General features: G+C 42.5%; 41 protein-coding genes, 4 pseudogenes and 1 riboswitch. Of the genes and pseudogenes, 18 read left to right on the top strand and 27 right to left on the bottom strand.

Translation table 11 applies throughout. From position 1 onward, the window contains the following. Nucleotides 1-153: 153 nt before the first annotated feature. The gene (locus AABK37_RS17920; protein WP_432552901.1) at nt 154-360 is read left to right on the top strand and encodes a hypothetical protein; all 207 of its coding nucleotides are present in this window, start codon (nt 154-156) and stop codon (nt 358-360) included. Nucleotides 361-1,054: 694 nt separating this feature from the next. Here the strand turns inward: AABK37_RS17920 and AABK37_RS17915 are convergent. Continuing rightward, nucleotides 1,055-1,921, bottom strand: a complete 867-nt coding sequence (locus tag AABK37_RS17915) for an oxidoreductase (RefSeq protein ID WP_432552900.1) — start codon at nt 1,919-1,921, stop codon at nt 1,055-1,057. Between the two features lie 118 nt (nt 1,922-2,039). Here AABK37_RS17915 and AABK37_RS17910 point away from each other — a divergent pair, with 118 nt between their 5' ends. The 3 genes from AABK37_RS17910 to AABK37_RS17900 all read left to right on the top strand — a co-directional run bounded on the left by AABK37_RS17910 (nt 2,040) and on the right by AABK37_RS17900 (nt 5,199). Beyond that, on the top strand, nt 2,040-2,945 hold the full coding sequence (locus AABK37_RS17910; protein WP_432552899.1) for a LysR substrate-binding domain-containing protein: 906 nt from the start codon (nt 2,040-2,042) through the stop codon (nt 2,943-2,945). Nucleotides 2,946-3,159: 214 nt separating this feature from the next. Next, complete coding sequence (gene purM, locus AABK37_RS17905; protein WP_432552898.1) at nt 3,160-4,188, top strand: phosphoribosylformylglycinamidine cyclo-ligase; 1,029 nt, start codon at nt 3,160-3,162, stop codon at nt 4,186-4,188. A gap of 324 nt (nt 4,189-4,512) precedes the next feature. After that, nucleotides 4,513-5,199, top strand: a complete 687-nt coding sequence (locus AABK37_RS17900) for a PHP domain-containing protein (RefSeq protein WP_432552897.1) — start codon at nt 4,513-4,515, stop codon at nt 5,197-5,199. A 143-nt stretch (nt 5,200-5,342) separates the two neighbouring features. Here the strand turns inward: AABK37_RS17900 and AABK37_RS17895 are convergent, their stop codons facing one another. The 8 genes from AABK37_RS17895 to AABK37_RS17860 all read right to left on the bottom strand — a co-directional run bounded on the left by AABK37_RS17895 (nt 5,343) and on the right by AABK37_RS17860 (nt 16,327). Beyond that, nucleotides 5,343-5,984, bottom strand: coding sequence for a Uma2 family endonuclease (locus tag AABK37_RS17895; protein ID WP_432552896.1), 642 nt, complete (start codon nt 5,982-5,984; stop codon nt 5,343-5,345). Continuing rightward, nucleotides 5,977-6,519: an NB-ARC domain-containing protein gene (locus AABK37_RS17890; protein ID WP_432552895.1), complete on the bottom strand. Its 543-nt coding sequence runs from the start codon at nt 6,517-6,519 to the stop codon at nt 5,977-5,979. Before AABK37_RS17890 ends, AABK37_RS17895 begins: the two co-directional genes overlap by 8 nt. Nucleotides 6,520-6,579: 60 nt before the next feature. Further along, complete coding sequence (locus AABK37_RS17885) at nt 6,580-7,455, bottom strand: Rpn family recombination-promoting nuclease/putative transposase (protein WP_432552894.1); 876 nt, start codon at nt 7,453-7,455, stop codon at nt 6,580-6,582. Nucleotides 7,456-7,479: 24 nt separating this feature from the next. Then, on the bottom strand, nt 7,480-8,793 hold the full coding sequence (argJ, locus tag AABK37_RS17880; RefSeq protein WP_432552893.1) for a bifunctional ornithine acetyltransferase/N-acetylglutamate synthase: 1,314 nt from the start codon (nt 8,791-8,793) through the stop codon (nt 7,480-7,482). A gap of 991 nt (nt 8,794-9,784) precedes the next feature. Continuing rightward, nucleotides 9,785-11,260: an Asp-tRNA(Asn)/Glu-tRNA(Gln) amidotransferase subunit GatB gene (gene gatB, locus AABK37_RS17875; RefSeq protein ID WP_432552892.1), complete on the bottom strand. Its 1,476-nt coding sequence runs from the start codon at nt 11,258-11,260 to the stop codon at nt 9,785-9,787. 42 nt (nt 11,261-11,302) lie between these two features. Then, nucleotides 11,303-11,983 carry a DNA-3-methyladenine glycosylase family protein gene (locus AABK37_RS17870; RefSeq protein ID WP_432552891.1) on the bottom strand — a complete coding sequence of 227 codons (681 nt, stop codon included), beginning with the start codon at nt 11,981-11,983 and terminating at the stop codon, nt 11,303-11,305. Then, the gene (locus tag AABK37_RS17865; RefSeq protein WP_432552904.1) at nt 11,983-12,420 is read right to left on the bottom strand and encodes a DUF3574 domain-containing protein; all 438 of its coding nucleotides are present in this window, start codon (nt 12,418-12,420) and stop codon (nt 11,983-11,985) included. The genes AABK37_RS17870 and AABK37_RS17865 overlap by 1 nt, the downstream gene beginning before the upstream one ends. Nucleotides 12,421-12,649: 229 nt before the next feature. After that, complete coding sequence (locus AABK37_RS17860; RefSeq protein ID WP_432552890.1) at nt 12,650-16,327, bottom strand: tetratricopeptide repeat protein; 3,678 nt, start codon at nt 16,325-16,327, stop codon at nt 12,650-12,652. A 110-nt stretch (nt 16,328-16,437) separates the two neighbouring features. Between AABK37_RS17860 and AABK37_RS17855 the strand changes: the two genes are divergently transcribed. Then, nucleotides 16,438-16,707: a hypothetical protein gene (locus AABK37_RS17855; RefSeq protein WP_432552889.1), complete on the top strand. Its 270-nt coding sequence runs from the start codon at nt 16,438-16,440 to the stop codon at nt 16,705-16,707. Here AABK37_RS17855 and AABK37_RS17850 read toward each other — a convergent pair. Then, complete coding sequence (locus AABK37_RS17850; RefSeq protein WP_432552888.1) at nt 16,701-17,417, bottom strand: hypothetical protein; 717 nt, start codon at nt 17,415-17,417, stop codon at nt 16,701-16,703. The two genes, AABK37_RS17855 and AABK37_RS17850, sit on opposite strands and share 7 nt — an antisense overlap. A gap of 295 nt (nt 17,418-17,712) precedes the next feature. Here AABK37_RS17850 and dnaX point away from each other — a divergent pair, with 295 nt between their 5' ends. Further along, on the top strand, nt 17,713-20,892 hold the full coding sequence (dnaX, locus tag AABK37_RS17845) for a DNA polymerase III subunit gamma/tau (RefSeq protein ID WP_432552887.1): 3,180 nt from the start codon (nt 17,713-17,715) through the stop codon (nt 20,890-20,892). Here the strand turns inward: dnaX and AABK37_RS17840 are convergent. The 3 genes from AABK37_RS17840 to AABK37_RS17830 are packed head-to-tail and all read right to left on the bottom strand — an operon-like array spanning nt 20,889 to nt 23,426. Next, on the bottom strand, nt 20,889-21,086 hold the full coding sequence (locus tag AABK37_RS17840; RefSeq protein ID WP_432552886.1) for a hypothetical protein: 198 nt from the start codon (nt 21,084-21,086) through the stop codon (nt 20,889-20,891). The two genes, dnaX and AABK37_RS17840, sit on opposite strands and share 4 nt — an antisense overlap. Beyond that, nucleotides 21,050-22,498, bottom strand: coding sequence for a glycosyltransferase (locus AABK37_RS17835; protein WP_432552885.1), 1,449 nt, complete (start codon nt 22,496-22,498; stop codon nt 21,050-21,052). The genes AABK37_RS17840 and AABK37_RS17835 overlap by 37 nt, the downstream gene beginning before the upstream one ends. Then, nucleotides 22,452-23,426 carry a radical SAM protein gene (locus AABK37_RS17830; protein ID WP_432552884.1) on the bottom strand — a complete coding sequence of 325 codons (975 nt, stop codon included), beginning with the start codon at nt 23,424-23,426 and terminating at the stop codon, nt 22,452-22,454. The genes AABK37_RS17835 and AABK37_RS17830 overlap by 47 nt, the downstream gene beginning before the upstream one ends. Before the next feature lie 113 nt (nt 23,427-23,539). Here AABK37_RS17830 and AABK37_RS17825 point away from each other — a divergent pair, with 113 nt between their 5' ends. The 6 genes from AABK37_RS17825 to AABK37_RS17800 all read left to right on the top strand — a co-directional run bounded on the left by AABK37_RS17825 (nt 23,540) and on the right by AABK37_RS17800 (nt 27,492). Continuing rightward, on the top strand, nt 23,540-23,818 hold the full coding sequence (locus AABK37_RS17825; protein ID WP_432552883.1) for a hypothetical protein: 279 nt from the start codon (nt 23,540-23,542) through the stop codon (nt 23,816-23,818). Next, a complete protein-coding gene (gene ebsA, locus AABK37_RS17820; protein ID WP_432552882.1) occupies nt 23,808-24,182 on the top strand; it encodes a type IV pilus biogenesis protein EbsA in 375 nt (124 codons plus the stop codon). Before AABK37_RS17825 ends, ebsA begins: the two co-directional genes overlap by 11 nt. Nucleotides 24,183-24,388: 206 nt before the next feature. Further along, the gene (locus AABK37_RS17815; protein WP_432552881.1) at nt 24,389-25,483 is read left to right on the top strand and encodes a phosphotransacetylase family protein; all 1,095 of its coding nucleotides are present in this window, start codon (nt 24,389-24,391) and stop codon (nt 25,481-25,483) included. A gap of 217 nt (nt 25,484-25,700) precedes the next feature. After that, nucleotides 25,701-26,204 (top strand): DNA recombination-mediator protein A, encoded by a 504-nt coding sequence (locus AABK37_RS17810; protein WP_432552880.1) that lies wholly within the window; start codon nt 25,701-25,703, stop codon nt 26,202-26,204. Between the two features lie 254 nt (nt 26,205-26,458). Continuing rightward, nucleotides 26,459-26,851 carry an MAPEG family protein gene (locus AABK37_RS17805; RefSeq protein ID WP_432552879.1) on the top strand — a complete coding sequence of 131 codons (393 nt, stop codon included), beginning with the start codon at nt 26,459-26,461 and terminating at the stop codon, nt 26,849-26,851. A gap of 149 nt (nt 26,852-27,000) precedes the next feature. Further along, complete coding sequence (locus AABK37_RS17800) at nt 27,001-27,492, top strand: YajQ family cyclic di-GMP-binding protein (protein ID WP_432552878.1); 492 nt, start codon at nt 27,001-27,003, stop codon at nt 27,490-27,492. Nucleotides 27,493-27,587: 95 nt separating this feature from the next. On the opposite strand, the pseudogene AABK37_RS17795 reads toward AABK37_RS17800, so the two are convergent. Both AABK37_RS17795 and AABK37_RS17790 read right to left on the bottom strand, forming a co-directional pair. Then, a pseudogene (locus tag AABK37_RS17795) lies at nt 27,588-28,156 on the bottom strand (glutathione S-transferase family protein). Nucleotides 28,157-28,168: 12 nt separating this feature from the next. After that, a complete protein-coding gene (locus AABK37_RS17790; RefSeq protein WP_432552877.1) occupies nt 28,169-28,633 on the bottom strand; it encodes a hypothetical protein in 465 nt (154 codons plus the stop codon). Between the two features lie 502 nt (nt 28,634-29,135). Between AABK37_RS17790 and AABK37_RS17785 the strand changes: the two genes are divergently transcribed. Further along, nucleotides 29,136-29,846 carry a tetratricopeptide repeat protein gene (locus tag AABK37_RS17785; RefSeq protein WP_432552876.1) on the top strand — a complete coding sequence of 237 codons (711 nt, stop codon included), beginning with the start codon at nt 29,136-29,138 and terminating at the stop codon, nt 29,844-29,846. Between the two features lie 56 nt (nt 29,847-29,902). On the opposite strand, the gene AABK37_RS17780 is transcribed toward AABK37_RS17785, so the two are convergent. After that, nucleotides 29,903-30,145, bottom strand: a complete 243-nt coding sequence (locus AABK37_RS17780; RefSeq protein ID WP_432552875.1) for a metal ABC transporter substrate-binding protein — start codon at nt 30,143-30,145, stop codon at nt 29,903-29,905. Between the two features lie 50 nt (nt 30,146-30,195). Between AABK37_RS17780 and AABK37_RS17775 the strand changes: the two are divergent. Continuing rightward, a pseudogene (locus tag AABK37_RS17775) lies at nt 30,196-30,322 on the top strand (manganese ABC transporter ATP-binding protein); the annotation flags it as partial. A gap of 92 nt (nt 30,323-30,414) precedes the next feature. On the opposite strand, the gene AABK37_RS17770 reads toward AABK37_RS17775, so the two are convergent. From AABK37_RS17770 to AABK37_RS17755, 4 genes are all read right to left on the bottom strand, one after another. Continuing rightward, nucleotides 30,415-31,440, bottom strand: a complete 1,026-nt coding sequence (locus tag AABK37_RS17770) for an iron chelate uptake ABC transporter family permease subunit (protein WP_432552874.1) — start codon at nt 31,438-31,440, stop codon at nt 30,415-30,417. A gap of 151 nt (nt 31,441-31,591) precedes the next feature. Beyond that, a complete protein-coding gene (locus tag AABK37_RS17765) occupies nt 31,592-32,803 on the bottom strand; it encodes an ABC transporter substrate-binding protein (RefSeq protein ID WP_432552873.1) in 1,212 nt (403 codons plus the stop codon). A gap of 79 nt (nt 32,804-32,882) precedes the next feature. Then, entirely contained in the window at nt 32,883-33,755 is an 873-nt protein-coding gene (locus AABK37_RS17760) for a (2Fe-2S) ferredoxin domain-containing protein (RefSeq protein ID WP_432552872.1), read from the bottom strand. A 121-nt stretch (nt 33,756-33,876) separates the two neighbouring features. Next, nucleotides 33,877-35,928 (bottom strand): TonB-dependent receptor plug domain-containing protein, encoded by a 2,052-nt coding sequence (locus AABK37_RS17755; RefSeq protein ID WP_432552871.1) that lies wholly within the window; start codon nt 35,926-35,928, stop codon nt 33,877-33,879. Between the two features lie 260 nt (nt 35,929-36,188). Further along, nucleotides 36,189-36,337: riboswitch (cobalamin riboswitch) on the bottom strand. 295 nt (nt 36,338-36,632) lie between these two features. On the opposite strand from AABK37_RS17755, the gene AABK37_RS17750 reads away from it, so the two are divergent. After that, complete coding sequence (locus AABK37_RS17750; protein WP_432552870.1) at nt 36,633-36,824, top strand: hypothetical protein; 192 nt, start codon at nt 36,633-36,635, stop codon at nt 36,822-36,824. Nucleotides 36,825-37,040: 216 nt separating this feature from the next. Then, nucleotides 37,041-37,574 carry a protein-tyrosine phosphatase family protein gene (locus tag AABK37_RS17745; RefSeq protein ID WP_432552903.1) on the top strand — a complete coding sequence of 178 codons (534 nt, stop codon included), beginning with the start codon at nt 37,041-37,043 and terminating at the stop codon, nt 37,572-37,574. Nucleotides 37,575-37,606: 32 nt separating this feature from the next. On the opposite strand, the pseudogene AABK37_RS17740 reads toward AABK37_RS17745, so the two are convergent. The 6 genes and pseudogenes from AABK37_RS17740 to psaM form a co-directional block, all read right to left on the bottom strand. After that, nucleotides 37,607-38,137 (bottom strand): annotated as a pseudogene (locus AABK37_RS17740) (metallophosphatase); the annotation flags it as partial. Nucleotides 38,138-38,186: 49 nt separating this feature from the next. Then, nucleotides 38,187-38,951: pseudogene (locus tag AABK37_RS17735) on the bottom strand (GTP-binding protein). Between the two features lie 30 nt (nt 38,952-38,981). Then, a complete protein-coding gene (locus AABK37_RS17730) occupies nt 38,982-40,223 on the bottom strand; it encodes an FAD/NAD(P)-binding protein (protein WP_432552869.1) in 1,242 nt (413 codons plus the stop codon). Nucleotides 40,224-40,250: 27 nt separating this feature from the next. Continuing rightward, a complete protein-coding gene (locus tag AABK37_RS17725) occupies nt 40,251-41,279 on the bottom strand; it encodes a CobW family GTP-binding protein (RefSeq protein WP_432552868.1) in 1,029 nt (342 codons plus the stop codon). Nucleotides 41,280-41,705: 426 nt separating this feature from the next. Then, entirely contained in the window at nt 41,706-42,113 is a 408-nt protein-coding gene (locus AABK37_RS17720) for a hypothetical protein (protein WP_432552867.1), read from the bottom strand. A 338-nt stretch (nt 42,114-42,451) separates the two neighbouring features. After that, nucleotides 42,452-42,550, bottom strand: a complete 99-nt coding sequence (gene psaM / locus AABK37_RS17715) for a photosystem I reaction center subunit XII (RefSeq protein ID WP_432552866.1) — start codon at nt 42,548-42,550, stop codon at nt 42,452-42,454. 554 nt (nt 42,551-43,104) lie between these two features. On the opposite strand from psaM, the gene AABK37_RS17710 reads away from it, so the two are divergent. Next, complete coding sequence (locus AABK37_RS17710; RefSeq protein ID WP_432552865.1) at nt 43,105-44,361, top strand: FGGY-family carbohydrate kinase; 1,257 nt, start codon at nt 43,105-43,107, stop codon at nt 44,359-44,361. A gap of 208 nt (nt 44,362-44,569) precedes the next feature. After that, a complete protein-coding gene (locus AABK37_RS17705) occupies nt 44,570-44,995 on the top strand; it encodes a hypothetical protein (RefSeq protein ID WP_432552864.1) in 426 nt (141 codons plus the stop codon). A 186-nt stretch (nt 44,996-45,181) separates the two neighbouring features. Here AABK37_RS17705 and AABK37_RS17700 read toward each other — a convergent pair whose 3' ends face one another. After that, nucleotides 45,182-45,712 (bottom strand): hypothetical protein, encoded by a 531-nt coding sequence (locus AABK37_RS17700; protein ID WP_432552902.1) that lies wholly within the window; start codon nt 45,710-45,712, stop codon nt 45,182-45,184. Nucleotides 45,713-46,406 lie beyond the last annotated feature (694 nt).

Genomic DNA, 46,406 nt, shown 5'->3' with positions numbered 1-46,406 from the left:
CCCATTCAGATGCGGTACAACATTATATCGTCGCGTGTAGGGGCACGGCACTGCCGTGCCCCTACGGGTGTACCTCACGTAACCGAGAATTGCTATAAACGGATTGCTACATAACTTGTATCTTAAAAGGTAGTGCAATAAAAATCAAAATTTATGAATAGCGAAGAATTAGCGCAATACATCGAAGCCACGAATAGCATCACTAAACCTTGGCTGTTGGTGCAACTGCGACTGAAAAAACTCCAAGAACGTCAAGCGACGCTTTCAGAAAATGACTACGCTAGTGAATTAGCAGACATACACGAAGACTTGATGAATTTGGGCGAGTGGTGGCGCGGTATTGAAAATGAGGTATTTTGATTAGTTAGTTGTTTTACACAGTTTGAGGGCTGAAACGCCATCTTCTCTTTACAAAGCCCAAGTGTCAAACAAACGGTCGTTTGATTTACACGTAACGGTTGAACTCACGGACGGGAATAATCTTTGCAACTCAACAGATAACCTACGCTCCGTTCCGGTGCAGTGATTTGTTAGGCTGCGGGTATACTCGACGATGAATGATTCTAGATTGAGCAATTGCTCTCATTCACCGAAGGCGTTGGGGAGAAAAGCGATCGCCCCTTACCCACATCCTTTCAACTACTCTCCCGCCAATAATCTCGATCCGCATTGTGGATCAAGATGTCGAGGCGACCAAACTTCGAGAGCGTAGTTTCCACTCTTTCTTCGGCAGTTATCTCTACTATCAAGGATTACGTTGCTCGGGAACGCAACTCCACCTGCTTCTCGAATCCTGCTTGCAGCATCAACCGCCACGTTCGGATCGAATCCGGTTCCATCTTTGTTAACGCCTGCGTCATGTATAACGACTCGCGTTCCTCTTTCCGCAAGCAGGCGGGCATAGGCTGCCCCCAAACCTCGCCCGCTTTCAGTAGTAATAGCTACTTAATTATTAAGTAAAATTGCTTAATTCTTCCTGACTTAAATTCTGAACTTTAGTGGGCGTATGCACCGTCTCATGACTAGCTCAGAACTTAGCTACCCAACGATTACCTCAGTTGTTACTATCTGTATAATCCGTACTTACAGTAACCTGCTGCCAAGCATCCAAATCCGTTTTGACCCCTGACAGTTTTTCCTGAATCAGGCTCATGGCATCCGTGCCTAACGCCAGTCGCATCGGTGGATGAGGACTTTCCACAGCTTGAATGATGGCTTGCGCCGCTGATCGTGGATTGCCAAGTTGCTTACCATCCATATCTTTGAACCACTGCAATGAGGCACCGCTCACCGGAGCATAGGCATCAATGGATTGTTCGGCTGCTGCCAGAGAGCGTCCGTTGAAGTCTGTGCGAAATGCTCCAGGTTCAATTAAAGTCACTTTAATTCCAAAGGATTCGACTTCTTTAGCCAGGGCTTCAGACGTGCCTTCCAGGGCAAATTTAGTGCCACAGTAGATACTGCTTCCGCCAAACCCCACTAATCCTGCTGTGGATGACATATTCACAATGTGACCGCTGCCTTGCTGACGCATCAAAGGCAAGACAGCTCGCATTAGACGGAGTGCTCCAAAGAAGTTTGTTTCAAACTGTTGGCGAATATCAGTATCACTGACTTCTTCAAGTGTTCCAATCAATCCATAGCCAGCATTGTTGACCAGCACATCAATTCGACCAAATGTGGCGATCGCGGCATCAACGGCTGCTTGTATGTCTTGGGATAGTGTTACATCCAGACGTATAGCCTTTGCGGTCTCTGGATAGTGCTCAATCAAAGCGCGAATTTGCTCTGGTTCGCGAGCAGTAGCCAGCAGGTGGTCGCCCTTCTTCAACACAGCTTCTGCTAGGGCACGTCCGAATCCTGTTGAACATCCTGTAATCAACCAAACTTTAGGAGCGACACGATTTTTGTCTGCGTTCATTTGTTTTCTCCAATACAAAATCCATGAGACGCGCCTCATATTTCTTACGATAGGAGACAGCCATGCAACTGTCCAATATATATTTGACTAAGATTAATAGGTTAGACATATAAGTACGATGGAATTACGGCACCTGCACTACTTCATCGCGGTGGCTGAGGAACTACACTTTAGTCGAGCAGCGGAGCGGTTGCACATTTCCCAACCCCCACTTAGCCAGCAGATTCGCGGTTTGGAAGATGAACTAGGAGTCAAGCTGTTTGAACGAACGAAGCGGCAAGTGCATCTGACTGAAGCAGGCAAAGTGTTTTTAGAGCGCTCCTATGGAGTGTTAGCGCAACTCGAACAGGCAATCGAAGTGACACAACAGATAGGACGGGGTGAGGTTGGAAGGTTGGCGATCGGATTTGTCGGATCTGCAACGTATACCGTACTGCCAGATATTTTAAGTGTCTTTCGAGAACAGTTTCCTGCTGTAGAACTACGATTGCATGAACTGACGACGCAAGAGCAAATTCAAGCCCTGCATCACAAACAGGTTGATGTCGGCATTGTTCGTTCTGCCATCATCGAGCCAGGTTTGAGTGTGAAATGCATTTTGCAAGAATCATTGGTATTGGCGTTGCCACAAACCCATCCGCTCTCTGCCCAGACTAAAGTGTCTCTCTTTGCTTTGGCAGATGAATTATTTATCCTATTTCCTGCCAAAATGGGACCCATCTTTTACGAGCAGATTATTAACATTTGTCAACAAGCTGGATTTCGTCCGAAAGTTGCTCAAGAGGCAGTTCAGATGCAAACAATCATCGGCTTGGTTGCAGCAGGACTGGGCATCGCTTTCGTTCCCGCCTCCTTGCAAAACTTCCACAGAAGGGGAGTCATTTACAGACCCTTACAAGAGGAGACACCTAAGACCGGACTCTATCTTGCTTGGCGGCAGCATGATTCCTCTCCAGTAATAAGAGCATTTCTCAGCTTGGCACGGAAGACGACACAATGGAAGGCAAATCATGATGATACGTGAGCAGTTAGGGATCAATCACCTCACCTGCGGAGCCTCCAAGTACTGTCTCAGCAGTAACCTGAAGCAGCCTAACTATTGAATCATTGGACTTTTTCCATATATTACCTGACGAAGCGTTTATTTATGCCCATCTACTTGGTCAAAAACTTACCGATGATGGACTTTTGACTCTATACTCATCTACTGTGGAAAGAATGACTATTGACTAAGTGTTATGGATTATCGGGATGCAGGAGTTGATGTAGAGGCTGGTCGAGCTTTTGTAGATCAAATTCGCAATTTGGTTCACAGCACCTTTCGACCGGAAGTAATTGGGGGATTGGGTGGCTTTGGTGGCTGCTTTCAACTACCTGGGGGTTTCAAGGAACCAGTTTTGGTTTCCGGGACGGATGGTGTGGGTACGAAGCTGAAAATCGCTTCTGCTGTTAATCGCCATGATACTGTTGGTATTGATTTGGTAGCGATGTGCGTTAATGATGTGCTGACATCTGGCGCCGAACCGCTGTTTTTTTTAGATTATGTCGCTACAGGGAAGTTAGAAAAAGAGCAATTAACTCAGGTGGTTGCAGGTATAGCTTCTGGATGTAAGCTGGCTGGTTGTGCTTTGCTGGGAGGAGAAACCGCAGAAATGCCAGGTTTTTACTCTTTGGGTGAGTATGACTTGGCTGGCTTTTGTGTGGGAATTGTCGAAAAAAGCCAGATGCTAGATGGTTCTCAGGTGCAAATAGGAGATGTAGCGATCGCACTCCCTAGCAGTGGTGTCCACAGCAATGGCTTTAGTTTGGTGAGAAAGATTATCAATGAAGGCAATTTATCTTGGAGCGATCGCCCCGAATTACTCAACGGTCAATCTTTAGGCGAAACTTTTCTCACACCTACCCGCATTTACGTCAAATCGGTTCTTGCTGCGCGTCAAGCAGGCTTAGAAATTCACGGTATGGCGCACATTACTGGTGGTGGATTACCAGAAAATTTACCGCGATGCTTGGGGAAAAATCAAGCGATTAAAATTAACCCCGATAGTTGGACTATTCCTCCTGTATTTCAGTGGCTAGCTGAAACTGGTTCAGTTAGTCCAGAAGCGATGTATAACACTTTCAATATGGGGATTGGATTTGTCTTGCTAGTTCCACCAAATCAAGTAGAACAGACGATTAATTACTTTCAATCACAGGATATTTCGGCTCATGCGATCGCACAGGTAATTGCTGGTTCAGGCGAATTATTAGAATTACCATACTAAAATATAGGATTTTCTGTTTATATACTGATTACTTTTTTCTTAGTTACAAAGCTTCTCTTTATGCGGAAGTACAATTACCGCTCGATCTTACCTGCGTATTGTACGTAGGTTACTTACTCTAATTGTTACCTTTTATCATAACTACCATCGAAAATACTCATGACCGTCAGCCTTTTAATTTGCTAACGTAGTCTTAACATATTGAAAAAATTTGCTGATGAAGCTGAAAAAATAGCGGCTCCAACACTGATTTACAGTGCTGGTGTTTGTCATCTGTAAATCTATCTTGTTGAGTGTTAGATTGCATACTTTTCAAAAGGGGTTATGGTTGTAAATTTTGCCCGGACTTCTACTTCCAGGGAACTTTTAAAAGAAGTATTCCAGAACATCGACGCACAAAGCTGTCCGAGGTGTTTTAACTTTCACATGCATACTGTCCATTCTGATGGCAGGTTGCAGCCGGCTGCATTGATGGAACAGGCGATCGCTATTGGTTTAAAAGGATTTGCCATCACAGACCATCATAGTATTAACGGCTACCAAGCAGCGCAAACTTGGTTAGAAGACTGGAAGTGGAACAACCCAGGTGCAAATTCTCCTCACCTGTGGAGTGGTGTAGAAATTAATGCCACATGTTTGAATGTGGAAGTTCACATTTTGGGTTATGCTTTTGAACCAGAACATCCCAGTATAAAACGCTATCTGCAAAGAAAGATTGCTACTGGCGAAGATTATCAGATAGCTAATGTGATTGCAGCGATTCACAATGCTGGGGGATTAGCGGTACTCGCTCATCCAGCTCGTTATAGGCGATCGCATTTTGATTTAATTCCCGCAGCTGCTGAGGCTGGTATTGATGGTGTGGAAACGTTTTACGCCTACAATAATCCTAATCCTTGGCGAGCAAGTGCCTTAGAATCAAAACAGGTACAACAGCTAGCTAATGAATTTAATCTTTACAACACTTGTGGTACTGATACCCACGGTTTAAGTCTGCTGCAACGATTATAAAGATGATGAAAAAGCGGTTAAGTAGGAGAACTAAATTAAATGTCAACTCGTAGTAAGGAATGCGCGTCCTTAAAACGCCAGAGCGATAAATCGCTCATTACGAACCCTACTTAATTGCCTGTTTTTCTGTTTTAATGACTATATTATTCCTGAAATTGCGATAATAACCAAGCAACAACTTGGCTTTGATTCATTTGTCGAGTACGTCGAAAAGCTTCTTCTAAAACAGAAATTGCTAAACCAGGTAAAACCTGAGATTGAGTAATTTTGCGACTACCGCCATTTTCTACCGCAAAAGCAATAACTTGGACATTCCGCACATCTATAATCCAGTATTCATCTACTCCTAATTCTTCATACAGCAGACGTTTTTCACCTTTATCATCTGCTAGAGTTGTATTTGCAACTTCAATCACTAAATTTGGCGGTGGATAGTTATCGAGGTTGATAATGGAAGTTCCCCAAGGAATTACATCAGCATTTTCACCAATGTAGTAAGATACATCAGGTTGCGCCTCATTAAAGCCTGTTTTTCGGTAAGTGCAGTTATCCTTGCCATTCATGGGAATGTTTTTAATAGCTGCGTAGTTGCTAGCAGCAACAATAATTATTGTATGATCGCTAGCGTGGTCATTACCTATTGGTGGCATTTCAATCCTCATTTTGGCGTTGTAGTAGTAGCCTTTGGCTTTTTCGCGTGCCGGATTTTCAATTTCTTGGATGTATTCATCCCACGTTGCGGCAACCCAGGTATCAGTCGGTATTTTTGTTTGTAAGTTACTCATAATACGTTGGAATTAGTGATAACCAATTTTGTGCAGATGCAGGCGATCGCAAATGCACTATATTAAGATGTGCATACTCAGGTTTTTGCAATAGTAGCGCATATTGCCTGCGATTTTTATGATAAGTTTGAAGCGCCCATAAAATTATTGAATCACGGCTGAAGGTAGTTTTCCAAGTTTCACGATTGCCATTGCAGACTTCTTGTTGCTTCACCACGCGCTGAAATGTCCGCCAAACTACACGACTTATTACCACTGGGAAAGAATAATCTAACCAAACAACTGTATCAGCTTTTCCCCAAACAATATCGCGCACCATGCTATAATTTCCATCTACTACCCAACTGTTGCCCGAAAGTGCTTGAGAAAGTTTTTCTCTCATCACATCATTCGGCACTTCCACCCAATTCGGTTGCCAGTGCAGATAATCTAGTTCTACATGAGGAATGGTAAGACGCTGCGAAATTTGCTTTGCCAAAGTCGTCTTACCAGAACCGCTAGTCCCAACTACAGAAATGCGTTGCGGTGAGTCCACTCGGCGGTGTCGGTTTCCGTCCCGTCGAAGTGGCGAACCCGAAGGGAGATTCGAGAAAATTCATGTTTCATTTATTGTATAAATTTGTCGAATTTCCTCTAGAGAATTCATTGTCCGCAACCCTTCCCGAATCGCCCTTAATACATCTAAATCGGTAATTTGCGAGATTTCTGGCATTAACTGTAACCCTTGAGAGCCAAATTTCAATTCCAAACCCAATTCAATAGCAGAAAGTAAACCTCGTGTTTCTCCTCGTGTTTCTCCTCGTATCTCTCCTTGCTGCAAAATTTCTTGATACCAGGGAGATTCTTGTAACACAGCCATATCCCACCTCATAATTTGCTGCACTAAAGGACTAGACAATACAAAGCTAGCAAAAAAGGCTAATAGCGGTTCTAGTTCATTTAATTGTTCATCAGCACGTAAAGCTTGTACAGCTTGCTGTACCACCGCGATTTCATCCCCACCTTTCAACACAGGCACAAAAGGAAGTAAGGATGGTAAAGGTTGTTGAAAAACAATCTGTGCGTCAACTTCCCACAAATTAATCACCCGATAATCTTGACGCGCTTGTAACCCTAAAACCTGGGATTCATAGCCGCTGACAATTTCCATTGTCTCCGATGGAGGCAAAATGTTAATCAGTACCGGGTAAACTGGTAAATTATATCTTTCCTCTGCCAGTGCCGCATAAGCACGCATTCGCCGAGGTAGACGGGTGTTGTAACGCAATTGTAACTCGTTCAACACCAAAAAATCCCCGATTTGCGGATGGTAAGCTTTAACTACAACATCGCTTTCTCGGCTAACCCACTGAAATTCCGAAGCCAGAATTTCTCTAGCCAAGACATCGGGGGACTGCGTTACCCATTTTACCCAAGCATCTGGCGCTAAACTAATTAAACGCTTCCCACCGATATCTGCTGCTTTAGCCATCTTTCCTCTGCACCACTGGGTGCATTAAGTTGTATACTCGGCGTTAATCTTCACATAGTCGTAACTCAAATCACAACCCCAAGCTTTACCCGAACCGTGTCCATTACCAACGCTGACTGCAATTATCACCGGATTATCTAAACTTTGAGCTTTGATTGTACTTCTATCCCCCGACAAATCATTACTCATATTCGTAGCCATCATATCTTGTGGTTTAGAAGCATTCGCTGCTGCTTCTTTCAAATAAGCACTCGCTGCATTGCGATCAAAAGCTAAAGGTTGACCATTCTCCATCATCAAGAAATCCCCTAATTTAATTTGCAGGTTTTCTTGCTCAAAAGGAATACCCGCACGTCCAGCAGCAGCAGCGATGCGTCCCCAGTTTGGATCGCGTCCAAATATGGCAGACTTAACTAAAGATGAGCTGGCGATGGTTTTAGCGATTTGATTCGCTGCTTGTTCATCGGTTGCACCACTAACTTGCACTTCAATCAGACAAGTTGCACCTTCACCATCACGAGCGATCGCTTTCGCTAAATGCTGGCATACTGCTGTTAACATCGCTTCTAATTTTTCCGCTTCTGCACCCATTTCCGTAATTGCTGGGGTGCGAGATTGACCGTTGGCAAGCGCTATCAAGCTATCATTGGTACTAGTATCACCATCCACGGTAATCGAATTAAAGCTTCTATCTGCTGCCCGACTTAACATTTGTTGCCACAGAGTAGGTGCAACTGCCGCATCACAAGTGACAAATGCTAACATAGTTGCCATATTCGGATGAATCATTCCCGAACCTTTGGCAATGCCGCCAATTCGTACCGGGCGATCGCCTATACTTGTCTCTAATGCAATCGATTTTGTGACTAAATCGGTAGTAATAATCGCCCCAGCTGCTGCATCTGAACCTGTTTCTGATAATGCTGCCACCAGCTTACCAATCCCACTCCGCAAGGGTTCCATCTTAATTCTCTGACCGATTACACCTGTAGAAGCAAGCAGAATCGATTCTGAAGGCATATTTAGCTCTTGCCCTAATAGCATCGCACATTCTAAAGCATCTAACCAACCTTCGTTACCCGTTGCCGCATTTGCTTGTCCCGCGTTGCAGAGTATAGCACGAGCGCTATGCTTTGCTTGCAAGCGTTGGCGACAATAATCTACACACGCAGCTTTTACTTGACAGGTGGTGAATACACCAGCTGCGATCGCCTCTACATCTGATACTATCAAAGCCAAATCCGGCAATCCCGAAGGTTTCAAACCTGCGGTAATTCCTGCTGCCCGATAACCTCTAGGTGCTGTCACACCACCAGTAATTTCCTGCCAGTCATTCATTATTCGTATCCCTTCAACTATTACTCTTTGCTTGAGGGGCGATTATATCAAGTCTTCGTTACCCAAAGAGTGATAATTTGTTAGTTATTAATAACTTGCCTATTTGAAACGCTGGCAAATTTAGGACAAAAACGAAAAAGGAGAGCTACTTGGGTGGCTCTCCAGATCATCAGGGTGCATCTACTTAACATATAATACCACATCTGGGGTGAGGTGCAATACCCCCTAGCAATTTTTTTATTTTTGATTTGGGATTTTGGATTACAGTGGTTTTCACATACACCGATTAGACCACTTTCTATTTTCTGCGTTGACTGTGGTATGTGCAAGATATGAGCCTCAAAAGGGTGTAGGGTGCGGGGTGTGGGGTGTGGGGACCCACGCTTAAAAACGTGGGATTGAAACAAGGACACCGTATTTCGTTGCACTGCGTGTCTGGAAATACATCTTTTATTTCTGGTGGGCTTTAAACCCACCCCGCATATGATCTTTTTCTTTCCCTACACCCTACACCCTACCCCCGACACCCTAATCTTTTGTAAGCAATTTCTTTGGCAACCATAAAAACGAAAAAGGAGAGCTACTTGGGTGGCTCTCCAGATCATCAGGGTGCATCTACTTAACATATACTATCACATCTGGGGTGAGGTGCAATACCCCCTAACAAGTTTTTTCGGAAAATTAGTTCGACGCAATTTCTCCCAGAATTCTAAAAATGAAAAAGGAGAGCCACTTGGGCAGCTCTCCAGATCATCAGGGTGCATCTAATTATCACAGTATAGCATTTTTGGACTGAGGTGTTGCACCCATCTTTTATGTAAGTTTTATCAAATTATTGTGAAGAAGTATCGGGGAAAATACAGTGAAGGGGGGAAATGGGGCATTGGGCCCTATCGCATTGGGCCCTATCGCATTGGGCATTGGGTGGGGGAACCCCACCCCTACTTGTCTCCCTTGTCTCCCTGTCCCCCTTGTCCCCTTGTCTTTTTCTCTAAGCGTTCAACTTTTGATCTACTAATTCGTTAGTCAGTTTTGGATCTGCGCGTCCACCAGTTTGTTTGAGAACTTGTCCGACAAAGAAGCCTTTGAGGTTGGTTTTACCGCTTTTGTATTTTTCTAGTTCTTTGGGATTGGCGGCGATGATTTGGTCAATAATCGGTTCGAGTACGCTAGCGTCAGAGATTTTCTCTTCACCTTTAAATACTTTATCTGGAGAATTACCAGCTAGCAACTCTGGTAATTTTTCTTTTGCTTTGTTACTGCCGATGGTACCCTTTTCAATGAGGGTGATAACTTTTGCTAAGTTGGTAGGAGTAAGGGCAATTTCGGTGATGCTGAGTTTTTGCTTGTTGAGGTAGGCGGCGATATCGCCCATAATCCAGTTAGCAGCTTGTTTGGGATTTGCACCAAGTGCGATCGCCTCTTCAAAATACGCAGCAACATTGCTTTCCTCAGTTAACACCCGTGCATCGTAAGGTGAAAGTCCCAAATCAGATTCATAGCGCTGGCGTTTTTCTGCTGGTAACTCTGGCAGTGTACTGCGCCAAGCGGCTAATTGTTCGTTAGTCACCTCAATTGGTGCTAAATCTGGTTCTGGGAAATAGCGATAATCGCTGCTTCCTTCTTTAACGCGCATACTAATAGTGCGTTGAGAAGTTTCTTCCCAAAGACGAGTTTCTTGAATAATGCGATCGCCTGCTTCTACTGCGGCTATTTGGCGTTCGATTTCGTATTCTATCGCTCTTTGAATGGCGTTGAAAGAGTTCATGTTCTTAATTTCCACCTTCGTGCCAAACTCTCTTTGTCCAATCGGACGCACAGAGATATTGACATCACAGCGGAGAGAACCTTCTTGCATGTTACCATCACTCACGCCGATATAGCGGAGAATGCGGCGTAATTCTTGAGCATATTCAGCAGCTTCTTGTCCGGAACGCAAATCTGGTTCCGAGACAATTTCTACCAAAGGCACACCTGCTCGATTGTAGTCTACCAGAGAATAAGTAGAACCACTAAGGCGATCGCTTCCCGCGTGAACTAATTTTCCGGCATCTTCTTCCATGTGCAGACGAGTGATGCCGATTTTTTTCCGCAGCGGATTACCATTAGCATCGACTAACTCAATTTCTAACCAGCCATGTTCAGCGATCGGTAAGTCGTATTGAGAAATTTGGTAATTTTTCGGTAAATCCGGATAAAAATACTGTTTGCGGTCAAACTTGCTATATTTAGCGATTTGGCAATTTAGGGCTAAACCCGCTTTCACAGCGTATTCCAATACTTTTTCGTTGAGTACGGGTAATACTCCAGGTAGACCCATACAAACCGGGTCAATGTTAGTATTGGGGTCAGCACCAAAAGCGGTAGAACTATTAGAGAAAATCTTGGTGTTAGTACTGAGCTGACAATGGGTTTCTAGACCAATAATCGCTTCGTACTCAGTTTTTACAAGAGCAGATGAAGTCATATAATTATTTGCTTGGGCATAATCCTTCTTTAAGGTACTATTTTAGCCTTCTGGTGACTGTCGCTGACTCTTAAAACCGCGCTGAATGATGCGAGATTGCCGCTCACTGAGATAATAATGCCATAATAACCGCGTGGCTACTGCTCTCCAAGGTCGCCAAATTTCAGCTATAAGTTCAATTTCTGCCGATGAAGGTCGATGTTCTAATCGTTTAACCTTCTGTATAGCTAATATTAACCCCAAGTCACCTTTGGGTAAACTATCCGATCGCCTGAGTGCCATCATTAAATATATATCAACTGTCCAATCGCCGATACCTTTAAGTTTTTTCAACACAGTGCGTACTTCTTCATCATCCATCGTGCTGAGGCTAGATAAATCAAGCTGTCCTGCAATGATAGATTGTGCTAATGTGCGTGCGTAAAGAGTTTTTTGCCGACTAAATCCAATTTGTTTGATTTCGACATCATCAAGTTGCAGAAATAACTCTGGAGTAATTGGAGATATAGCTGCTTGCAAACGAGTATAAACTGCTTTTGCTGATGCGAGAGAAACTTGTTGTTCTAAAATAATTTGAATAAGTGTAGAAAAACCGGGTTCGCGTACCCAAAGCGGTGGTGTACCAAAGCGAGTGAAAATTTCCGCCAAGTCTGAATCTCGTGATATCAGAAAGTTCAAACCGTCAGCAAAATTATCTTCAGTTAAAATTTTTGGCGATAACATTAGAAAGATACCTTAACAGTGCTAGTTACGCGCAAAACAGATTCCTGTTGAAATTTTCGCTTATAACTTGCTATCACCTCTTCAATCATCTGATTTTTAGTGCGGCTATTTTCGTAAATCAAAATGACTAACTTGGTTTTTTCTCTGGTCAGTTTTCCAGAACTATTTAGATATTGCCCGTATGCATCTATTACAGTTAATCCTTCACGAAAGCGGGGTGTAACTACACGGTTCAAAAATAGCTGCCATTCTAACTCTGATATTGTATCTCCTCCTAATTTGGATAAGCCGAAGTACAACTCATCTTTTGTGAAAATCTTTTCAGTGGAATTTTGAGTAGATGTCTGTGGTGACTGTGCGCGAACAAATGTATTTGTGTGAACAGGGGCGATAAAAAGTAAGCTTGTAAGAATTAGGCTGTTTACACTTTTTTGCATTGTCATTAAATCGATTTTAGTGAAGCTTGTAGCGTCAACTAAGTATAAGACACTATTAATCACAGGAAGTTATAGCGCAAAAAATCGTTGCTCAAAACCACGTTTTCAAATGCGCTGAAGCGCACTCTACTATTTATAAAATCGTTTGAATAGAAGGTTTCTAGAGATTTAATCTTGTAATGAGCGATTGAGCGATTCATCGCTCACTACGAAGAAGAAATTCTTAAAATTATTGGTCGAGTATTAAAGTGTAAAAATCTTCTAGGTAATTTGATTCTTTGACGGCAATTAGTTTACCTGCAATTGTGAATGCTGCCCAGTAGTAAGGGTGATTGTAAAGCTTTTCATCTGCTGCGAGTTTTCTAGTTCTATACATTTCTGTTGCTAAATACGCTTTAATTCTCAATTCATCGGCAGGCAAAGTGTTTAGCAAATCTTCATACCATTTTTTCAATTCTCCAACTGTTAGTTCTTTTAGCCATTTTGTGGCTTCTGCCAAGGCTGTTGCTTCTAATTTGTTTGGCTGTCGTCGTCGATAATACTCAATCATCAATAAGGCATTTGCAGTTGATTCTACAGTCCACAAGGTACTAATTACATGAGCAGAACCACGACTTAAAAAACCATTCGCTAAACCTAGATACTCGGTGGTGATGGTTTGCTTGGTAGTAATAGCAGTTTCGCAAGCTGAGAGAGTAACTAAATTGTAGCTTGCAAGTGTCTTTTGGTAGATTTCTTCTAAGGTTAGTTTATCTTCACCTGATAATACCAATTGTGATTTTTTCGGCTCAATAAAATTGTCGATTCCATGACCTGTAAAATGAAATATATTGTAATCACAAGATAAGGCAGATTCTACTACATTTTTAGTCGCTTGCGCTCCTTGGAGTCGTTTGGGATTATCAAACATTTGGCTAATAGTTTCCGATTCAAGTTTGGCAAATTTTAGTGGCGGATAAACTGTACTGTTGGGATGTTCAATACTTAATAATTTCTCTTCATTTGCCTGGGGTTCTAGTTGGTAATTTAGAGATAAGCCGATTTGAGCGCTTGGCAAATAGGTAATTGTGTAATTTGCATTTATCGGCGATTCTGACTCAGAATAAATATTGAAAAGAGCATGAAGAGGAAATCTATGTAAGTCGCGGTGGGGAATTAATATTAATTGGTTGATGCCTTCAAGTTCGTGTTCAATGGTGGAAATATTAAGGATATTTTTCAGATGCAAAAGCCTCTGTTCCATATCCACTAACCAGGAATGATTATCTTTGCTTTGTTTGTCTTGATCTAAGCTGCGATATTCCTGATATTGTTGATTCCAATCGTCTAACCAATCTTCTAATTCCACCAAAATTTGCACGGCTTCAGGTAGGGGAAATTCATCACTTACTGCGGCACTAATTATGGGTGTAAAGACGGGGATGGGTTCTGGGGCATTATCTTTGATTATGAAGGTGCGTAAAGCGTAAGGGCTGATATGCCAGTAAATGATTGCGGTTGTCGGATTAAGTAGTTGTTGAATTTCCGCATAATTAGGTGAAGAGATGTCATCAGTCCAACCAAAAATCAGCCAAGTTAAACAAGCATTTTTGTTGTATTCGGCGATTTCTAAAGCTTGTCGCCATTCGCCAGATTGTATAGCTAAATCAACTGCTAACTGTCCAAAACCAGCAAATTTCAAAGCTAATTGTTTTTTACTTTCTTGAGAACTTGGTTCATTTAATAAATGTTGCCATACATCTGTAGCGTATTGTAATAGTTCTTGTGCGTATGTGATTTCCCCCAAACCTAAAAGCGCTTTAATCAAGTTTTGCAATACTTCTAGATGCAATTGGGGAAAATCTTCTTGTGTGAGGGTTAAAAGCGCCTGATTGTACTCAGATACGGCTTGATGCCAATAATAGTGGGGTGCGGGATGTCTTTTTCCTCGGTCGTAGTGTGCGTTGGCGATCGCTAAATGCAATCTTCCCCAACCTTCTTGGTGTGTATCTTGGCGAACATAGTCCAATCCGGCTTGGTAACTAATCAATTTTGCATCATAATCGCCTTCTTTCAAAATCGGATTTACTGCCATTCCTGCGGATGTACCTCGACCAATCCAAGCTTCCCAGTAATCTGGTTGAAGTTGCAAAGCACCATCATAAGCGGCGATCGCTTCTACAAATTCTCCGATATGAAACAGTGCTACTGCTTGGTTGTACCAAGCTAAGTGAAATTCCGGATTGATTTCTATCGCTTTGTCATAAGAGGCGATCGCTTCTGTTCGCCGTCCTAAATTGTCTAAGGCGATACCTCTATTGAACCAAGTTAAGTAAAAATGCGGTTGAAGTTCTAAAGCTTTATCCCAAGACTCAATTGCTTCTGACCATTGTCCTAATTGTCCTAGCACTACGCCTCGGTCAATCCAAACTTCGGGATAATCTGGATCTAGATCGAGTGCATTGTCGTAAGAGGCGATCGCTTCCGAGTTTCGTTGATCTACGGCGAGGGCAATTCCTCGGTAATACCAGTTTTGCGGGTCGTCTGGTTGCAATGAGAGTGCTTTGTCGTAACTAAAAACGGCTTCTGATAACCTTCCTAATTTCAGCAACGCGAAACCTCGGCTAGACCAAGCTTCTTCGTAGTCTGGCTGAATTTCCAGTGCGACATCAAACGAAGCGATCGCCGATTCAAAATGTCCTAATTCGCCTAAGATGCCGCCTCGATTGTACCAAGCTTTAGGAGAGTCTTGTTTAAGTTCTAACGCTCTGTCATAAGAGGCGATCGCATCTTCAAAGTGTCCTAAGTGAAATAATGTCAAACCTCGATTAAACCAAACTTCATACATAGACGGGTTAATTTGTAAAGCTTGATTGTAAGAAGCGATCGCCCCTGACAAATCACCAGTTTTGGCTTGTTGAAGTCCTTGATAAAACCATTCTTGTGCCTGAGTATCAGTACTAACTAGTAGTGGTGGTTCAGTTTTTGGAATTGCCAGTCCCGAAGCAAGTTGCTGGACTAAACTGGTACTTTGGTCTAATCTGACCAACAACTCATCTAGGGTTTGGGCTACATCTGGTTCTAAATTTGCCAGCGACTCATCCACATATGTTGTTTGTGCGGATGCTTCTGGGCTGTTTTCCGCCAATGTTTCGTTAACAGAGATTGAGCGATCGCTTATTACCTCTTCCACAACAGGCATTATACTTTCAACTTCTGGCGCTTGAAACTCCCATACCAGTTCCCTCAAGTTTTCTATCAATTCTTCTTCGCTTTGAGTTTCCTCTGGTGCAGGCGTTATACTTTCAGCTTCTGGCGCTTGAAACTCCCATACTAATTCGCCGTTTTGTATTTCCCGGTTTGCGTCAGCGCTTGGCACATCCTCAGTACTAGTTTCTGTTTCAGCCGCTTCATACTGCCATTCGAGTTCTTCAAAGTTTTCCGCATCCCCAATTTCAATAGAGGTGAGAATTGCTGTAGACGTTGTATGTTGTGTATTTTCCTCGTTTTCGTCCCAATAAATTTCTCCTAAATTCCGCGTCAACAACCGGATACCAATGTCATAAGAAAGATCGCCAATTATGCCGATACCAAGTTCACCCAGTTGCACCATTCGCGTTGCTAACTGATTATTCGGTGCGGGTGATGCTAACAATTTTTCGCCAAAACTCAGCAACCAATCTAGCCAGCGGTCAACACTAATCCGATTTTCGATCCGTTGCAGATATTTCTGCGCCCACTGTTGTCCTCGTGCCTGATGTACGCCTTCTAGCAGTTGGTTATACAAAACTTCAAGATCGGCGTTTGTTAATTCCGGTGCTTGATGCACCACATTTTGTCTTTTTATACGGTTTTGAGAACGAGTCCGTCTCGTGCCAAAGGCGCGTTTCCAAAATTTATTAAGCCACTGAACTAGCCGCTTGAGCATCTGCCGCACTCTGGATGTTGTTTCTCATAGATTTTAACGAGCGCAGTGTTAAAAAAAGTAAGCATTACGTAAAAACGTAGTAGATTATCAAGGGGAATGGGGAATGGGGCATGGGGCATGGGGCATGGGGCATGGGTAATGAAGAATGGGGAATGGGTAATGCAAAAAACGCTTTCCCAATTCCCAATGCCCATTGCCCATTGCCCAATGACGGCAGGTGCCTCAACGGAACGGCAGTCGCTACAACGCGCTTAACCCGCGCAACGCGCTGCCTCGGAAACCTCCGCACGGCACTGCCTCCCCAATGCGATAGGGCCCATTGCCCATTGCCCATTGCCCATTGCCCATTGCCCCATTGCCCATTGCCCCAGTCCTATTGATTCGCAGCTTGAAATTGATTAAACAATTCCTGGACAATCAATTGCGGATCGTCTGTCTCAATTCCTAACTGTTGGGAAATTTGCTGGCGTAAGCTTTCATCCTGCTGCAACATCACAAACAACTCGTCTAGGGTGACGGTTTGCAATTCTTCCTCCGGTACAGTTTCTGACTCTGCTGCGGGTGCAGGATCGGTTGATAATTCTTTTTTGGGCGGGTTTTCTAACTCTGCTGCTGGTGCTGTTGCTTTATTCATTTGTTCGGGTTCAGGAGTGGTCTTGATAGCATCTGGTCCCTCATACTCCCATACTGGTTCGCTGACATTGCGTGTCAACAGTCGCATTCCAATATCATAGGCAGCATCGCCGACTTCGCCGACTTCCAATTCACCCAGATCCACCATCCGGGATGCTAATTCATTATTAGGTGCTGATGATGCTAGCAATTTTTCACTAAAGCGCTGTAACCATTCCAGCCAACGTTGAGTTGAGATGCGATGTTCAATATTATGCAGCCACTTCAGCGCCCAAGCTTGCCCTCGTGCTTGATGTACTCCTTCTAAAAGTTCGCTGAAGAGAAATTCCAGATCCGTATCGCTCAGGGGTGGAGCGGGTTCTTTTTGAACATCACCCACTGATGACGATGAAGTCTGTTTTTTACCAAACAAGCGTTGAAAAAACCTTTTAAGCCAGTGAAGGAGCCTATTGAGCATCTGCTGCACCCCTGAGTGTTGGTTATTTTAAGATTGTAGCGATGTCTACGATACACTCGATCGCTTAAGCGCTTTGCGAATTAGGAATTATAAATTAAAAATTCATAAATTTTAACAGTCTATATGAATTTTTATGTTGATGCAGACGAGAAAATCAACCATTAGAAGGAAGACAATTAGAAGCGGCAATTTCGCTATCCACAATAAAGGGCGGTAAGTTTAAAATAGTTTCATGGCAAACTATGATTGAGTGCTACTAATTAACCAATCTTCTTGGCATTGACGTTTCAATTCCATGTCTTACGAACCGCTGCACCACAAGTATCGCCCAAAGAGTTTTGCTGAATTGGTGGGTCAAGAGGCGATCGCCTTGACTCTCACTAACGCTATTCGCACAGCTAAAATAGCCCCAGCATATTTATTTACTGGTCCGAGAGGGACGGGGAAAACCTCTAGTGCGAGAATTCTCGCCAAATCCCTCAATTGTCTTAATAGTGACAAACCCACAGCAAAACCTTGCGGCATCTGCGATGTATGTCAGGGAATCACTAAAGGCTATTCTCTAGATGTAATAGAAATCGATGCCGCCAGCAATACTGGTGTCGATAATATCCGCGAACTCATTGAAAAGGCGCAGTTTGCCCCGGTTCAATGTCGCTATAAGGTTTATGTGATTGATGAGTGTTTAACAGGAGACTCTCTAGTTTTAACCAGTGAAGGTCTTGTTAGGATTGATGACCCTAACATTAAGGGTAAAAAGGTTCTCAGTTACAATGATGCAAATCGAAAGTGGGAATTCCAAAAAGTTGTCAGATGGTTAGATCAGGGAGAACGTCAGACTCTGGTTATCAAGACAACAAACCGAGAAATTACATGTACGGGTAATCATTTAATCAGGACAGTTGAGGGATGGATACCAGCAAAACACCTGAAAAAAGGAGCGAAGATACTATCCCCTGCGAGTGTGGATGCGGCACCCTCATTGACAAATTTGGCACGGATGGATATATCCGGAGATTTGTCAGAGGACACCACTTTAAAAACAATACATACGGGCAAAAATCATACGATCTGGAATCCATTCTTAAACAAGCTGAACTACTGCGACCTTTCTGTGCTTGCGGATGTGGAGAAAAGCTTGATGTTCCAGCCTTTTTGCGAAAAAAAGGCAAAGGACTTGTCACCATACAATCTCACTGGCAAAAACATCCATATCAAAAAGGACACGGAATTTGGGAACTTAGAACAAAAAATTTCCTTGCCGAAGCCGAGATTTTGTCACCAGAAATACTGGGACTTATTTATGGAACCTTGCTGGGAGATGGGTCTATCACTTACCCAAATAAACACAGTAGATTCCCTAGATTATGTTGGACACACGCAGAAACACAGCAAGAATGGTTGGAATACAAAGCCGATCGCCTTCAAAAACTGCGACCAAAGCTACGATTTGCGGCTAATAAGGGATACGGAAATACATCACTTAAGAGCAAAACATTCTGTCATCCCCAACTTAAAGATGTCTTTGACATTGTTAAACCGAATGGGGACAAAAAACTCGTCTCTATCGACTGGCTTAGTAGAATTACAAAAGAAGGACTTGCTTGGTGGTTTTGTGATGATGGTTCACTCAGCCTCAGTCCACAAGGAAGTCCACAGATTCAATTGCATACTGAAGGATTCTCTGGGGAAGAAAATCAAATTATTGTCAGATGGCTTACAAAAATGGGTTACCCAACAAAAACAAAGTTTTACACAAGGAGTAGCACAGGTAAGACATACCACTACATATCGATGGGAGCGAACACAAGTAGAAAATGGTTGGCAGACCTCAAACAATATTCCATACCCGCAATGGACTACAAATTTGGAAACGGTCGAATCTGTCCACCTCGCTGGAGTTGAGCAAGTTTATGATATAGAAGTTGAGCATAATCACAACTTTGTGGCTAACGGTCTGTTAGTCCATAATTGTCACATGCTCAGTAATGCGGCATTTAATTCGCTACTAAAGACACTAGAAGAACCACCGAGACACGTTGTCTTTGTTTTAGCGACAACAGACCCGCAAAGAGTTTTACCAACGATTATTTCTCGCTGTCAAAGGTTTGATTTTAGGCGAATTCAGGTAGAGGCAATGGTGAAGCATTTGAAAGCGATCGCCAGCCGAGAAAATATCAATATTTCTGATGACGCTGTAAAATTAGTTGCCCAAATTGCTCAAGGTGGATTGCGCGATGCAGAAAGTTTGCTCGACCAATTAGCACTATTATCGGGTGAAGTGACACCAGAGCGAGTTTGGGATTTAGTCGGTTCGGTAAGCGAACAAGAAATGCTTGTATTGGTGAACGCGATCGCTGACAATAATCCGGAAGCGGTTCTTGACAGCACCCGCAAAATCCTTGACCGTGGTCGCGAACCTTTAACTATTCTTCAGAATCTTGCCGCATTCTACCGCGATTTACTCATCGCTAATACTGCACCCAAACGCCAAGATTTAGTTACTTGTACAGACCAAACTTGGAAAGCGATCGTTGAATTCGCCCAACAGTTAGACATAAATACAATCTTGACAGGACAGCAACACCTGCGAACCGCTGAAGTGCAAATCAAAAACACCACTCAGCCGCGTTTGTGGTTAGAAGTCACATTGCTAGGCTTATTACCCAGCGCCAACACCCAATCCGCAGCCCCAAGCCTAGCACCCATCACTACCCCAACAGCATCGCCAAGCAATCATCGTCCCCCCACTCCCTCATCCTCCCCCACTCCCCCATCTCCCTCACCTCCCCCATCTCCCCCCACTCCCCCACTCCCCCACTCCTCCACTCCCCCCACTCCCCCACACCACGCTTCCCCCACACCTCCAGCAGAATCCAACGATGCTTCACTTGCAGAAACTTGGCAAAAGGTAGTGACTTACCTACCAGTTTCTACAGGTTCATTGCTGCGTCAAATGTGCCATCTGATTGAGTTTGATGGTAATCTTGCTCGGATTGGAATTAAATCGCCAGCTTGGTATAAAAGGCTTCAGACAGAGCAGCCTGTAATTGCCACAGCCTTTGAAAAAGCTTTCCAGCGTCAGATAAAAGTAAATCTAGAATTAATTAGCGGGTCGTCACCACCTTCTACTCCCCCAAAGCCTAACGACGTAAAAGCGCAACCTCCGCCGAGTTCTCAAAGTAATAATCAAAGCGATAATATAACCCCGCCAGCAGAAGTTTCCCAACCAGCAAAAAACCGATCCGCAAGAACTGAATCTCCCTCAGTTCCGCAAGCAGTGCAAATGCCTCCACCGCGATCGCCTGCACCACCTTTCTCCGTCGCTGATATGGAAAATGCCGATCTAGTGGCGATCGCAGCTCGAGGTCTGGCGAAATTTTTTGATGGTCAAATTATCCGCTTCACAGAAGAAGTTGTAGAAGTGTCAGATACAACTACACCTGATTTGTTAGAAGAAGCGGAAGAAGATTAGGGAATTGGGAATGGGGCATGGGGCATTGGGCATGGGGCATTGGGCATGGGGCATTGGGCATTGGGCATTGGGCATTGGGCATGGGGAATAGGTAATAGAAAGAAATTGTCTCCCTTGTCTCCCTTGTTCCTAGTCCCCAGTCCCCAGTCCCCAGTCCCTAGTCCCCAGTCCCCTGATGCAGTGTTTTCACCCATTTCAACCGCTTTGGTCTGACTGACACGCGGGCAGTGGCGCTACTCATGACTACAAACCAGTGGAACATGTATATAATTCCGCGTAATGTCTGAAGCAAAGGCACAAAGTAGCTAGAAACGCGAAATTTTTTCTCTTTATCTTGACGTATCCGCTTTAGACCTGCGAACATACCCGCCATTGACATGGTGACTGTCAAGCCGCTGACTGGACTTAGAATTGGTGGACGATGACGGGCGATCGCCATCAATAAATCTGGTACTGCTGCTGTCGGTAAAATATACATAATCAGCAAAAACATCAGCAAATCCCAGGTTTTACTTCTCCCCATGCGGTTACGGAGAATTAAATCCCAGTAATCTAAATAGCGCTGATATCCGCCTTCTGCCCAACGGTTGCGCTGATGCCAAAGAGCGATCGCATTCGTCACGCCCTCTTCTTCCACCGCTGGATTAAAAGCACAATCAATATCCCAGTCGTTTAAATGCAGGCGGAATGTCAAATCCAAGTCATCGGTGATGGTTTCTTCATTCCAGCCCCCGCAGCATTCCAAAGCTTCGCGCCGGACAAATTGACCATTTCCCCGCAGCTCGCCGATTCCACCAATGGCAATCCGCCGCTTTTGGAAAACGGCATCAACTGCCATTTCTGCCATTTGACCTTTTGTCCAAAAGTTTTCTTTGGCGTTGGCGATCGCTTTTCGCACCTGCACCGCCCCCAGCTTTTCTTTAGCAAACAAGGGTATTACCCGCAATAGCAAGTCTGGCGACACAATCGCATCAGCGTCAAACACCGCTATAATTTCCCCTTGTGTCAGTGGCAAAACTTGATTTAATGCCCCTGACTTACCGCCACTCGCTTCTGCTGAACGTCTTAATACTTTTAGGTTATTGTATTTTTCCGTTAGTTGTGCTAATACCTGCGGCGTTGTGTCGCTGCTGTTATCGTCAATTATCCAGACTTCGTAATTCCCTTGCGGGTATTTTAGACTACAAAGATTCTTGACTAAATTGGCAATAACTGCTTCTTCATTTTTAGCCGCCACTAATACAGATACTTTTGGTAAATCACCCAGCATTTCCTCTTGGTAGGGGAAGAAATTATTCTCCCCTACTAAGTGTTCTTTGCCCGGTCTAGCAAACACGATTCTCAGAGCGTGAATTCCTAAGATAGTGGTCAATCCGAGGATAAAAATAGAACCCCAAGAAACTAAATGTAAAGCGATCGTGCCGCTCCAGACTACAGTCAAAACTAGAGCGGCTTTTTTTCTCCGACCTTGAAACCGGGATGGTAGAAACACGGGATCGGTCTCTACTTCCTCTAACTCATCATCTCCCGATACATCAGAAAATAAAGAGTTGAGCGGATCAAGCTCGTTGTAAGAATCGTTTTCGGGCCAGGAATTCGCTGGCATAAGTTACTTGATTCAATAACCAGTATTTGTCTACACCCATAAAGAAGCTGGGTATCAGGTAACACCAAACTGTGCAACCTTCACACACTTTTAGCTTACCTTGAGATTGGCGATACTTTTCCACTTCTTCTGACTCACGATAGAGTTCGTAAAGTCGCCCGTTAATCGGAACTCCGGTTTGGGCAAAATGGTAACAAGGTAGTAGCAGCTCGTCATTGGGAGAAATCGCAATCACGGCATCCACCGCCTTACAGCGGGGATTTTTAGTGTCATTGCCCCCAGCTTCAATAAAAGCCAATGCAGCCTTATTGTACCCGACATTTTTATATTTCCTCGCAGTAGCTTCGATTGCCGCTACCATTTCTGGGGTAGGGTTCTTATTAGAGTTGTATTGGTCATAAGCTGTAAAAGCAGGGTTTAGCCAGACGCGAACACCTAGTTTTTGTCCTAATGCTGCGACTTCTTGAATGCGATCGTAATTTTGGGCAGTAACGGTATGATTTAGTACCGGGTACTCTCCTAAAGATTTAGCGATCGCTACCGACTCTACCAAATTGTCAAAAATCTTCACACCACGCGAGTGATCGTGAGTTTCTGCATCCGCACCATCCAAAGAGAAATTCAAAAAGTCTACTAAACCTTGAATTTCCTTAGCTTTTTTCGGATACAAAATGGTATTCGTCGTCATGCTGGTATAAAAACCCCGCAGTTTTGCCTCGGTATAAATCTCCCCGACATCATGTCTTAATAAAGGTTCGCCACCCGTAAAGTCTACATATTTAGTCCCCAAACGGCGTAAATCTTCTAAATTACGCTTAATCGTTTCCAAATCAGCTTCTTTTCCCGGTTCTAATGCCCAAATGTTGCAAAAGTGACACCGGGCATTACAGCGATACGTCAAGTAATAATTTGCAACCAGCGGAGCCATAGTGTAAACCCACTAAAAGTTTTCCTTAAGACATCTTTAAACGGAGTTAACCAACAGTCAACATTCTTTTGGTAGTGGTTGGTTGTTAGTGGTTGGTAGTTGGTGGTTGGTAGTTGGTGGTTGGTTGTTGGTGGTTGGTTGTTAGTGGTTGGTTGTTAGTGGTTATTCTACAACCATTACCGATTACCAATTACCAATTACCAATTACCGATTCCCCATTCCCCACTCCCCACTGCCCACTGCCCACTCCCCATTCCCCATTCCCCACTCCCCACTGCCCACTCCCCACTCCCCCCATAGTTATGAATAACAATTTTTTGGGAACACTATTCAAAGCTACCTACATCCCCGGTTGTCAACTAACTAGAGGAGTATTAAATTATGTCTTTTGAGCAACTCCAGCCAGCGACTCAACAACAAGCAAGCGTCTACTTACCTTACGTTCAAACCAGCAAGCGCGATTTTTTGCGTTATGCCATCGGTCTTTATCAAAAAGGCGTTTTGGAGGGAAAACGCAAAATAGAGGGCAGCGAACACGTTCCCTTTGTCGCTACTTGGAATATTGCCACCCTACCGTCAGACTTAACTCGTTGCCGATTGCAGTTTGATGGCGACGCGGAATTAAGTTATGAACTGATGATGGCAAGTTTCGAGTTTATTAATTTTTTAATTGAACTGATGGAAAATTATAAGCGCTATCGCATAACTGATTTTTCACAAGCATTTTACCGCAAACTGCTGCGTGTAGAGGAATAAACAAAGCAAAGCGGGGAAATATAATTCAATAATTCTCAGTTTTAGCAACTTCGCCCAAAAAAGGTACGATTTCAAGCTAGAAAGTATCCTTGAAATTTGGGCGATCGCTTCAGTCAACGAGTTTGGTAGCAACCTTGAAAGCGAACTTCGACCTAGAATTAGGATCTAACTAGGTTCTACTTTCTTTTGAAATAAGGAGTGCATGTGTGCCAAAATCTGCTAAGTATTTGCTCATTGGCTCAACTGAAAGTTACAGTGGCAAATCTGCCACAGTTTTAGGTTTGTCGCATCTGCTAAAGCAAAAAGGATTAGATATTGCCTACGGTAAACCGTTAGGTACAAGTTTGAGTGAATTTGAAGGAAGTGTAGTTGAGGAAGATGTGCAATTTATTGCCAACAGCCTCAATTTACCTTCAAACCGGATTGCACCGACAATGCTTGCTTTAGATGAAGTAGCTATACAAAAACGCTTGCGTGGAGAAGACAAAACTGATTATCGTGCCACTTTAGGACAGCAATATTTACCAATTTTTGGCGGCGATTTGGTATTGTTAGAAGGCCCTGGCAATTTGTCAGAAGGCAATTTATTTGACTTGTCTTTGCTGCAAGTGGCTGATGTTGTTGATGCAGCTGTGTTGTTGGTATGTCGTTATAAATCGCTGCTTTCAGTTGAGGCACTTTTAGGAGCAAAACAGCGGGTAGGCGATCGCTTAATTGGTGTTGTCCTCAACGATATCCCCGGAACTCAAATAGAAGAAGTTGATGCTCAGTTGCGTCCGTTTTTGGAACAACAAGGTATTCCCGTACTGGGAATGTTGCCGAAAAATGACTTGCTACGCAGTGTTAGCGTTGGCGAATTGGTAAAGCAGTTAAATGCCCAAGTTCTTTGTGGTAGCGATCGCCTAGATTTAATGGTTGAGAGTTTAGCAATTGGCGCGATGAATGTCAACTCCGCAGTGAAGTATTTCCGCAAACGGCGAAATATGGCGGTAGTTACAGGAGGCGATCGTGTGGAAATTCAACAAGCTGCTTTGGAAACGTCCACTCAATGTCTCATCCTTACCGGACAACTCCCACCACCTTCGTTCATCCTCAATCGCGCTGAAGAACTAGAAATCCCCATTTTGTCAGTAGATTTGGATACCCTCACCACTGTAGAAATTGTTGATCGTACTTTCGGTCAAGTGCGCGTCCACGAACCGATTAAAGTTCACTGTATTAGCCAATTGATGGCTGAACATTTTGATATTAACCGCTTGTTGTCTCAACTCGGCTTAAATCCCGCAGTGGCTATCCAGTGAAACTAGTGTAATTCGTCAGCTAGGCTGATGGAAGACAAGGTAAAATCCTCCTGAATGGCGTTATCTATGAAGTATTGAGGATGGTCTGGGAACCCAAACCATCCAGCTATTAAATTCAGCAAGCAAAAAATTGTATTAATGTTTCACCACAAGCCGATTCGTATTTACACTCTGTTTGGTAGAATATCTGGGTTGTTTAATCTGATTCTGTCCATCTTTGAGTCAGTCCATAGACCTTATTAACCTCGATACATTAGCCCAAGAACTGGCAACTATCCAGCAAACAGGTTCTAAACGAATCGCCTTGCTTGGTTCTCGCCACGTTCCGATTACGCATCAAAATCTGATTGAGATGATGACTTATGCCCTGGTTCTATCAGGGAATCGCATCATCACATCTGGTGCTACAGGTACCAATTCAGCTGCCATCCGGGGAGCAATGCGGGCTGATGCCAATTTATTAACGGTGATTCTACCCCAAAGCTTGGAACGCCAACCCAATGAATCGCGACAGCAATTAGAACAGGTAATGCATCTGGTTGAAAATCCCAGTAACGATCATCTGTCTCTTGCTGAAGCTAGTTACCTGTGTAACAAGGAAATTGTTTCTCGTTGTCAACAATTAATTTGTTTTGCTTTTCACGACAGCCGCACTTTGTTGCAAACTTGTGGGGAAGCAGAAGAACAAAGAAAAGTGGTGACATTGTTCTACTTTGATTAGTCATTAGTTATTTGTACGAGTGTCGTTGGTATGTGTATTTTTGACCGCTGACCCCTTCGGGGTTCGCCAGGTGCTTCAAGTCGGCACAGCCGACGGCAGGTGCTACAACGGGGGGAACCCCCGCAACGCACTGCCTCCACGGACACGCTGCTCAAGTCGGCAAAGCCGCCCACACAGGTGTCCTCCCCAACGCACTGGCTCACCAATGACTCTTGACTAATGACTAATGACTAATGACTCTTGACCAATAACCAATGACTATTTTTTTGTACTCTATCGCAGCCGCTGCGGTGCTAATTTATCTGCCGTTTTTGGTAGTGGGTTATGCTCGTATGCGTGTGGGATACGATCAATCTGCTCCCCGCGCTATGTTTGACAAACTACCACCCTACGGACAAAGAGCTACCTGGGCACATCAAAATTCTTTTGAAGGATTTATGATTTTTGCTGCCGCAGCTTTGATGGCATACGTAACGAATGTGAATTCTCCTATCGCAGTAGTCGCAGCGATCGCTTTTGTTGCGGCTCGGTTGCTATACTCAATCTTTTATATTTTGAATATACCCCTTTTGCGATCGCTCATGTTTGCTGTTGGCTCCCTCAGTTGGGGTACTCTTTTCGCCCTCAGCATCATTCAAGTTAGCTAATTGGGCATAGGGCATGGGGCATGGGGCATGGGGCATTGGGCATAGGGCTTTTCCTCTTTCCCCTTTCCCATGAGTCCCTTTTCCCCTCTTCAAATCCCCAGTCCCTAGTCCCTAGTCCCTAGTCCCTAGTACCTAATCCAAAATGTTCTATGGCTTCTACCTATTCCTTTGATATTGTCAGCGATTTTGACAGACAAGAATTGGTCAACGCCGTCGATCAAGTTGTCCGAGATGTTAAAAGCCGTTACGATCTTAAAGACTCTCAAACTACTGTCGAATTGAACGAAGACAACATTACCATCGGCACCGACAGCGAGTTTACCTTAGAGTCTGTACACACCATCCTGCGCGAAAAAGCCGCCAAGCGCAGTCTCTCTCAAAAAATCTTTGATTTTGGCAAAGTTGAATCAGCCAGCGGAAACCGCGTCCGTCAAGAAATCAAACTCCAAAAAGGCATTAGCCAAGAAATTGCCAAGCAAATTTCTAAATTGATTCGTGACGAATTCAAAAAAGTACAAGCGTCAATTCAAGGTGACGCTGTACGAGTTAGCGCTAAAAATAAAGATGACTTGCAAACTGTAATTCAGCGGTTGAAGCAAGAAGACTACCCGGTGGCTCTACAATTTACGAACTATCGGTAATGGGTAATGGGTAATGGGGAATGGGTAATGGGTAATGGGTAATGGGGGGAATCAATAATTAACCACTATCCACGCTCCCACTAACCACGCTCCCACTAACCACTATCCATGCTCCCACCCCCGATGCTTTTTTGAAATGCTGGACGTTGAGCTATCTGCTTGATGTAGTTCAACACAGCTGGGTAAGCGCTCAAATCTAATTTGAGCATCATAGGAATGTAACCCAGAACAGAACCCACTGCTACATCAGCAACGGTGAATTCATTACCTAGTATGAAAGGTTGCTGCTCTAGAATTTGATTCAGGGGAGTCATCAAGCGGGGCATTTCTCGCTCTCGATTAGCTCGACAAAAACTCCTGTAGACAAGCTGGAATTAGCAAATAACACCCACTGGGCAATTTTGGCGCGTTCCTCTACTGAAGATGGCATTTTGCCATACTTTTCGGCGAGATACAGTAAAATTGCTCCTGATTCCCAAAGCTGAAAATCTCCGTCTACAATTGCCGGGACTTTGCCCATCGGATTGATTGCGAGAAATTCAAAGCTGACGGTGTTCTCCAGCTTGCATATCAAGCTTGACAAATTCGTAGGGAACACTGAGCTATTCTAGATACCACTTGAAATTGATGCGCGACTGCGATCGCCACCGTCAAGCTTCAACATAATTAAAACAAATTAAAGAACTTTGTGCGTGTGGGAATGTTGTTTAACGTTATCTTCCTTGTTAACAACTCGTTTGGCATTTAGTACGCGCTTGCGCTCGGTGGAATGCTTGAACTCTGTATAAGTTGTACCTTGAGGAATCAGGGATTTTGCGGTTTCGCGACGCTTGTAAGTGCGAGCAGCTGCAAACGCTCTGGGCACAAATTCCTCGCCAAATTGAGCGTTGGCAGGAAAGCCATCTGGTAAATATTGCGTATCTTGGTCTAACACAGATGCCAAAGTTGTCCCACAAGCCAACTTATAGGAAGTGGGAATACCTTTAAAAATCGCTTCTAAAGCCGCAGAGGGAATAGGTTCTATAACTTCGACTTGATGAACTTCTCCATCTTCTTTGATGAAGCACGTAGCCAAACCGATAACGATGTAATCATCACCGGCTAAATCGGGAGCGTTGGCGTAGGAAATTGCAGTTGTCATAAGAAAATCTTCGCTCTTAACTTAAAAGTCAGATTCAGAAATTGGGTACTGTCAAGAAAATTCTTACTTTTCACAAAAAAAATTTATTCATTGATGTGAACGATCGCAAATTTTCTGGGAATAATAAACCGTCGAGGTTTTTAGGTTCGCCTAAAGCCGTTGAAAAAGAAGGGTTCTTAAGTTCGATTTGGAGTTTTCACATTCCCCAGTACCCGCCAGTCCCACCGGAATGGCTTGTTGGCATTCTACCAAGTTGTCGCTCTTACTTGTTGACTAGTCTATTGGATTGAGGATTGCTGTTTCTGGAATTGGACTTGGGGATGAAGTATCTATTATCAGGTTGAAGCATCAATTATTGGTATAGGGCGAACACTCCCACTTGTACTTGATACTTGTACCCAAGTACTCATAGACACCTTAACAAGTGACACAGGGACGAAACCACTCTTCACAAGAAAATTATAAGTTGATCTTACAGAGCAAGAGGCTCAGGCAGGAAAATATGAATACAAACCCATTTTTAGCATCTGAGAGTGAGCAAACTTACCTAAATAAAGCTGTTTTAAAAAACACAAGTTATGCTCAACAGCATCAGGCTAACAGTAGCGGGGAATCTGCTAATAAAGACAGTTACTTACGCTCTTGTGCTTTAAGATTAGCCGAACAAGGAGATTACACCGAAGCGATCGCCCTGTTAAGTCAACTAATCAACCGTCATCCCCACAATGCCGTAGACTACAATAACCGGGGGCTGATTTATTTTCAAAGTGGTGAAAGACAAAAAGCGTTCTGGGATTACAACAAAGCATTACAACTCAACCCCAAGTTAGCCAGCGCTTATAACAATCGCGCAAATTACTACGCAGCTTGTGGAGAATTAACATCAGCCATCGCCGACTACGACCGGGCGATTGATTTGCACCCCAGCCATGTCCGGGCACAAATTAACCGAGGTATCACCTTACGTGATTTGGGACAATACGAAGAAGCAATTGAGGCTTTTGAGATAGCACTACTTTTCGGTCAACTTGAAGACCACATTTTAGCAGAACGCGGCAGAACTTATCATCTGTGGGGCGATTGGAATTATGCGATCGCTGATTATCGCCGCACTTTAAATCAACTACCGCTCTTAAGCACTCGTAAGGATGAACGTAGCTCGCGTTTACGTTTAAAAGTCGAAAATTGGTTGGGTGAGTTGCTGTGTTCTTAAATTCGTAGTAGGCGTTTTAACGCCTATTTTAAGCACACACGAGTGCTTACTACAAATTACTTCGCTGCAAACGGGGTGTATTTGCCTCCCCTACCCTCAACAATCGTTTGGGTATTGGAAATAAGCATTTTTTGGTAAGTTTCGCCCTCACTGCCCTTTTCCCCCAAACCATCGGCAAACAGTTCTTGTGGTAAAACCTTAACATTCGCGTTTTTGGCTACCGCTGTAATTAGCTTGGGATTAATCGTTGTTTCCGCAAAAATCGTTGGTACACCGACTTTTTTGATATCTTTTACCAATCCACTTAAGGAGTGCTGCTAGCGTCAAATTGGGGAGTTATCGTTCTTGACAGCAGCAACGAATATTTTTAGGGCGATCGCTTGTTGAGCAAGCTTCCTTGATTCTTTTTTGATGAGCCATTTGTCGGAGTTGACAAAAAAACTGAAGCGATAATTTTTGAAGTTTTTAACGAACTGAAATCGCAAGAACTTAGTAGGGTGCGTTATAACGAAGTTTAACGCACCATTAATGGTCTTCTGATAATTTGCTTTCTTAAAACTTATATAAATCACAAGTGCGATCGCGAATTACGATGCAAAATCACCCACGTTACCACTGGTGTACCAATTAAAGCAGTAACCGAATTCAAAGGTAAAACTGTTTGACTTCCGGGAAATTGCGTTAGTAAATCTGCAATTAATGCTAAAATTGCACCCATAATTGTGACTGCTGGAACCAACACCCGATGGTCTAAAGTATTTAATAGACTGCGACACAGGTGAGGAACAGCTACACCCAAAAATGCCACAGGACCGCAAAAAGCGGTAATCGCTCCTGCTAAGATAGAGGCACTGGTAATAATCCAGAATCGTGCTTGTTGGACAGTTAAACCGAGAGTGAGAGCATGGGTATCGCCTAAAATTAGAACATTCAAGGGTTTAGATAGCAATAATGCTATTAATAAACCGAAAATGATTATGGGTATAAGGATTGTTAATTGTCTCCAAGTGACACCGGAAAAACTACCAAAAGTCCAGATTAAGTAGCTTTGAATTTGAGTGCGATCGCTAAAATTTAGTAAGATGTTCACAATGGCGGAAGTTGCGTAACCAAATAATAATCCTAAAATTAATAACGTCATTGTATCTGATACCCGCTGCGAGACAATTAACACCATTCCCAACACGACAGCAGCACCAAAAGAAGCAGCTATTACTAAACTTAAATCACCGAGTATCCCGGAATTTTTGAATAATAAACCTCCACCAGTTGCGCTAACGGTGAGGAGAACTAAAGCGACTCCCAAGGAAGCACCAGAACTAATTCCTAATATGAATGGTCCTGCTAATGGATTTCTAAATAATGTTTGCATTTGTAAACCGCTGACACCTAAAGCAGCACCAGAACAGGTTGCAGTTAATGCTTTAGGTAAACGAAATTTGAGGATAATATTTGTCCAGGTGGGTTGGGAAGATTCTCCACCAAGTAAGATGGTGATGACTTCTTTGATAGGAATTTGCACGGAACCAAAGGCAATATCGAGTAGAAAAGCAAGAATTAATATGCTAGTTAAACTGAGGAATATTACAGGCATAAAATAGGACTTACGCAAAAAACATTTGTAACCCTCTTTCCTTCTCCTTACGGAGACGCTGCGCGAACGTCTTCTTCGTACCTTCTCCTGTCGGAGACGCTGTGCGAACGCGGTTCGTTTTTTCATTCTTATGCCCAAGTCCTAAAGAAAGTTACTTCAGCTTTTGGTAATAAATTAGTTGATGATTTGGTAATAGTTCTGGATGCATAATTTTGACTAAATCGGATAAAACTACATCGGGGTTACTAGTTCCACTTTCCCAATAGTCATTACCCCCATTATAATTCACGCGAAGGTTATTATTATAAACATTACCCTTTTTAACCGCGTTGAATTCTCCATAGCGATTATCTTCGCTTATTGCATCTTTTAAACTTTGCCATGACTGACTAACATTTAACCAATAATCTGCCTTGATAGCGCGTGCAAATACATCTTCAAACGATAAAGGTATACTACCAGAAGAATTATCTACACAAAGATAATCAGCACCTGCATCAGTGAAATATTTGGCAGCATAACTTTTACATCCTGGTGCATACCAAGTCCCTTTAAAGTTAAATCCAGTAAAGACGGTGGGACGTTTTTTGAGAGATTTTACTTTTGCAGCTACAGCTTTGTATTTTTGCGATGTCTCCTGAAAAATTTTCTCTGCAATCTCATCTTTATTAAACAATAAAGCCGTAAACTTTAACCATTCCGCATGTCCCAACGGAGAAGTTTCCATATATTCTGCATTTATGGCTACTTTTAAACCCGCTTCTAACAATTTGGGATGACTATCTATTTGAGGGTTCCCTGTACCATATGTTATTACTACATCAGGGTTAAGTTCTAAAACTCGCTCAATATTCAAGTTACCATTACTCTCGACTTCAACGATTTTTCCTGCTTTGATATTTTCAACTACTGCTTGTGTATTCACTTTTTTAGTATCGCTGACAGCAAGTAGTTTATCGGCTATTCCTAATTTAGCAAAGTGAGGTAAATGAGTTGTGGAAAGCGAGATAGCCGAATTTACGGGGACAGTAATTATTTGACTTTTATCAAACCCTGTTGGTACAGGTGTCCCACATTGCACTAAAACATATTGAAAACTCGTTTTAGCATCGCGCCAAGGATTTTTTACGGTGATAACTTTATAGTTTTTCTGATATTCTACAGTAAAACCCGTGGCGTAATTCACTGTCAACTTATTCGGGAAGTAATCAGTATTTGGATTATAGTTTTGCAGGCAAGTTTTTGCATCTGCTAATTTCTCAGGAGGATTGATTATATTGTTACAGGAGACGATGAAAGTAGCTACACAGAAAATTAAAGAAAAAAAGATGCTCCATTGACCTAGGCGAATTTTTAAAGTCATTATATGAAAGAATGTACTAAGTAAAAATTTCTCCCGCTTTCAACACTAAAAGTTGAGGAAACTTTGCGTGAGATAATTCCTAAACCGAGTCTGATGGATATATATGTTGAGTAACTTTATTACCTTGAACTAAATGTTCATTAACAATTCTTTCTGCTACCTCTGGTTTAACGCAAGTGTACCAAGTTCTATCAACTGAATGATAAACTACAGGACCAAGTTTACAAACTTCTAAACAACCAGAAGTTCTCACATCAATATCTAACTTTGCTTTGGTTACTGCTGATTTTAACGCTTCAAATATAGGTTGCCAATTTCGGGAAGGATAGCAGCGTCCGGAAGTACAAACTGCAATATAAGGACATTTGAGGGGATTTTTAGCAAATGGTATCGATTTTTTACCTAATACATAAATGTCTCGAAGTTCGTTATAAAGTTCTAATTTAGTAAAATTAGCTTTCCCTTCAGGTAAGAGATTTTCATCTTCAACGTAAGGATTGGGTAAGAAAATTGTCATCGCTTGTTCCCCCGCACCATTCCAAAGTTGAATTCCCCATGTTTTTGGTGTTCCTTCAGGATTAAGACGACGATAAAATGCACCTTTATTAATTAAACGTTGTTGTCGTAGTTCTATAGGTGTTTCCGAATTAGGACCACCGAAATTTTCTTCAATACATAAATGAAAGTGCCAATCATTAGCGATGATTGTCAGATATCCATCGTAAAGAACGCATTTTTTTGGTGCTTCGTGAAATTCTAATTCTAATACGCTACCTTGTTCGATATGTCCTAACCCTACTTGATGCCAATTTTCTTGGAATAAGGTGTAAAGTAAACAAGCGAGAGTATCACTATTGCAATCAAAGTGTTCGTATTCAATTTTCCAGCCAGTCAAAGTAGTTTCAGTGATGATGCGATTTAATGGTGTTACCCAAGTTTTGAATTCATTCATGATTTTTTCAAGGAGGAAATTTAAACGCAGAGGGACGCTAAGGTAAGCGCAAAGGAACGCGGAGTTTTTGTAACTAGTTTTACATATTTTTTGACCAAAGATTACAACAAGTGCAAAAAACTTAAAATTTCCAGTTCAATCCGACTTGAAAAACTCTCCCCGCATCAGGATACCCGGCAAATAACTGATATCTTTGGTCAAAGATATTATCTACGCTACCATTAATTATTAATTGCTCGCTCAAAGGTATTCGCAATTTTATATCAAATGTTGTGTACCCCGGTAGTGATTCAGTATTGGTATTATTCGTCGGATATGCACCTAATGAGTGCATGAGGAACCCTGCATATAAACCTTTATAATTCTCATAGGAAATACCCGCGTTGATACTATCTGCACCGGCAAATCTTAATTCTTTATCTTCCTCCGCAGAATTTGTACTTTCGAGAATCCGGGGGTCATTTGCCGTATAATTCACAAATGCGTAGATATTATTGACTAATTGGAGATTTAATGAAGCTTCAATTCCTTGTGTGCGAACTAAGCCAATATTTTCGTAAGTCGCTACGGTAACTGCGGAGTTATAAGCAATTAAGTCAGAGATGGTGTTGTTGAAATAAGTCAAACGCAACAATCCAAATTCACCTAATTTTTGGTCAATTCCAATATCGTAACTATCACCTTTTTCCGGTTTAAGATTGGGATTGCCTACGTAAGTACCACCGTTTGCGTATAAGTTGAAAAGGTTGGGTGCTTGAAAATTTCTAATATAGTTAGCGCGGATGGTAGTAGAATCAGAAAGTGCAAGTTTTGTACCGACAGATGGTGAGGTAAATGAACCGTTAGTTAAGCTGTTAAAATCTTGTCGCAAACCAAAGTTAAGACTAAAACTTGGCGTTAAATCTATTTCATAACGAGCAAATATTGCACCTTGTTCAATACTATCGTCGTAAGTAATGCTGTTGAGATTTGTGGAATAATTGAAGGTGCTATTTTTTGCGGCAACGCTGCGATAATCAAAACCATAAGTTAAAGTTTGATTTCTGGCAAATTTCCAGTTATGGTTGACTTGAACTCCATAGGAATCTTGCTGATTATCAAACCTCCTTTGGGATGAAGCTGGTAATGTCAGATTCTCAAATTTACTGTTGAGAAAATCAGCGTAAAATTTGGCGGTAAGTAACGAATCTTCACCTTGTCCAAGTTTAGAATTCCAAGTTAAATCTGTGAGTACTTGGTCGGTGTATTTGCGATTATTATCAGTCAAGCTGTTAAAATATCCCTGACCAAATCTAGGCAGGGGAATGGGGACACCTCCGGGAACTCCCTGTTCTTTACCCAAATAAAGCGCGGAAAATGTCAGGGTATTGCGTTTACCTAAATCTGCTTGGAGTTTGACGTTGAAGTTGTTAGCAAGAACATCATTATTCTTTCTTGTTCCCTCAAAATTTGCTTCGGGAATGGAATAAGGATAATTATATTCAGCTTGAGTGCGGTTGTACCCGATAGAATATCCCAGATTTCCAGCTTTTCCGGTAGTTTGGATACTCTGCTGATTCAATCCATAAGCACCAGCAGTTACCTTGACTTCAGTAGTGGGTTTGTCTGTCGGACGACGGGTGATGATATTGATTACCCCACCGATCGCACCGGAACCATACAAGGTAGAACCACCACCCGGTAATACTTCTATGCGTTCGATGATATTGCTGGGAATTTCTGACAAGTCAAACCCACCGGAACCCAGGTTGTTAATCGGTTTACCATCTAACAGAATCAAGACTTGACTGCTGTTAGAACCGCGAATGAATTGACCGCTTAATGCTTGAACTTCCGTACCAGTAGTTCCATCAGGAAGAACTCCGGGAAGAAATCGTATCGCTTCTCGGACATTTCTCGCTCCTTGCGCTTCGATTTCTTCACCTGTAATTACGTACACAGGACGGGTTGAGTCTTTCACTGTCCCTTCAGTACGGAAGGGAGAGAAGACTGGTTGATTCAGTAGTTTGTCGATGACGTTTAATTCAATGTCTGCTTCTTTTTCCGGTGTCGGTATTTCATTTGATGGGGTATTCTGTGCAGAAACCTTTCCCGCATTGAATATTGTAGATATAGCTATCAATTTTATAATTAATAAAAATTCCCAATAAACACTTGCACGAAAAGTATACATAAGACTTGTCGCTGTGAGTTAATTCGTTTATTCCGCAAACAAAATTTAAATCTGCTTTCTCGAAAACAGACTTATGACGATAAAGACTGTTAGTGTCTTAATGCTTTCAAAGCAAAATTACCAAGACACTAAATAACTAATGAGAAGAATTCTTAACAAATCAAAACAGTATTTGATTGAAAGTAATATATGAATTGGAATTTATATCTGTAGCTTGCAAATCAAAAATTCTGACGTATCATCCGTACCTCGCAGATGGGTGTTTAATGTTACTATCGGCGGGCATTCTGACTCGGAGACTAGATTCCACGTCTCATCACAGTTGCGGGACAGTGCCGGATTTACACCGAACTTTCCCCCTTGCGTCTGATGGCTGTTCTCCATCAGAACCGATCGCATCAAAGTAGCTTACCACTTTTACCATTTTATTAACATTTACATTACATTTTTTAATATTTGGCGATCGCTAAAATTCTCCAGCCTGACTTAATAAGAAAGATTCTTACTAAAATTAAGGATGTTATTTGAGCATTAAAGCTACTTCTTTGTCAAAATCAAATGGGATTTGATAATGATTGTTATCAATATCTAATGATAATCGTTTTCGTTAGATATTTTTTGGTTGTTGTTCTGAGTAGAAGCTGGCGATCGCTCGAATAAGATACAAAAGTCAAACGCTTAACCGTGCATGAGTGAAACCGTTTATGTGGAAGGATGAAGTGCTCGAAGAAATTTATAAAATTCGAGAAGAACACGCTAAGGCTTTCAACTACGATTTGAAAGCAATTTGTGATGACTTGCGACACAAGCAAGCCGCAAGTGGCAGACAAATCATTTCAACACCTCTTAAACAGCCGTTGAAGCCGCACAACAAATCGCTGCACCCGACCGCTTGAGAGTTATTTGTTGGGTGCTTGCTAAGGTTACTTGCTGCCGCCGATCTTGGTGGTTTAACCGCTAAGTTATCAGTGCAGTAAGGGGATATATTTTTTGGTGCTAGCTAGAACCTGGAAAAAACCTTTAACTACGGTAAGACAAAAAATTGAATAATCTAAAATATGTTTTTGTAAGTTGAGTTTGTAACAGCCTGAGCGATGGCACGCACGCACAATATGTACAAATTTGCTGCTGCTGACGAAAATGAGATGATTGTATTCGGTGCAGCAAAGCCTAGAGAATCTCGGCAGCAAGTTTATGATTGGATAAACTTTATGAAGCAACAAGGGATTCAACGAGTTTGTTGTTTGCTTTCTAATTCTCAGTTGGCTCGTTATGAAAATCTGCTAGAGATATATCAGTCTGAATTTGGTATGGAGCGAGTATGTTGGGCACCAATTGAGGATTTCCAGCTTGCTGAGTTGGAAACTTTGACTGAGAAAATCTTACCATTTTTAGCGATCGCCAATCAACAGAATGAGAAAGTAGTTGTCCATTGTTCTGGTGGAGTTGGACGCACGGGACATGTGCTTGCTGCTTGGTTAGTCTACAGTCGAGGTTTATCTAATTTTGATGCGATCGCTGCTGTGAAGCAAACTGGAAGAAATCCTGATGAAGCTGTGATTGTGGCTTTGCTAATAGGTCGAAATCCACAGAAAGTTAAAAGCAAACTCAACGCACTTTTAGATAATTGTCGTCGCACTATTTAGGTGTTTGTCGGATTTACAGCGTTTACCTTTATCTAATTTGAAACTGCTTTAATTTTGTTGACTGCAAAACCCTTGCTTTGCCCGTAGCGGACAGTTTTGAATTCGACTTGATTTGCGTTTGGGTTATAAAGGGTGTAGGTTGCTTCTCCAGGAGTGCGTCCTACGTTACCTACGCCAATAATTTGACTTGGGGTCATTTTTATGGTGTTATTATAAGCTTGACTATCGAGGGTGGTGACTGCTGTGGTGATGGAACCTGCTTGTAGTTGGTATTGAAAAGATAAACCAGAACGACCACAGAATAAGTTATTGGCTTGCATCCGGGACAGGCGATCGCACATAATAATTGGCGAAGTTTCTGGTGTTAATTTTTCGCTCACAGATACGCTTGTTCCGTGAATTAACAAACAATCGAATTCAAAGAAGCCAAAATCTAAGTTTCTAATCCATTGCACTGTCTGACGAGAAACAGATTCCCACAATAATTTTACCGTTTCTCCTCCATATTTCTCTAACAACTCAGTCGGTTCTCCGTTAGCAGCAAGACCGTGTAAAATTAAACATTATCAAAGGCTTCATAGTTGCCATGAATACATGATATTACCGCTATTTTCACGCTTTAATCTCCTCTGTAAGTAATTGTTTCGCCTGTTCTTGGTAATATAAAATGGCAGATTCAGACAAACAGCAATCTTGTAATGTTTGCCTGAAGTTGACTTCATCTAAGTTTTCTGCAAAAATTTCTAAACCACTAAAACGTTGTGGTCTACCTTCTAAATGCCGGGGTGAATTTAATTCCACAAAATCACTTTTGGCAACACCAACAGTAAAATCAGCGTAGAGATACCGTCCATCATCAACATTAAAAATGCCTTTAGCGCGGGTGACTTTTCCATAAGCACCCTGTGTTATTTCATACCAAAACTCTTCTAAACTGTTTTCCTCGACGACTTCACCAGTGCAGGAAAAACGCTATATACCTGGTGTCATAGTTTGAATATCAACTCCTGGTATAATTTCGTCTGCCCAGGAGTGCCATTCAGAATCTTTTAGGTGTGGTGGTAGGATGGCTATCGCTCGATACGGTAGATCATTTAAAATTTGCTTGACTGCGCTTAATTCCAAATAAAATCCCAATTCTATATAGACAGCATCTGAAGAAGCTAGCTGGTTGATAAACTCAGCTTGTTGAGTGTCATTAAAGACTTTAACTCTAGGAAATTGAGCAGCGATGCGTGTCTGGTCAATGGGAACAGTGCCAGTACCAGGACTAAAATATAATACGTTTTCATCCTCTCTTAAAGCCAGCTGTTGGGAAATCCAAGTAGTTTTGCCACAGCCAACCGAACCGGCAACAACGGTGATTATTGGCAGCATATAATAATGATAATCATTTTTATGATAAAATCAAGCACTTATCAGGTGTGAAAGTGCGAGACTTGATTTAACAATTGCTGGTACAATCTTTTCACTCGCCATTCTCGCCCCAGATAAATTCCGCGCAGTTGGTCCGACTTGTAAAGCTGCTAACCCACCCATCAGAAATAATTCACAAGCTGGTACGCGCAAATGTTCATCTAAAACTGGCAAATTATTAACTATCTTGATTGGGTAAGCTGCGAAAACTTCTTTTAATAAAGCTTCAGATGTGGCATCAAATTTAGTGCCGGTGGAAAGCCAAATTCTACTGCATTCATCTTGACTACCATCACTGCATTCGACTCGCCAATTTTCACCAAGGAATGAAGCTTTGACAATTTGACAGTTTTCCTCAATCTTCAGATTACCACTATGCGCTTGTCGCCGCAATTGCATTCCCATTTCTAGTGTCATGGAACCACCGTTACGCGCTTGCACAATCATGTCAAAGCGCTTTTGATAATCTTGTTCAGCAAAAAATCCCTTGAGATACTTCGGTCCCAACCAACCCGGTTCGGCATCGAATAATTTTTCTTGCATCTGTCGGCGCATTATCAGGTGAACTTTTGCACCACGGGAAATGGCACCTACAGCCAAATGTCCGCTGGTTAACCCACCACCGACGATTAATACTTTTTCACCCGTTAAGTTTAAATTACGTAAATCCACTGAACTTGAGTGGCAAAGTCTATCTTCAGGATACGCTGACTCAATCTGGTTTACCCAATCGGGTATCTGAATTTTAGCGCTATTCGTTGCCGATACCACCCGCCGCGCAATAATTGATTGTCCATCTTGCAACCACAAACGCAAGCGAGGATGAATTGGGTGAGGCAAAGGTTCAATGCGAGTTACCAAACCGGGAATTACTTGCTGTTGCAATGCAAAGCGCTGAATTACATCCTGACAAAAATCTGCAAATAGCTGAGTTCCCGGTAAATCATAAGGTACGTGTAATTCAGTTGAGCGATTCTCAGCAAATTTACGCAAGCCGAAATGATTTGGGTCGGGATGATGAACGGCAGGCGATCGCAAATGGGGAATTTCCAAAGCTGCAAATTGTTGATTCCAGCGACTCATCCACTTACCACTAGGGTCAAACACGAGAAACTTACCTTGCATACTTTGTCGCTTTTGCAGCAAGTGAGTTACTAATGTTAATGCATGAGGACCAGCACCGATAATTGCTAAGTCAATTTTAATAGGTAAGGATGGCGGAGTATTTTCCATTTTTCAATAATGATAATCATTACAAAGTTATACTAAACATTCGTTTAGTAAAGAGTGAACTTCGCTATTATTCAGATGCTTGCCTATCAAAACCAATTGATTTTTCGGCTGAGTTTTCCATTCATCTGCATCTAATTGATAACGCGATCCACTAAGTTGAAAAATATGTCTTAAGTTACTGTCGCTGAACCAAAGTAGACCTTTAGCACGAAAGACATTTTCTGGCAAATGTTCGGTGAGAAATGTTTGAAATTTGTGGATATCAAAAGAGCGATCGCTTTCAAAAGATACAGAAACAAATCCATCATTTTCTAAATGATTAGAGTGATGCTCATGATGATGATGATGCTCATGATGGTGATGTTCGTGAGTATCTTCTGACACTTTAGAAGTATACTTATCTATTGGAGTCAACTCCACATCTAAAATTAAAGGTAGCGCTACTTCACCGTATCTAGTATGTAGGATTCTCGCTCCTGCTTTAACGTCCTGAATATAAGCTTCTAATTCCTTTAATTTTTCTGGAGTTGTGAGGTCAGTTTTATTTAGCAGAATTACATCTGCATAAGTTATTTGTTTTAATGCTGCATTACTTTCGTAATGTTCCGGGGTAAACGCCTCGGAATCTACCACAGTTATCACAGAATCCAGTTTAGTTAAATCCCGAAGTTCTGTACCGAGAAAGGTAAAGATAATCGGTAGTGGATCGGCAATACCAGTAGTTTCAATTACCAAATAATCGATGTTATCTTCTCGCTCTAGAACTCGATAAACAGCATCAACTAAACCATTGTTAATTGTGCAACAAATACAACCATTGCTCAGTTCTACCATATCTTCATCCATTGATACGAGCAATTGACTGTCTATATTAATGTCCCCAAATTCGTTGACAAGGACGGCAACTTTTAAGTCATGCTTATTCTTAAGAATTTGGTTAAGCAGCGTGGTTTTACCACTTCCTAAAAATCCAGTAATAATTGTGACTGGCATTCCCCATTTAGGAATGTCGAGTACTTCAGTATCAGTTTGGCTTTTAATCGTTGTGTTAGTCATATTCCCTGCTTGATTTTTTAGTTAAATTCAGAAAAATTATTCTGTTCATCAATTGCTTGTTGCAAAAGCGATCGCCTCTACTTTTTGATAACGATTATCATTATATATAAAAAAACGCTAGATGCAACCTAAATTGTAAAATGATGTAAATATGCGATGCTTATGGCAATAGCGATCGCTTTATGCTAGGGATTGCTAAAGCGTTGCGATCGCATTGACAATCGAGTATTCCTGAATTGAAGGATGAATCGTCATGCAAAGAATAAATATCTTGAGAAATGCATGTCGCAATTTATACTAGCTAAATAAATAAATTTTACGAAATAATCTTTAATAATAACAAAGCAATAATATTGAGCTAACAGCTAATAGATGATAACTATATAGTTTTAAAACCAACAGCTATTAACTATTAGCTGTTGGTGATTAGCGATCAGGTAATTGTTCGACTTCTGAGCCATCTTTATTTATAATCACGACCTGACGCTGGTTAGGGTCAAATCGATTAGATTGTTGTTGCATAATAGTTTTATTTTCGCGCGGATCGAAGTTACGGCTAAATTCTGCTTGCAAACCGTTGACACGTCCTTCCATCAACTTGACTTCAGTGCCAATTTCTCTTAATTTGTCTTGCTGTAACCAGTGATAAGGCAAAAGTTGTACCAAGGCAGATGTAGCAGCGACTGAAATGACAACATTAACCCCTATCTTTACCGTCGTTTCCAGTGCCATCACTTGATACGAGCGTTGCCGAAGATGCCGGCGCGGTCTTGGAGCAACCCGACGTTTTTGTATAGGTTCTAGTGGGGGTCTGGAAGGTTGAAATGCATTCATAGTATTAAAAATAACCTCGCGCTCTGCTGTCATACTGACCGTACAAATCTAACCAAGACTAATTACGGTTTTATTTAGCTGTCATATTACTTCATTTTTTCGAGATTGCTACACGTGTATTAATAGTTAAAAAAGAAACCTGGCAAACGTAAGTAGTCAGTTGCCGACAATCCACGGTATCAAGCCGCAAGATGGAAACTGCTTTCGTACTGCCAGGATTATTAGCTTTTTGATACTTTGCCAGGGATGGCAGATGGGGATATTAGCAATTAGGGATTGATGAAAAACTTATGTTATTTTTTCCTAATCCCTAATTTACAGTCCGAATATCAGGCAGCTTAAGATTTGTAAAGTTCTGTTGTTAAACGCAAAGCCAGAATCCCTGGAATTAGCGCCACAACGAGAGCTATGAAGACTTGAGTATCTGATATATGCATAAAAGCGAATCCTCCAAATCGAATCGGAATTTTGATCGGTTCGTTTACTACTTTTCCGTTCTACAACACTTGGACAAAGCTAGACAAAGTTAAACAGTGTTAGACATTGACCGGATTGCTTCCTGCTTCAATCTGGCAGTGTCGGCACTCACCAGTCCACAGGCTTAAATTCGGATAGAACTTATCCTATTTCAAATTGTATTTTACCTTGAAGAACAAGAAACTTTGCTACTTTACTCCGTTATTTTCAGTCCTATTGAGGTCTGGGGGTTTCTCGACCACCGAGCTTGCGGTTGGACTACTCTTAAAACTTTTGTACAAGTACTAAGCGCCTTAATTTTTTTCGCGATTGTTTCGCGTTCTCACAATCATAACAAATTTTCTGTTGGACAAAACATCCATTATTGTCTAGCCCAACAATTTAGTTACAGTTTCTAGCCCTGTTTTGCCAAAATTGGGGAATAACTTGTTACAAAAAGCAATTATTGGGTATGGGGCATTGGGCATGGGGCATTGGTTATTTGTCAAGCTTTTTTAGAAAAAATTATTAATCTATGTTTTATCTGGGTATAGATTTTGGGACTTCTGGTGCTAGGGGTGTGGTGATTGACTTTGAAGGCAATATGCTTTGGGAGGTGCGGTATCCTTGGTCTATGTCAAATGAAGGTAAGACAACTTGCTGGCAAACGGCTTTGTTTACCTTGTTAGAACAAATCCCCTCAGAATTGCGCCTTAAAATAAAGGCGATCGCTATCAATGGAACTTCCTCTACCGTCATGCTGTGCGATGCCGCTGGAAAGCCCGTAGACGCACCGCTGTTGTACAATGATGGGCGGGGTGCAGTCATGCTGGAACGCTTGCAAAATGTCGCACCCGCCAATCATACCGTATTAAGCGCTACTTCCAGCTTGGTAAAGCTTCTGTGGATGTCGTTACAACCATCTTTCGCAGAAGCTAGATATTTCATGCATCAGGCAGATTGGCTGGCGTTTTTATTGCATGGGGAGTTGGGTATTACCGATTACCACAACGCTTTGAAGTTGGGTTATGACGTGGAAAATTTCCGATACCCAGAATGGTTAGAAGAACTGCAAATACCAATTCATCTACCAAAAGTAGTAACTCCCGGAAGTGCGATCGCTCAATTACTTCCAGAAATTGCCGCTAAATTCGGTTTTCCTAAAAATTGTTTAGTGCGTGCTGGTACAACTGATAGTATTGCCGCTTTTATTGCCAGTGGTGCAAAATTACCCGGAGATGCGGTGACTTCTCTGGGTTCGACGTTGGTGTTAAAGTTGTTGAGTCGTACCCGCGTGGAAGATGCGCGATATGGAATTTACAGCCACCGTTTAGGCGATTTGTGGTTAACTGGGGGTGCTTCCAATACTGGGGGTGCAGTGTTGCGGCAATTTTTTACGGATGCTGAGTTAGAAAAATACAGTCGTGAGATTGATTTAGAAGAAGAAAGCGGGTTGGATTATTATCCGTTGTTGAAAATTGGCGATCGCTTTCCGATTAATGACCCGAATTTACCACCGCGATTGGAACCGCGTCCAGCAACCCGTGTAGAATTTTTACACGGGTTGCTGGAAAGTATGGCACGAATAGAAAATCGAGGGTATGAATTACTACAGCGGCTTGGAGCAGATAAGTTAAAGCGTGTCTATACTGCTGGCGGTGGTGCAGCAAATGACACTTGGACGGCAATTAGGAAACGGTATTTACAGGTTAGAGTGGTGCGTTCTGATAATACCGAAGCAGCGTATGGTACAGCGCTTTTGGCGATGCGGGGAGTGGAGATTAAGAGTTAAGAGGCGCAAAGTTAAGAGTTTCACTCGTTCCTAGGCTGGAGCGTAGGAACGCATCTCTCAGAGGCTCTGCCTCTAGCATACAGGAGGCATCAGGTTCCACCTGGAACGAGAGACGAAAGAACGAGAGTATCTTTCTACTTGCCTTATTCAGCTTGATGAATTCGCTGATAAACCAAATCGCGTAAGATATTAGCGTGTTGATTCGTAATTGACGAGTGCAAACTTCGCAGAGTCATCCGCACCAAGAGATTTTTCTGATGGAATTGGATACCCAAGCGTTGAATCGCCTTTTCGGGAAGTTGTTGATAGTGAGTTTCGCTTAATATTTCACTCTAGAGCTTTAACCAATTCCCGAAATAGTAGCTTTGCAGCCTTGGCGGATATGCGCGATCGCACACTCTGCACACACTCAAGCGCTTACGCACTAAAATTATCCAAAATGGCGTCGCAAGGGGGAACTACCTCTAGCCAGTCAAAAAGAGAAACTAGTGGGGGAACTGTTAAGCAGCTGATCAAACAGACTCGTGAGGAGTTAGAAGAGACGGAAGTCAAACTTGGTAAGCTGCATAAACGTTTGACCAATTTAGAACAATTATCAGAACAATTAGAGGAAGAAACTAAACGGTCTGAATAAAGCCGTCCCCGCGCGGTAGGGACGGCTTTTTGATGGGTGCGATCGCCATCGAGGAGTGCGCGAAGCGTCCAATGACCAATACCCTTTTAACCAACCAAAATTATGGAACCAAGCCAGGAGATAGCATTTATTGAGGCTTCCAAAGTCAGCAAACTAGCCCAAGCAACTGAAGAAGCGGCACTTGAGCTAACTAGATTCATCGACTTTGTCTGCGATCGCATCCCGGACGTCGATAGAGCCGCTACTACCGGGCGTATTGCTGTCAAAATGTATCCCAAAGTCCCCGCGCTGCACGCCATTAACCGTCACCATATGCGGGTTAATTTTGTAAAAGTTACCTTCTACACCGTGAACACCAGGCATATATATAGGTGTGGTGGACACTATGTAGCAGTCAACGCCAATAACGTTATTGGACGGAATCGGTTCTCTGCCTGGAGATGAGAGACAGTCAAACCGCTGATTATTGGGAAGCCCACTAGTGGCAATGTAGGTGTTGGCGATACTGGTCAACTCGGAGTCGAGTAACAGAAGGTGCCCTTCAATTAAGTTTGAACTCGTCGCTAGATGCTGGTGAAAAAGTAAAAGTTTCATAACGCGGCGATCGCGTGAAGGGAGCGATCGCGCTTCAATTTCCACATAACGCTCCAAAGCCTTAAAATCCTTGTGTCCAGTAATTTTTTTGATGGTGTACAAATCAGTTCCGTTGCGGTGCAGCTTGGTGATGAAACTTCTCCTGGTGCTGTGAGTCGAGATGCCTTTAGCTGCAAGACCGGCTTAAAAGACGGCCGTGCGGAGAATTATGTCAGCCCACCTTAGGGTTATAGGTTTATCGCCGGTGCGATCGCTAAACATCCAAGGCGATGTAAAATCATGTTCCTAGGCGCGTAACGACTCAGAAAGTACTTGGTGCACCGACACTTGGCGCGTCGTTCGCTTTCCGTCGGGCGTAGCTTTCCGGGTGCGGGCGCGAAAGTTGATATAATCTTTTGGACTTTTATCCGGGTTATAGCAATCGTCCGTTCGCAGCTGCACTAACGCACCCCAGCGCTCGCCGGTTCCTGTGCTAAATCCAAAAGTAGTTTGTACTTGCTGCTTTTTATTCGCCTGCGAATTTTAGAATAGTCATCATTGGACAGTAAACACGCCTGTCCATGTCTATCATTTTTCAAAGTTTTTTGCCTTTTACTACTTCCGGTTTAACCATTGGCACTGGTTCAACCGGAATATTTATATATTTAGCTAGTAGTTAAATATGGCTCTAATGTAATCCCAGCAATAATTACAGCACCTCACTAATTGTTCCGAATTTACATAAAACCGGAACATTTACACTTACTTGAATAACAAATAAAACTGATTTATTCACTTCGTTAAATCCGAGTATTGACAAATGGCAGAACCAACACTA

This window comes from Tolypothrix sp. VBCCA 56010 (assembly GCF_050875635.1).
Classification (GTDB): domain Bacteria; phylum Cyanobacteriota; class Cyanobacteriia; order Cyanobacteriales; family Nostocaceae; genus Hassallia.
This window is presented reverse-complemented; position numbering and strand designations above follow the sequence as displayed.

Excerpts from the sequence above, each read along its gene's own strand:
- AABK37_RS17830 (WP_432552884.1), bottom strand. The coding sequence starts at position 23,426 with ATGGCTCCGCTGGTTGCAAATTATTACTTGACGTATCGCTGTAATGCC.
- AABK37_RS17770 (WP_432552874.1), bottom strand. The coding sequence starts at position 31,440 with ATGCCTGTAATATTCCTCAGTTTAACTAGCATATTAATTCTTGCTTTT.
- AABK37_RS17725 (WP_432552868.1), bottom strand. The coding sequence starts at position 41,279 with ATGACTAACACAACGATTAAAAGCCAAACTGATACTGAAGTACTCGAC.
- AABK37_RS17895 (WP_432552896.1), bottom strand. The coding sequence starts at position 5,984 with ATGAGTAACTTACAAACAAAAATACCGACTGATACCTGGGTTGCCGCA.
- AABK37_RS17885 (WP_432552894.1), bottom strand. The coding sequence starts at position 7,455 with ATGGCTAAAGCAGCAGATATCGGTGGGAAGCGTTTAATTAGTTTAGCG.
- AABK37_RS17760 (WP_432552872.1), bottom strand. The coding sequence starts at position 33,755 with ATGAATGAATTCAAAACTTGGGTAACACCATTAAATCGCATCATCACT.
- AABK37_RS17750 (WP_432552870.1), top strand. The coding sequence starts at position 36,633 with ATGTGGAAGGATGAAGTGCTCGAAGAAATTTATAAAATTCGAGAAGAA.
- AABK37_RS17850 (WP_432552888.1), bottom strand. The coding sequence starts at position 17,417 with ATGCTCAATAGGCTCCTTCACTGGCTTAAAAGGTTTTTTCAACGCTTG.
- AABK37_RS17730 (WP_432552869.1), bottom strand. The coding sequence starts at position 40,223 with ATGGAAAATACTCCGCCATCCTTACCTATTAAAATTGACTTAGCAATT.
- ebsA (WP_432552882.1), top strand. The coding sequence starts at position 23,808 with ATGTCTTTTGAGCAACTCCAGCCAGCGACTCAACAACAAGCAAGCGTC.
- gatB (WP_432552892.1), bottom strand. The coding sequence starts at position 11,260 with ATGACTTCATCTGCTCTTGTAAAAACTGAGTACGAAGCGATTATTGGT.
- AABK37_RS17900 (WP_432552897.1), top strand. The coding sequence starts at position 4,513 with ATGGTTGTAAATTTTGCCCGGACTTCTACTTCCAGGGAACTTTTAAAA.
- AABK37_RS17855 (WP_432552889.1), top strand. The coding sequence starts at position 16,438 with ATGGGGCATGGGGCATGGGGCATGGGTAATGAAGAATGGGGAATGGGT.
- AABK37_RS17785 (WP_432552876.1), top strand. The coding sequence starts at position 29,136 with ATGAATACAAACCCATTTTTAGCATCTGAGAGTGAGCAAACTTACCTA.
- AABK37_RS17720 (WP_432552867.1), bottom strand. The coding sequence starts at position 42,113 with ATGAATGCATTTCAACCTTCCAGACCCCCACTAGAACCTATACAAAAA.
- AABK37_RS17765 (WP_432552873.1), bottom strand. The coding sequence starts at position 32,803 with ATGACTTTAAAAATTCGCCTAGGTCAATGGAGCATCTTTTTTTCTTTA.
- AABK37_RS17865 (WP_432552904.1), bottom strand. The coding sequence starts at position 12,420 with ATGCAAAAAAGTGTAAACAGCCTAATTCTTACAAGCTTACTTTTTATC.
- AABK37_RS17805 (WP_432552879.1), top strand. The coding sequence starts at position 26,459 with ATGACTATTTTTTTGTACTCTATCGCAGCCGCTGCGGTGCTAATTTAT.
- AABK37_RS17800 (WP_432552878.1), top strand. The coding sequence starts at position 27,001 with ATGGCTTCTACCTATTCCTTTGATATTGTCAGCGATTTTGACAGACAA.
- AABK37_RS17910 (WP_432552899.1), top strand. The coding sequence starts at position 2,040 with ATGGAATTACGGCACCTGCACTACTTCATCGCGGTGGCTGAGGAACTA.
- AABK37_RS17840 (WP_432552886.1), bottom strand. The coding sequence starts at position 21,086 with ATGGGTGAAAACACTGCATCAGGGGACTGGGGACTAGGGACTGGGGAC.
- purM (WP_432552898.1), top strand. The coding sequence starts at position 3,160 with ATGGATTATCGGGATGCAGGAGTTGATGTAGAGGCTGGTCGAGCTTTT.
- AABK37_RS17915 (WP_432552900.1), bottom strand. The coding sequence starts at position 1,921 with ATGAACGCAGACAAAAATCGTGTCGCTCCTAAAGTTTGGTTGATTACA.
- AABK37_RS17920 (WP_432552901.1), top strand. The coding sequence starts at position 154 with ATGAATAGCGAAGAATTAGCGCAATACATCGAAGCCACGAATAGCATC.
- AABK37_RS17755 (WP_432552871.1), bottom strand. The coding sequence starts at position 35,928 with ATGTATACTTTTCGTGCAAGTGTTTATTGGGAATTTTTATTAATTATA.
- psaM (WP_432552866.1), bottom strand. The coding sequence starts at position 42,550 with ATGCATATATCAGATACTCAAGTCTTCATAGCTCTCGTTGTGGCGCTA.
- AABK37_RS17835 (WP_432552885.1), bottom strand. The coding sequence starts at position 22,498 with ATGCCAGCGAATTCCTGGCCCGAAAACGATTCTTACAACGAGCTTGAT.
- argJ (WP_432552893.1), bottom strand. The coding sequence starts at position 8,793 with ATGAATGACTGGCAGGAAATTACTGGTGGTGTGACAGCACCTAGAGGT.
- AABK37_RS17710 (WP_432552865.1), top strand. The coding sequence starts at position 43,105 with ATGTTTTATCTGGGTATAGATTTTGGGACTTCTGGTGCTAGGGGTGTG.
- AABK37_RS17860 (WP_432552890.1), bottom strand. The coding sequence starts at position 16,327 with ATGCTCAAGCGGCTAGTTCAGTGGCTTAATAAATTTTGGAAACGCGCC.
- AABK37_RS17745 (WP_432552903.1), top strand. The coding sequence starts at position 37,041 with ATGTACAAATTTGCTGCTGCTGACGAAAATGAGATGATTGTATTCGGT.
- AABK37_RS17870 (WP_432552891.1), bottom strand. The coding sequence starts at position 11,983 with ATGTTATCGCCAAAAATTTTAACTGAAGATAATTTTGCTGACGGTTTG.
- dnaX (WP_432552887.1), top strand. The coding sequence starts at position 17,713 with ATGTCTTACGAACCGCTGCACCACAAGTATCGCCCAAAGAGTTTTGCT.
- AABK37_RS17790 (WP_432552877.1), bottom strand. The coding sequence starts at position 28,633 with ATGACAACTGCAATTTCCTACGCCAACGCTCCCGATTTAGCCGGTGAT.